A 56138-nucleotide genomic window follows, 5' to 3' on the forward strand; every position below is an offset into this window, starting at 1 on the left:
CCGGAGGCCGCGCTCGCGCTGCGGGTCGAGACCCTCGCCCCCTACTTCGACGCCGCCCATTACCGGCGGCGCCTGCCCGGACCGCAGGCCGAGCCGCTGGCCGATGCCTCGGACACGGAGTTGCTGCGCCACTACGTGGCGGAGGGCTGGCGGGCGCGGATCGGCCCGCGGCCGGACTTCGACCCGGCCGGCTACGTGCAGGCGCGGGCCGGCAGCCGGGCGGTCGCGGACGACCCGTTCTTCCGCTACGTCGCCGAGACCCGGCTGACGGGGGCCGAGCCGTTCGCGGGGCCGCACCGGCTGAACCTGCCGGCGGTGGACGCGGACTGGTACCGGGCGACCTATCCGGACGTGGGCGGGCGCGAGCCGTTCCTGCACTTCGCCGAGGCGGGCTGGCGGGAGCTGCGCGATCCCGGCCCGGGGCGCTCGACGCTGGCGGCGCTGCTGCGGGTCTGCGGGCTGCGGCCGGCGCGGGCGCCGGTCGAGGACACGGGCTGGCTCGGGGCGATCGGGCAGGAGACCCTCGACCGGGACGCGCTCCTGGACCTGCAGGCGCGGCTGGTGGCGGGGCATTTCGACCACGGCTTCTACCGGGCGCGCTACGGCCTGTCCGAGGCGGAGGACGCGGTGCGCGACTACTGCGACACCGGCTGGAAGAAGGGCCGCAACCCCAGGCCCGACTTCGACGGGCAGGCCTACGCCGACGCGCATCCCGGGATGCGCGAGACGGGCCTCGCGCCCCTCGTCCACCGCCTCGCCACGGCGCTGATGCACGGCACCGACATCGCGGCCGGTGCCTTCCACCCCCGCTACGGCACGCCGGATTCGCGGGAGGCGGCGCTGGCCGACGAGGCCCGGACGGTCGCGCCGTTCTTCGACGCCGCCTTCTACGCCAAGCGCAACCCCGACGCCGCCGGGGCCCCCGGCGGGCCGCTCGCCCACTTCGTCGCCTACGGGCAGCACGAGGGCCGGGACCCGAGCAAGGCCTTCTCGATCGCGTTCTACCGGGAGACCTACGGGCACCTGCTGGGTCCCGGGGAGTCGCCGTTCCTGCACTACGTGCGCACCGGCCGGGCCGCCGGGTTGATGGGCTGCCCCGAGGATCTCGGCACCTACCCGCCCATGGAGGCCCCGGCCGCCGACGCGTGGGACCGCCTGCCCCGGGCCCTGCCCATCGCGCAGGCCCGAGTCGTCGTCATCGTCCCGGTCTACAAGGGCCGCGGCGAGACCCTGCGCGCCCTCCACGCCTGCCTGTCGGCGCCCCAGGCCACCCCCTTCACCCTGCTCGCCGTCAACGACCGCTCCCCCGACCCGCAGCTCACCGCGGACCTCGCCGCGCTCGCCGGCCGCGGCCTGTTCCACCTCGTCGAGAACGAGCGCAACCTCGGCTTCGTCCGCTCGGTCAACCGCGCCCTCGGCCTGCGCCAGGGCCGCGCCGTCGTCCTGCTCAACTCCGACGCTGAAGTCTTCGGCGACTGGCTCGACCGCCTCGTCGCCCACGCCGAACACAACGCCGAGCCTCGGGCCGGGTCCGGCACGGAAGGAGGGGCAGAGGCTGGGGCAGGGGCCGGGGCAGGGGCCGGGGCAGGGATGGGCGCGGGGCTGCCCGTGGGCAGCGTCACGCCCCTGTCCAACAACGCCACGATCTGCTCCTACCCGCGCTTCAACGCCAACAACACCATGCCGCTCGAGATCGCCCGGCCCGACCTCGACCGCGTGGCCGCGCAGGTCAACCGCGGCCGCGCCGTGCCGGTGCCCACCGGCGTCGGCTTCTGCATGTACATGACCGCCGCCGCCCTCGACGCCGTCGGCGACCTCGACGCCGAGGCCTTCGGCAAGGGCTACGGCGAGGAGAACGACTGGTGCCTGCGCGCCATCAAGGCCGGCTTCGTCAACCTGCTCGCCGAGGACGTGTTCGTCCACCACGCCGGCCAGATCTCGTTCGGGCTCGACGCGGGCGGCGAGTACGACCAGGGCCAGGCGGCGCTGCTCGCCAAGCATCCCGACTACCCGGCCCGGGTCGGGCAGTTCGTCCAGGCCGATCCCGGCCGGCGCGGGCGGGCGCGGCTCGACCGGGCGCGGCTCGCCCGGCACTTCGCCGGCCGGGCGCTGCTGTACGTGACGCACAGCTGGGGCGGGGGCATCCAGCGGCACATCGACGACATGGTCGCGCAGGCCCGGGCCGAGGGCCTGAGCGTGGTGCTGCTGCAGATCGACCGGACCCGCAACCTCGAGGTCCACGTCTCGTATCGCGGCCCCGAGTTCCTGTACCTGCCCAACCTCGACAGCCTGTACCTGCCGCGGGACGCGGCCGAGCTCGCGGAGTTCGTCGGGCAGCTGGCGCCGGTTCTGATCCACGTGCACTCGCTGGCGGGCTTGCGCTGGGGCGCGGCGCGGGCGCTGATGGCGGTGGTGGCGGGGTCGGGGCGTCCCTACGCGTGGACGCTGCACGACTACTCGCCGGTGTGCCACCGCAACCACCTGGTGCAGCCGGACGGGCGCTACTGCGGCCTGGCGCCGGTGGCGGAGTGCCGGTCGTGCCTGGCGGTGGACGCGGACGGGTTCGAGGAGCCGGATCCGGGCGAGCGGCGGGCGGCGTTCGGGGCGTTCCTGGCGGGCGCCGCGCGGGTGTTCGCGCCGTCCTCCGACACGGCGGCCCGGATCCGGACGGTGTACCCGGACCTCGCAGTCACGGTGCGGCCGCATGTCGAGCCGGAGCGGTCGGTGCGCTCGACCGCCCTCCAGCGGCCCGGCCGAATCCGCCGCGTCGCCGTGCTCGGCGCGATCAGCGCCACGAAGGGCGGCCTGTTCCTGCAGGCGCTCGCCACCGACGCGCAGGACCGCGACCTGCCGCTGCACTTCGCGATCGTGGGCTACTCGGACCCGGCCCTGGCGATCGGCCTGGAGCGCGTCGGGGTCGCCCAGACCGGGCGCTATTCCGGGGACCACGAGGCCCTGGACCTGGTCTGGCGGCTCTCGGCCGACCTCGTGCTGCTGCCGGCGATCTGGCCCGAGACCTACTCGTACGCGCTGACCCTGGCGCTGCGCACCGGCCTGCCGGTGGCGGCCTTCGACCTCGGCGCGCCGGCCGAGCGGCTGCGCGCCTACCCGAACGGGCACCTGCTCCCCGGCGCGCTGGCCACCGATCCGGCCGCCTTCAACGACCGCCTGCTCGCCATCGACGTCTCGGCCGCGGGCCGGCTCACCGTGCCGATCCGGGCCGCCACCTACGGCGACCTGATGGGCGACTATTACGGCCTGGACCCGGCGCCGGCCGGGACCGGGCACCCCAGCGACGAGGACGCCGCATGATCTCCGTCAACGAGGACATGAAGCAGGAGATGCTGCGCCGCGGCATCTCGGTGCTGCACCCGGCCCCGTTCGGCCTGCCGGAGGATTGCGTCTTCGAGCCGCCGTGCAGCATCAAGTGGATGGGCGTCGATTACTGCCTCACCATGGGGGCGTTCTCGTACGCGGTCAGCGGCTACTATTTCGGGGCCGACATCGCCCGCTACTGCTCGATCGGCGAGAGCGTCCAGGTCGGGCGCGGCAGCCACCCGGTCCAGTGCGGCTCGACCTCGCCGCTGTTCTACACGCACCACTCGGCCGTGTTCGACCGCATCGACCCGCGGGCGGAGGATTACGAGATCTCCGGCCCGTATCTCTGGCCCAAGCGCGTGCGTATCGGCAACGACGTCTATATCGGCCACGGCGCCTTCCTGATGCCCGACATCACGATCGGCGACGGGGCGGTGATCGGCGCCATGGCGGTGGTGACCAAGGACGTGCCGCCCTACGCGATCGTGGCCGGCAGCCCCGCCCGGATCGTGAAGATGCGCTTCCCGGACGCGCTGATCGAGCGCTACCTGAAGGTGCAATGGTGGCGCTACGCCTTCTGGGACCTGCGCCAGTGCTCGATCACCGACCCGGAGCGGTTCATCGACGCCGTCGAGGAGCGGATCGCCGGCGGCATGCAGGAATACCGGCCGGAGTTGATCCCGATCCAGTCGCTGGTGCCGGGCGCCTGAGGCCCGGCGCCCGCCGGAACGCGCCGGGCGCCCGGGGCGGCGCGCTCAGCCCGCCAGCACCCGCGCCGCCGCGTCACCCAGCGCCCGCACGCCGAGGGCGAGGTCGGCGTCGCTGGTATCCTCCGCCCAGTGGTGGCTGATGCCGCCGATCGAGGGCACGAACAGCATCGCGGCCGGCAGGATCCGGGCGACGTTCTGGGCGTCGTGCCCGGCCCCCGACGGCATCACCTGCCACCCGCCGGGGCAGACGCTCTCGGCCGCCTCCGAGAGGGCGCGCATCAGGGCTGGGTCGCAGGGGGCGGGGATCGCCTTGGCCAGGGCCGTCAGCGTGGCCGGGCAGCGCTCGCGCCGGTTCGAGTCCCGCACCAGCGCCTCCAGGCAGGCCTCCATCCGCTCCAGCACGGGCATCGCCACGTCGCGGAACTGGAAATACACCTCGGCCCGCCCCGGGATGATGCTGAAGCCGCCGGGATCCAGGGTGATCCGTCCCGTGGTCCAGGTGCTGCGCGGCCCGCAGACCTTCGGGAATTCCCGGTCGATCGCCGCGAGCAGCCGCACCGCCGAGAGACCCGCGTCCCGGCGCTCCGCCATGGTGGTGCCGCCCGCGTGGTCCTGGTTGCCGGCGAAGTCGATCCGGAACTGCCAGATCGCCACGATGCCGCTCACCACGCCGAGATGCAGGCCGGCGGATTCGAGCTGCGTGCCCTGCTCGATGTGCATCTCGAGGAAGCCGCGGTAGCGGTCCGGGTCGAGCCGCGTCCGGGGCAGGCCGGCGAGGCCGGCGCTCGCGAGCGCGGCGCGGAGCGGCGTGCCGTCGGTGCGGTTGCGGGCCTCGTCGATCTCGGCCTCGGTCAGGTCGCCGATCGCCGAGCGGCTGCCCAGGAAGCCCCCCGAGAAGTGCCCCTCCTCGTCCGCGAAGGCGACGACGTCGACGGGCAGCCCGGCGCGGGCCAGCGCGACCCCGGCCACGACGCCCAGCGCCCCGTCGAGCCAGCCGGCCTCGTTCTGCGTCTCGATGTGGCTGCCGACCAGCAGGTGCGGGCCCGGCCCGCGGTGGCGCCCGAGCACGTTGCCGATCCCGTCGATGGAGGCCTCCAGGCCGCAGGCCTCGAGCCGGGCCATCAGCCAGCGCCGGGATTCCATGTCGTCGGCCGAGAAGGTCGGCCGGTGGACGCCGGTGCGGAACCGGCCGATCTCGCGCAGTTCGTACAGGTCGGCCAGGAAGGCCCGGGTGTCGATCGCGGTCATGGTGAGCCCAGGCGATGAGGCCAAGTTTGAGGCCAAGTGTTGAGGCCGAGTGAGGCGGCCACGTGAGGAGGCCTCCGGCGGTGCAAGCCCCGTGCGGCCCGCTATTCCGCCGCCGCAGGTCTCGAGGCCGCGCCCTGCGCGCCACCCCGCGCATCGCCCGCCGCGCCCTCCGCCGCGCCCTCCAGCCAGGCGGCGAGATCGGCCCGGGCCCGGTCGGTGAGCGCGCGCTTCTTCAGCGCCGCCTTCTCGGGTCCGCGCAGGCGCCGGCCGGTCTCGTTGCGGGGGGCCCGCTCGAGCGGCGGGAACAGGCCGAAATTCACGTTCATCGGCTGGAACGAGCGCGGGGCGTTGGCCTCCCCGTCCGCCATCAGGTGGCCGCCGGTGATGTGGGCGATGAGCGCGCCGAGGGCCGTGCTCTGGGGCAGGGGGGCGAGGGGGTCGCCGGCCGCCTCCGCGACGGCGAAGCGGCCGGCCATCAGCCCGACCGCGGCGCTCTCGACGTAGCCCTCGCAGCCGGTGATCTGCCCGGCGAAGCGCAAGGTCGGACGGGCCCGCAGCCGGAGGGTGGCGTCGAGGAGGCGCGGGCTGTCGAGGTAGGTGTTGCGGTGCAGGCCGCCGAGGCGGGCGAACTCGGCCCGCTCCAGGCCGGGGATCATGCGGAAGACCCGCACCTGCTCGGCGTAGGTCAGCTTCGTCTGGAAGCCGACCATGTTGTACAGGGTGCCCAGCGCGTTGTCCTGGCGCAGCTGCACGATCGCGCAGGGCTTGACCAGCGGGTCGCGGGGATTGGTGAGCCCCACGGGCTTCATCGGCCCGTGGCGCAGCGTCTCGGGACCGCGCTCGGCCATGACCTCGACGGGCAGGCAGCCGTCGAAATAGGGCGTGCCCTCCCACTGCTTGAACCCGATCTTCTCGCCCGCCACGAGGGCGGCCACGAAGGCGTCGTACTGCTCCCGGGTCATCGGGCAGTTGAGGTAGTCCGCGCCCGTGCCGCCGGGTCCCGGCTTGTCGTAGCGGGACTGGAACCACGCCACGTCCATGTCGATCGAGTCGCGGTGGACGATCGGCGCGATCGCGTCGAAGAAGGCCAGCGACTCGGCGCCGGTGAGCCCGCGGATGCCCTCGGCCAGCGCCGGCGCGGTGAGCGGGCCGGTGGCGACGATGCAGGGGCCCCACTCCTCCGGCGGCAGGCCCTCGACCTCCCCGCGGACGAGGGTGACGTTCGGGTGCTGCTCCAGGGCCCGGGTCACCGCGGCGGAGAAGCCCTCGCGGTCGACCGCCAGCGCCCCGCCCGCCGGCACCTGGTTGGCGTCGGCCGCCCGCATGATCAGCGAGCTCAAGGAGCGCATCTCCTGGTGCAGCAGCCCGACGGCGTTGCCCTCGGGGTCGTCCGACCGGAACGAGTTGGAGCAGACGAGCTCGGCCAGCCCGTCGGTGCGGTGCGCCTCGGTGCCGCGCACCGGGCGCATCTCGTGGATCACGGCGCGGTGCCCGGCTTCGGCCACCTGCCAGGCGGCCTCGGATCCGGCGAGGCCGCCGCCGACGATGTGGATGGTCTGTGTCATGTCCGAGAATAGCGAAGGACCGCCGTCCGGATCAACGGGCGGCGGTCCTTCGAGGCATTCGTCTCGGGCGCTGTGACGCGGAGGCGGGGATCAGACGCGGGCGACGCCGCGGATCTCGCTGCGGTTGATGCCGAGATCGGCAAGATCGCGGTCCGACAGGCGGGACAGCTGGGTGACGGTGTCGCGGTACCGGAGATAGGCGCGGACGCGGCTCAGGACGCTACGGGCGGCGGACATGGTGTGCTGTGACCTCTGCTCGGGCAGACAATGGCGCCCCATTGCGCATCGCTGCCTCTTGTTGGTGCAACGCACATATAATCGCGCCGCAGCGCAGCAGGAGTCGCAAGGTCAAGCACCAGACCTGCGAAAATCGCATAACCGGCTTAAGAAACCGGCAAGGTTTCCGGATGGTCATTCTTTGTGCGCATGCAGGGCGCCGAGGAGCCTTCCGCACGCGCGAAGGGCGCCCCGCCGGTCGGCGGGACGCCCTGCATGCCGTCTGACGGGCTCGGACGGGGGCTCAGTAGAACGGGCGCGGCCCGTAGAAGCCGTAGGGCCGGTAGAAGGGCCGCGGCCGGTAGTAACCGCCGTACCCGCCGTAATAGACCGGGCGCCGCCAGTAGCCGTAGGGCCGGGGGCCCCAGTTCGGCCGGCAGATGCCCCACGGATTGGGATGGAAGCCGGGGCCGCAGCCCCCGGCCGCCTCGGCAGACCCCGCGAGCCCGAGGCCGCCGGCGATCGCGGCGGCCATCACGAGTGCCTTCGCGCGCGGTGCGCTCAGAATCGTCATGACTGGATCTCCTCAACGTTTCCGGCGGATCGGGAGCCGGTCGTTCGAGATTCGGTCCCGCCACCTGAACCGTCGCTGAGCCGTAGGTTGTGTCCGGTACAGGCCCGCGACGGCGCCGCGGCAACGCCGCGCGGAGCGCGAAGGTTGCACGCTCCGGGTCGCGACTTCAGTGCAGCGAGGGCGTGCGCAGAAACCGCTCCCGATCCCCGGAGACGAGGGCGAGCTTCACGCCGCGCCCCTCCCGGCGGATCGTGAGGGGGACCCGCACCCCGGCCTCGCCCAGGGCCCAGACGCTCCGGAACAGGGCGGCGAGGTCGGCCACCGGCTCGCCGGCCACCGCCTCGATCACGTCGCCGGCCTGGAGGCCGCCGGTCTCGGCCGGGCCGTTATCGGCGAGGCCCATCACGACGATGCCCTCCTCGCTCTCGGTGGCGTAGAGGCCGAGCCAGGGGCGGGGCGGCCGGTCGGCCCGCCCGCGCGTGGCGAGGTCCTCGAGGATCGGCGTCAGAAGATCGATGGGCACGACCATGTTGATCGGCCGCGCCGCGCCGCCGCCGCCCTGCTGCAGCTGCAGCGAGCCGATGCCCAGCAGGTCGCCCTGGGGGCCGATCAGCGCGGTCCCGCCCCAGTGCGGGTGCGCGGGGGCGGTGAACAGGGCCTCGTCGAGGACGTACTCCCAGTAGCCGGCGAATTCCTGCCGGGCCACGACCTCGACGGCGACGCAGCGCTGGCGCCCGCCCGCCCCGGCCAGCACGGCCCGGTCGCCGGTCTTGAGCCCGGCCGAGTGGCCGAGCGGGAGGGCCGGCACGCCGAGATCGCCGAGCGCCTGGACCAGGCCGAAGCCCGTGGCGGCGTCGAAGCCGAGGACGTGGCCGGGCACCGAGCGGCCGTCCCGGGTGGTGAGCCAGACGCTCTCGGCCTCGGTGACGAGGTAGCCGATGGTGAGCACCAGCCCGTCCTCGCGGATCACCACGCCGTTGCCGGCGCGCTCGGTGCCGAGCGTCTCGGCCGTGAACGCGCTGTCCGGGATCCGCGCCGACAGGGCCAGGACCGCGGAGAGCGCCCGGTCGAGGTCGTAGCCGTAATCCGCGGGCCTGGGCTGGGCCTGCGCGGGGATCTTCCACTCGCCCTGCGTCGCCATGACAATCCTTCGGCTCGTCCGCCTGCGCTCCGGTCGGCCCCGGAGCCGCGCCATCGGCACACCATAGGATGTCCGCGCCGCCCGCGTCACCCGCGGCCGGCTGCGACCCGTGGCACGGGCCCGCCCGGGGCGGCCGGGTGCGGCCCGCGGCGGCACCGGCACAAAGAAAAACCGCCCGGCGGAGCCGGGCGGCGCGCCGTCCCGGAGGACGGCCTGTCGGAGATCCGGGAGCCCCCGCCGCGCGGCGGCGGGGAGCCCGGTGTCTCGGAAGGATCTCAGTACTTGCGGACCAGCGGCGCCGGGACCGGCGCGGCGGCCGGGGTCGGCGAGTAGAGCGGCACGATGAACCGGATCCAGCCGTCGGTGGAGTAGTTGTCGCGGGTGCGGCCGAACGCGTTGGTGTACTGCGCGCCGGTCACGACGTCGCGGGCAACGTAGGCCTGGACGGTGAAGATCTTGAAGTCGTAGCCGATGAGGCCGCCGAGGGCGAACCGGCCACGGTTCCCGGCCGCGGCGCTGGCCTGGCTGATGTCGAAGTTGTAGGTGCCGTAGGCGATCGGGCCGATCTCGAAGTTGCCGAACTTCTTGGTCGCCGTGAGGTCGAAGTTCAGGGCGTCCGACAGGCGGATCGGGCCGATGGCGGCGCCGACCTGGCCGGGGAAGCGGCCGGGCGAGTCGTAGATGTTGGCGGTCAGGTTGGCGGTGATGTTCCAGCCGTCACCCGTGTAGCTGCCGGCGATGCCGAAGCGGTAGGTGTTGGAGGAGAGCTGCGGCAGGACCGGGGTGGCCGTCGTGCCGTTCGCGGTGATGATCGAGCCGCGGTCGCCGTTCAGGTCGTTCAGGTAGGCGCCGCCGAGCAAGCTGACGCCGAAGTTGTTGCCGAGGTCGAAGGCCCAGATGCCGCCGACGAAGGTGCCGACGTTGATCGAGATGTCCTTGTTGCGCACGCCCGCCGGGTTGCGGGTGAAGGCGAACACGGTCGGGGGCGCCACGAGCAGCTCGACGCGGCCGCCGAACGGCACGAACGGGGTCGACCAGACCAGGACCGGGATGTTGACGGCCGTGTCGGGCGAGTTCGGCGCGTCGGTGCGGCGATAGGTGAACGTGTTGATCGCGTAGAGGCCTTCCGGCAGCGGCGCGCCGACCGCGAGGCCGACCTGCTCGCCCGGAACCGTCGTGGTCTGCGCCTGCGCGATCGTCGAGGTCATGCCGACCGTGAGCGCGACCGTGCCGGCCGCGAGCCAGTTCTTCATCATTTTCTCATTCCTTCCCAAGGTCATACGGCGTCCGTCCCGCATTCGGCACTTCCCTGCCGGTCTGCTCGCCTATCGCGGCTGCCGGCTTCGGACCTGCCGAGCGCCCCCACGGAGCCTGCCCGTCTCAACGTCTGCGACTATTCTACAGAGACCTGCGGAAAGACAGTGGAATGCTCGCCGAAACGCCACAACCGGCCGAACCGTTGCGCAAAAGCCGCATTTTTGCGGCGATGCAACACTGTCCACAGACCCTGCTCGGATCGCGGTTTCGGCAAAATATCGTTGAACGGTCAAGCTGTTGCCGGCCCGGGCCGCGGGAGAATCCGGCAAAGGCGGGAAGGTGATCGGGCAGGCCGCCGGTCCGGACGCGCGGGCCGGGATCCGGCTCCGAGCCGGTCGGCGGCGGGTCCGGAGCCGGATCCGGCCGCTCGAATCACCGTCCACGGGCGCGGGGTCCGGCCGAGACCCGGCAGAAACTGCCGCGCCGGCCCGGGAGCGGGTGATCGTCGCGTCGGACCCGCGCCCGCACTGCAGGGGCGGTGGCGCGTCCGGCACGGACGCCGGTGCGTGCGATGCCCGCCCCCGGAAGGTCCGCCCCCTCCGCCGCCGCGCTACTCCGCGGCGCGACCGCGGCTCGCGGGTGAGGCGGGCCGCCGCTCCAGCACCTCGCGCAGGAACCGGCCGGTATGGCTGGCCTTGGCGCGGGCGATCTCTTCCGGCGTGCCCTGCGCCACCACCCGGCCGCCGCCGTCGCCGCCCTCGGGACCCATGTCGATCACCCAGTCGGCGGTCTTGATCACTTCGAGGTTGTGCTCGATCACCACCACGGTGTTGCCCTGGTCGACCAGCTCGTGGAGCACCTCCATGAGCTTGGCGACGTCGTGGAAGTGCAGGCCGGTGGTCGGCTCGTCGAGGATGTAGAGGGTGCGGCCGGTGGCGCGCTTCGACAGCTCCTTGGAGAGCTTCACGCGCTGTGCCTCGCCCCCCGACAGGGTGGTGGCCTGCTGGCCGACATGGACGTAGTGCAGGCCGACCCGCTTCAGGGTCTCGAGCTTGTCGCGGATCGCCGGCACCGCCTTGAACAGCTCGGCCGCCTCCTCGACGGTGGAGTCGAGCACGTCGGCGATGGACTTGCCCCGGTACTTCACCTCCAGGGTCTCGCGGTCGTAGCGCTTGCCCTTGCAGACGTCGCAGGTGACGTAGACGTCCGGCAGGAAGTGCATCTCGATCTTGATGACGCCGTCGCCCGAGCAGGCCTCGCAGCGCCCGCCCTTGACGTTGAACGAGAAGCGCCCGGGCTGGTAGCCCCGCGCCTTGGCCTCGGGGAGGCCCGCGAACCAGTCGCGGATCGGCGTGAAGGCGCCGATATAGGTGGCGGGGTTCGAGCGCGGCGTGCGGCCGATCGGCGACTGGTCGATGTCGATGACCTTGTCGAGGTGCTCCAGCCCCTCCAGCCGCCCGTAGGGGGCCGGGTGCTCCAGGGCGCCGTTCAGCTTCTTGGCGACGGCCTTGTAGAGGGTGTCGATCACCAGGGTGGACTTGCCGCCCCCCGAGACGCCGGTGATGCACGTGAAGGTGCCGAGCGGGATCTCGACGTCCACGTCCTTGAGATTGTTGCCCCGCGCGCCGAACAGGCCGAGCTTGCCCTTCCGGCCCTTGCGGCGGGCGGTCGGGGTGCGCACCGCCATCGCGCCCGTGAGATACTTGGCGGTGAGCGAGGCGGGGTTCGCCAGCACCTCCGCGGGGGTGCCCTGCGCGATGATCTCGCCGCCGTGGATGCCGGCGCCCGGGCCGACATCGACCACGTAATCGGCCTGCAGGATCGCGTCCTCGTCGTGCTCGACCACGATCACCGAGTTGCCGAGGTCGCGCAGGCGCTTGAGCGTGCCGAGGAGCCGCTCGTTGTCGCGCTGGTGCAGGCCGATCGAGGGCTCGTCCAGCACGTAGAGCACGCCGGTCAGGCCGGAGCCGATCTGCGAGGCGAGGCGGATGCGCTGGCTCTCGCCGCCCGAGAGCGAGCCGGAGCCGCGGGCGAGCGTCAGGTATTCCAGGCCGACATCCACCAGGAAGCTCAGCCGGTCGCGGATCTCTTTCAGGATCCGGACCGCGATCTCGTTCTGCTTCGCGGTCAGCTTCCCGGGCAGGTCCGAGAACCACCGGTGCGCCTCGGAGACCGAGAGGGCGGTCACGTCGGCGATGTCCGCCATGGCGACCTTCACGGCCAGAGCCTCGGGTTTCAGCCGCTTGCCGCCGCAGGCGGCGCAGGGCGTCTCGCTCATGAAGCGCCCGATCTCCTCGCGCACGGCGTCCGAGTCGCTCTCCTTGTAGCGGCGCTCCAGGTTCGGGATCACGCCCTCGAAGGGCTTGTTGACCGTGTACTTGCGCAAGCCGTCGTCGTAGGCGAAGCGCACCGCCTGCTTGCCCGAGCCGTAGAGCACGATGGCGCGGGCCGTCTCCGACAGGCTCTGCCAGGGGACGCCCGTCTTGAAGCCGAAATGCTCGGCGAGCGCCTCGAGCGTCTGGCCGTAATAGGGCGAGGTCGACTTCGCCCAGGGGCCGACCGCGCCGCGCTTCAGGCTTAAGCCAGGGTCGGAGATCACCAGCTCGGGATCGATCCGCATCTCGTGGCCGATGCCGCTGCAGGTCGGGCAGGCGCCGAACGGGTTGTTGAACGAGAACAGCCGCGGCTCGATCTCCGCGATGGTGAAGCCCGAGACCGGGCAGGCGAAGCGCGACGAGAAGGTGACGGTCCGCGGCGCCTCGCCCTCGGGGGCGTCGGCGAACACGATCTCGGCGACGCCGTCGGCGAGTTCCAGCGCGGTCTCGAAGGAATCGGCGAGCCGCGAGCCGATATCGGCCCGGACCACGATCCGGTCCACCACCACGTCGATGTCGTGCTTGAACTTCTTGTCGAGCTTGGGCACATCGTCGATGGCGTAGTATTCGCCGTTCACGCGCAGCCGCTGGAAGCCTTTTTTCTGGTATTCGGCGATCTCCTTGCGGTACTCGCCTTTCCGCCCGCGGACCACGGGCGCCAGCAGGTAGAGCCGGGTCTTCTCCGGCAGTTCCAGCACCCGGTCGACCATCTGCTGGACGGTCTGGCTCTCGATCGGCAGGCCGGTGGCCGGCGAGTAGGGGATGCCGACCCGCGCCCAGAGCAGGCGCATGTAGTCGTAGATCTCGGTCACCGTCCCCACGGTCGAGCGGGGGTTCTTCGAGGTGGTCTTCTGCTCGATCGAGATCGCCGGCGACAGCCCGTCGATCTGGTCGACGTCGGGCTTGGACATCATCTCCAGGAACTGGCGGGCGTAGGCCGAGAGCGACTCGACGTAGCGGCGCTGCCCCTCGGCGTAGATCGTGTCGAAGGCGAGCGACGACTTGCCCGAGCCCGAGAGCCCGGTGAAGACCACGAGCTTGTCCCGCGGGATGGTCAGGTCGACGTTCTTGAGATTGTGCTCCCGGGCGCCGCGGATCGCGATGACCCGCCGGTCCTCGACGGGGGCCGGCGCGGCGTCGAACAGGGCCTCCAGCTTGGCGTCGATGGCGGCTTCGTTCCGCGCGCCGGGGGAGCTGGATTTCGCGCGAACCGGCTTGGACTCGGGCACCTTGGACTGGGGCGCCTTGGACTGGGGCGCCTTGGCCGTCGCCGGGGCTTTCGGAGCCGTCTTGGAAGGCGCTTTGGCGGCAGCTTTCGGTGCGGCTTGGGCAGCACCGACGCGGCTTGCGGCACGACTTCCAGCTTGGGCTTTGGCCATGAGGGCGGCGGTCTTTCGAGGCGTCGACCGAGGCATCGACGAAGTCGGACGGATTCGCGCGCGGGCCAGCCGCCGCTCCGGCTCATGTCGAGCCCGAGGGGGCCCGCGGCAAGATGCGGCCGGCGGGACGCAGGCCCGTCATGCGCCGCCCTTGCTAGAACGAAACGCGTACGTCGGCAACCGCTCGGTGAACGCGCGACCGTCTTCGCGAGCGCAGCGAAGCGATGACGCGGTGGAGCCAGCGGCCGCGATCGGAGTCCGGTGGCCCCAGCTTCGCCGTAGCTCGATTCGCCAAACCTTGGCCCACCTTCGGTGTTGCACCGCGGGCGCCGAGATCCACGTCGCCGTATCCCGCCCTCAGATCCACATCCCGACAGGTATCGATGCCAGCATGCGACGCGACCGATCCGGCCGCCCTCCGCGGTTCCGACGACCGCACGGCCACCCAGCAGCGCCTGTCCACGCGGCTGCTGTTCCTGATCGTGGGCATCGCCAACGCCACCTGGGCGCCCCTGGTGCCGCTGGTGAAGGACCGCGCCGGCCTCGACGCGGCGGGGCTCGGCCTGCTGCTCCTCACCTTCGGCGTCGGCTCGATCCTGGCGATGCCGAGCGCCGGGGCCGCGGCCGCGCGGCTCGGCTTCCGGCCGGTCCTGCTCGCCGGCACGCTCGCGATCGGCGTCGCCCTGCCGGTGCTGGCCGTCGGCTCCGGGCTCGTGCCGCTCACCGGGGCGCTGCTGCTGTTCGGGGCCGGGATGGGGGCGGTGGACTGCGTCATGAACCTGCAGGCTGTCGTGGTGGAGCGCGCCGCCGGGCGCCCGATGATGTCGGGCTTCCACGGTCTCTACAGCCTCGGCTGCATCCTGGGGGCGCTGCTGGCCAGCGTCCTGATGGGCACCGGCCTGGGCGCCGGCTGGAGCGTGCTGATCCTGGTCGCCGGCATCGTGGCCCTGTTCGCGGCCGCCTGGCCGGGCATCCTTCCGGCCGGCGGGGCAGGGGGAAGCGGCGGGCCCGCCTTCGCGCTGCCCCGCGGCCCGGTGCTGGTGCTGGGCCTGCTCTGCTTCGTGGTGTTCCTGACCGAGGGCTCGGCCCTCGACTGGAGCGCGGTGTTCCTGATCCAGCAGCGCGGGCTCGATCCGGCCTGGGCGGCGCTCGGCTACGCTTCCTTCTCGGTCACCATGACGGCCGGCCGGCTCGGCGGGGATGCGATCGTGGCCCGCCTCGGCCGGCGGCCCGTGGTGATCCTCGGCGGCCTGCTGGCGGCGGCCGGCCTCGCGCTCTCGGTCGTCATCCCGGCCTGGGAGGCGGCGCTCGCCGGCTACGCCCTGGTCGGGGCGGGCTGCGCCAACATCGTCCCGGTCCTGTTCACGGCGGCGGGGCGCCAGACCGCGATGCCCGCGCGCGTGGCGGTGCCCGCGGTGACGACGCTGGGCTATGCCGGGGTGCTGGCGGGGCCCGCGCTGATCGGCTTCGCCGCGCAGGCGCTCGGCCTGCCCGCGTCCCTGCTGATCGTGGCGGCGCTGCTCCTCGGCGTGGCGGCGGCCGGCCGGTCCCTGCGGGTGTGACCCCTCACGCCTCGGCGTTGCGCGCCATGAAGGTGGCGGGCGTCCCGTCCTCCGGGTTCACGAAGACGATGTCGGTCGGCGCCCGCCGGGGCGTGTCGATCGACAGGAACACCACCGGGTCCCCGGGCTCGAGCGCCGGCATCGCGTGGACCGTGCCCTTCTCGAAGAACAGGAGCTGGCCCGGGCCGAACGCCGTCTCGGCGGCCGGATCGCCCAGCCAGACCCGGCCCCGGCCCGAGAGGCAGTAGAGGTACTCGTCGCAGGTGGCGTGATAGTGCGGCGGGGTCGGCCGGTAGATCCGGAACACCCGGGCGCTCGCCGCCTCCCGGTCGGTCAGGTAGGTGTCGACCAGGAGGGTCTCGGCGCTGTCGGGCAGACCCGCCGCCAGCGCCGTCACGTCGAAGAGGCCGGTCCCCGCCGCGTCCGCCATCACGTCCTCCTCAATCGGAAAACCCTTCGAGCACGATCTTCCCCCTGGCGCGCCCGCTCTCGACCAGCGCGTGGGCGCGCCGCAGGTTCGCGGCGTCGATCCGCCCGTAATGCTCCCCCAGGGTGGTGCGCAGGCGCCCGGAATCAACGAGGCGGGATATCTCGTCGAGGAGCGCCCCCTGGGCGGCGATGTCGGCGGTGGCGAACATCGAGCGGGTGAACATGAACTCCCAGTGCAGCGACAGGCTCTTGCGCTTGAGGAGCCCGACGTCGAGGCGCTCCGGATCGTCGATCAGGGCGAGGCGGCCCTGCGGGGCGATCAGCTCCACGATCGCGGCGAGGTGGGCGTCGGTGCTGGTCGTGGAGAAGACGAGGCCCGGCGCGCCGATCCCCAGGGCCGCCACCTCCGCCGCCAGGGATCTGGAATGGTCGACCACGTGGTGGGCGCCGAGGTCCCGGCACCAGGCCGCCGTCTCAGGCCGCGACGCGGTGGCGATCACGGTGAGGTCGGTGAGTTCCCGGGCGAGCTGGATCGCCACCGAGCCGACGCCCCCCGCGCCGCCGACGATCAGGATCGCCGGGGCCGCGCCCGGCACCGGCTTGTCCCCGTCGAGCCGGTCGAACAGGGTCTCCCAGGCGGTGATCGCGGTGAGCGGCAGGGCGGCGGCCTGCGCCCAGTCGAGGCTCTTCGGCTTGTGCCCGACGATGCGGGCATCGACGCAATGGTATTCGGCGTTCGTCCCCGGCCGGGTGAGGTCGCCCGCGTAGAACACCGCGTCGCCCGCGGCGAAACCCTGGACCTCCGCGCCGGCGGCGACGACGGTGCCGGCCGCGTCCCAGCCGAGCACCTTGGTGCCGCCTTCCTCCGGCTCGGCCCGCCGCCGGACCTTGGTGTCGACCGGGTTCACCGAGACCGCCTCGACCTTCACCAGCAGGTCGCGCGGGCCGGGCTCGGGCTGGGGCAGGTCGAAGTCGACCAGGGCCTCGGGATCGGTGATCGGCAGGGACTTGCGGTAGCCGACGGCGCGCATGGTGATCTCCTCGGAGTGTCGCCGCAGGAGATGCCGCCCGCCTTCACGGGCCGCAAGTACGCACATAAAACGCCACTAGTGCCGGAAATGATACCGTCGGAGACAGCCCATGCCCCGCACCCGCCGCCACACGGGCGCCTGCAGCCCCGGCTGCGCCGTCGAGGCGACGCTCCGGCTCATCGACGGCAAGTGGAAGGGCGTGATCCTCTACCACCTGCTGGAGGGGACCCTGCGCTTCAACGAGATCCGGCGGCGCCTCGCCAGCGTGACCCAGCGCATGCTCACCAACCAGCTGCGCGAAATGGAAGCCGACGGCCTGATCACCCGGACGGTCTACGCCGAGGTTCCTCCGAAGGTGGAATACAGCCTGACCGAGCGGGGGCGGTCCCTCGACCCGGTCATCCGCGCACTGAAGACCTGGGGTGATCTGCACGCGGAATTGGCAGATACCACTCAAAACGCCGCCTGATTGGGCAAACCGGTGCCGAATATGGGCGCGACCACATAACCGGATCTTTATGACTTGGCCGGAAGGTGGCGCATCTCCCGCCGGACGGTTCCAGAACTTCCGATGCCGATCCTCGCCTCGCTCCGCGCCCGCATCCTGGCGGTGGCGCTCGCCCCGTGCCTCGCCTTCGCGGGGGCGGCGGGCCTCGCCGTGTCGGACCAGTGGGCGCGCCGCGCCGAGATGGGCCGGGTGGAGGGCCTGGTCGGCCTCGCCTCCCGGATCAGCGCCTTCGTGCACGAGGCCCAGCGGGAGCGCGGCGCCTCGAGCCTGTTCCTGGGCGCGAAGGGCGCGCAGTTCGGCCCGGAACTGGCGGCCCAACGCGAACGCACCGACGCGGCCCTCGCCGGGCTTCCCGAGGCCATGAAGGCCGCGACGGGCTTCGGGCCGGTCTTCCAGGCGCGCGGTGAGGGCTTCGCGCGGGCGCTGACCGGGCTGGCCGCGCAGCGCCGGGCGGTCGACGCCCTGACGGCGGCCCCGCCGCAGGCCGTGGCCTACTACACGGGCCTGATCGGGGAGGGGCTCGGCCTGGTGCGGGCCATGGGCGGCGCGATCGACGAGGCCGGCCTCGCCGCCCGGGCGAACGCCTACGCGGCCTTCCTGGCGCTGAAGGAGGCCGCCGGCCAGGAGCGGGCCGCCGCCTCGGCGGTCTTCGCCTCCGGCACCCTCGACCTCGCGGCCGCCCGCCGCCTCGCGACCCTCGCGGCCGACCAGGCGACCTATGCCGGCCTGTTCCGGGCCGGCACCGAAGCGGGGCAGGCGAGCCTGCTCGACGCCGCGGAGGCGACCGAGCCGTCCCGCGCGGTCGCCCGCCTGCGCGCGGGCGTGCAGGAGACGATGCCGGGGACGCCCCCGGCCTTCCGCGACGCGCCGGGGTGGTTCCGCCTCGCCACGCAGCGGATCGACGCCCTCAAGGGCGTGGAGGATCGGCTCACCGCCGACCTGGTGGCGGCCGCGGGGGCGGCGCACGCCCGCGCCGAGCGGATGCTGGCCCTCTGGGCCGCCGGCGGGCTCGCCCTGTTCGCCCTCTCGGCCGGCCTCGCGGTCTGGCTCGGCACGGCCATCGCCCGGCCGCTCTCCCGGATGGCCGGGGTGCTGACCGCGATCGGCCGGGACGCGGGCACGGCCGACCTGACCATCCCGACCGGCGGGCCGCGCGAGGTCCGGGCGATCGCCGCGGCCGCCCTGGCGTTCCGCGACAGCGTCGCCGAGCGCCGGGCGGCCCGGGCCGCGCAGGAGCGGCTCGCCGCCGAGACCGCGGCGGTCCAGCGCGCGGCCGCCCTCGGCCTCGCCGACAGCTTCGAGCGCCAGGTCGGCGGGATCGTCGAGGCCGTCTCGGCGGCGGCGGCCCAGCTGGAGGCCTCCGCGCACGGGATGGCGCGGGCCGCCCAGGACACGACCGATCTGAGTCGGGCGGTGGCGGTGTCGGCCGATTCGGCCGCCCGCTCGGCCGACACGGTGGCGGCGGCCACCGAGGAGCTCACCGCCTCGGTCCGGGAGATCGGCGTGCAGGTCGGGTCCTCGGCGGACCTCGCGGCGAACGCCACGCGGAGCGCCGACGGCATGGCCGGGGAAGTCCACCGCCTCGCCCAGGCGGCCGGCAGCATCGGGGAGATCGTCGCGATCATCTCGCAGATCGCCGGCCAGACCAACCTGCTGGCGCTCAACGCCACCATCGAGGCGGCCCGCGCCGGGGAGGCCGGCCGCGGCTTCGCGGTGGTGGCCGCCGAGGTCAAGACGCTCGCGGAGCAGACCGCCAGGGCCACCGAGGAGATCGCCGGCAAGGTCGCGGAGATCACCGGATCGACCGAGGCCTCGGTCCGGTCGATCGGCGGCATCACGGCGGTGATCCGCGACCTCGCGCGGATCGGCGCCGAGATCGCCGCCATGGTCGAGCAGCAGGGCGCGGCCACCGCGGAGATCGCCCGGACCACCGCGCAGACCTCGCAGGACACACGCGGCGTCTCGGGCCACATGGCGGGTGTCGGCGCGGCGGCCGGCACGGCGAGCCAGGGCTCCGCCCAGGTGCTGCGGGCGGCCGCCGACCTGTCCCGGCAGGCGGGCGACCTGCGCGGCGCCGTCGAAGGCTTCCTGGCCCGGGTCCGCGCGGCCTGAAGAGAGGCTTCCGGCGGGTCGAGCCCCCTGGCGGCGTCGGGAACCGTCTCGGCGCGAGGCGGCCCGGGGAACCGATGACGGGCTTGCGGCCGCCACGACACGCCGCGCTCCCTGGGCGGCACGGCGATCCAGGGCTTCGAGGCCGAACGAGCCACCGCCACGAAGGCTCCGCGCCGGCCGCGAGAGGGCACGGGGACGGTGCACGCCCGGAACCCCGGGGCTTCAGCGCGGGATCCGGGCCGGATCGCCTCCGGGTTTCCGGCCCCGTCGGGAGTCAGTCGGGAATCGCGAAGCCGATCGACAGACACAGGGCCGCGACGGCCGTCAGGGCCATGGCGGCCTGACGGACCTGACGCCAGCGCGCGCTGCGCGCGCGCTCCTCCGGGCTGGCGCCGAGCTGGAGCTCGTCGTCGAAGCCCGTCACGAAGGATTCGAAACTCGGGAAGGCGCGCCGCGCGAGCCAGATCCACACGCCGACGGCGATCAGGCCGAGGACCCAACCGCCGTAGGTAAACGCATCGTCCAACATCCGGCGCAGCCCTCGAGACGACGCCCCCCTCGCGACTTATTCTACGGGAAGTTGCGAAGATTGCCTAGGCGGAAGAAGGGCTTCCGGTGGCGGTTCCGTGTTTCCGAACGTGTCTCGCCGGGACCGATCGGGTGCCGGTCCGGCCGCGTCCCCGTCGCGCGTCCGTCAGGGCCCCGTCGGGTTCCTGTCGCTCCCCTGTCAGTCTCTTGTCAGTCTCTCGCGCGGCCGAGGGCGTAGAGGGTGATGGCGGCGGCGTTCGAGACGTTGAGGCTGCGGATCGCGCCCGAGAAGGGGATCCGGGCCAGGACGTCGCAGCAGCCCCGGGTCCGCTCGCGCAGGCCCTTGCCCTCGGCGCCCAGCACGATCACCAGCGGCCGCGCGATCGTCAGCGCGTCGAGGCTCTCGGGCGCGTCCGAATCGAGGCCGACCCGGGTGAAGCCGCGCTCGCCCAGGGCGATCAGGGCCTCGGCGAGGTTCCGGACGGTCACGAAGGGCACGTGCTCCAGGCCGCCGGAGGCGGATTTCGCCAGGACTCCGGTGGCGCCCGGCGCGTGGCGCGCCGTGGTGACGATCCCGGCGACCCCGAAGGCCGCGGCGGTGCGCACGATCGCCCCGACATTGTGCGGGTCGGTGATCTGGTCGAGCGCCAGCAGCAGCGCGTCGGCGGGCAGGTCGTCGAGGCCGGGCGCGGGCAGGGGCTCGGCCTCCAGGTACAGACCCTGATGGACGGCGTCCGGGCCGAGCAGGCGGCCGATGTCGCTCGGCCGCACCAGCTCCGGGGTGATCCGCACGGCGCCGCCGAACTCGGCCTCCAGCCGCGCGGCCGCGTTCTCGGTGGCGAGCAGCCGGTGCAGGCCGCGCTGGGCGTTGCCCAGGGCCTGCACCACGGGATGCCACCCGTAGAGCACGGTCGGCCCGTCGCCGCCCTCCTCCCACGGGCGGGACGCCCCGCCCGGGCGACCTCCGGACCGGGGGGCGGGGCGCCGGGGCCCGTGCGGGCGGGGCCGGGCGGGGCGTCCGCCGGGCGGCCGGGCGTCGTCGCGGCGATCCGTCATCGGGCCGCGATCGGCGAAGGGGCCCTGGGTCGGGCGAGGCTGGGCCGGGCGAGGCTGGGCCAGACGAATTCGGGCAAGGGGGGCATCGGCGCGCTCTTCTCTGAGGGCCCTGTCGGAAGGAGCCGAGAAACCGGGCGGCATCGCGCGCGTCAAGCCGGCATCACACCGGGAACTGCCGGCAGCCCTCGGGGATCCAGGGCCAGGACGATCGACGGAGCGCGCCGGCACGGCACCGGATTCCGTCGCCGACCCGTCAAGTCGGGACGGTCCTCCCGCGTAGGAATGTGGAAAACGAATTCATATTCCCTTTGTGACCTGTGCATGTCTGGGCGCGACACGGTCGTTCGTCAGAACGAACGGGCTGGTCCGCAGTAGGAAGATTATCTGGACGAATCTCTCAGAGAGTCAGTTCAGCAAGTTATATGGGGTGGCGAATTCCGCATCTGTGCCAGGGCCTTGGCCTGCGTTCGCGCATTCGACTCTGCGCCGGCCCGCATCGGACTCTGCGTCGCGGCGTATCCGATTCTGCGCCCGGACGGCCGGTCGGCGTATCGGAATCTGCGCGGCGGCGTATCCGATTCGGCGCGAATCCGGGCCCGGAGCGGTGAATAACGGGGACGGACACCGAGCGGTCCCGCGTATCGGACTCTGCGTGGGATCGCCGGGGGAGCGGGGCCCGTATCGAACTCTGCGCGTGCCGGCCCGGGAGCCGGCCGTGAAGGGAGCAGTGTCGGCCCGCTTTCCGGCGCGTCCCCGCGACCGGGGAAGCGTGGATTGCCGGGACAAGGCCGATCGGACGGGGGCCGCGGCGGGCGAATCGTGGCATGGCAGGATCGGGCCGTCCGTCCGCCTGGCGGATTGACGGCCCGTGTACCGCGGGCCGAGGGGCGATGAGCATCGAGGAGAAGATCGCCGGGATCCACGACCCGGACCTGCGGGCCGAGATCGAGGCGGCGCGCGGCGGCTTCCTGTTCGCGCAGATCGTCGAGCACGTCCTGCACCGTCAGCGCGAGCGCGATGCCCAGGCCGCCCTCCTGGGGGAGGAGGAGAGCCGCCGGGCCGGGCTGTCCCGCGACCAGCGCCGCCGCGACGCGGTGCGCCTCGTGATCGAGAACGAGCCGGCCGTCCCGTCGAGCCTCCAGCACATCCACTCGGTCCTGGCGCTGTGCGGCCTGCCCTACCGGGACCCCGGGCCGGTGCGGGAATTCTCCCGCAGCTACGGCCGCAACTCGCTCAACCTGATCGCCGGCCGGATCAAGGACCCGGAGACCGGCGCCTTCGAGCCCCAGGGGCTGCCCTACGGCCCGAAGGCCCGGCTGGTGCTGCTGCACCTCTGCACCGAGGCCGTGCGCCAGCGCAGCCCCACCGTGAAGGTGGCCGAGACCCTGTCGGGCTTCATGCGGGAGATGGGCTTCGCGGTCACGGGGGGCGAGCGGGGCACCATCCGCCAGTTCAAGGAGCAGCTGAACCGGCTGGCCGCCTGCTCCATGCAGATCGGCCTCTGGGACGGGCGCGACAGCGCGACCACCCTCAACGTCCCGCCGTTCCGCAGCCTGGAACTGTGGCGCCCCCGCGCCGGGGAGGGGGACGACGAGGCCGGCCGCACGGTGCGCTTCGATCCCGAATTCTACGAGACCCTGATCCGGCACGCCCTGCCGGTGGACCTGCGGGCGGCCCGGGCCTTCTCGGGCTCGGCGCGCAAGCTCGACCTGCTGTTCTGGACCGGCTACCGCCTGCGGTCCCTGCAGCGGCCGCTCCGCCTGACCTGGGCCAACCTCCACGCGCAGTTCGGGGCCGAGAACGCCTCGATCCGCAGCTTCCGCCAGGCGTTCAAGGCCGATCTCGCGCATCTGCGCGAGGTGTTTCCGCGGCTGCCGCTGGTGCTCGACGACGGCGGGCTGACCCTGCACCCGGCCGATCCCAGCACGCTGCTCGTGCCGCCTCGCCCTGCGGCTAAGGGAATACGGAAACGCCTCAAGGAATAGAACAGGGATCGCTGCCTCTCATTCCCTCAGGGAATGGCTGCCTGACGGAATATGTGACGGTGGCTATTCCCTGAATGGCGCGGAATGAGATATGTGTTCCGTCCGCCTGGAAGGAACATCACGTGGCCCTGTCGGATTCCGAGATCGCGGCGCGGCTCGCCGCGCTGCGACGCCAGCGCGAGGCGCTCGATCGGGAGATCGCCGATCTCGTCCTCTACCAGGAACTCGGCCGCCGGCTCGCGGCCGGCGGAGCGGACGCGCGGCCGGACCCGGCCCCGAAGCCCGATCCGCCGGCAGGGCCACGCCGAGACCCGGCCGACGAGCCGCCGCGGGGGCGGGACGTACGGGACGTCCTAGAGGCCCGGTCCGGATCGCTTGCCGACGCGGCGGGCGCGGCCCCCGGGCACTGGGGCGCGCGGGCCGGTCCGGCGGCGCGGTCCGCGGGGGCGCCCGGTCCCGTCGGCGCCGCCGGACCGATCCCGCCGGCGATCGCCTTCACGGAGGACGCAGCCGGCGCCCGCCGCTACGGCCGGGCCGTGGTGCAGGCGGCCTGCGCGGCGATCGCGCGGGCGGGCCGGCCGCTGCACGCGGCCGAGATCCTGGAGGTGCTCGCCGGGCAGGGCTTCACCCTTCCCGGCCGGGATCCGGTGGCGGCCCTGAACACGCGCCTGTGGAAGCGGTCCGGGCCGGGCGGCCCCCTGAACCGGGTCGCCGAGGCCACCTACGCCCTGGCATCCATCCCGGGATCCGCCCCGGCATGGCCGGGACCGGAGCCCGCCTGAGGGGCGCCGGTCACGAAGACGTGAGGCCGGACCCCGCCGGCTCCCCCATATTGGGGGGGCGCCGCGACGGGCGATCTGCTTGGCTGCGCGCCGGCAGACGGCGTCCCGGCCGGGGAGGACGTGCATGAACAGGATCGGCCGTGATCGGATGATCGGGCGGGCGCGATGACCGCGGCGCTCGCCGCGCCGGCCACGCAGGTCTGCGCCTTCATGCTCGGCTGCGCGCTGATCCACGTCGCCCGCGGCCACGCCGATCTGATCACGCGGCTCCTCGCCGTCACGGCGGTCGGCGCGGCCGTGCTGGTGCTTCTCGTCGCGTCCCTCGACTACGCGCCGGAAGGCGGAACCTTCGACGAGGTCACCGTCTACGCGGCCTCCTGATCCGGGCCGCCCGATCCGGCCGCTTGGCCCATCAGGGGCCGCTCAGTTGACCAGGCAGAAGCCCTGACCGGTGCCGATCCGGCGCTCCTGCGCGCACCAGGGCTTGGACGCGCCGGGGCCGGTCGCCGGAACCTTCAGGCTGGCGGTCGTCTGCGCGGGGTCGGCGGCGGTGCCGCGGAGGGTGAGGCTGCCGACGGGCACCCGGCCGGGCGCGGGCCGGAGCGCGACCGGATCGGAGCCGGCCTCCGCTCGCGATCCCGGCGCGACCGCGCCGTCCGGTGCCGGGAGCGCGGGGCTCGCCGCCACCGGTTGCACCGGGTCGGGCGGGCTCAGGGTCGCGAGGCCGGGCATGTCCTGCGCCGCCGCGGCGCCGCACAGGACCAGGCAGGCGGCCGAGGCCGCGAGGAACCTGATCATCGACGAAGCTCCTGACGAGAACCATTCCGCCGGCCGGTCCCGCGGGCCGGACCTGCCGTGAGGCTGAGTCTGGCCTCCCGCTCGTTAAAGGGGCGCGAAGATTCAGGATTAACCGGTTTTGAAGATCGCCGTCTCCCCGGAGGCGGACAGCCTTGACGGCCCGCGCGGCGGGCCGCCGTCGTCCGGGAATGGAGGCCCGGCGACCGGGTGCGGACGCGGCGCGGAGCCGCTCCCGATCGCGCCGGGAACGGCTCCGCGCCGTCGTTTCGGGCCGTCGGTTCGGGCCGTGTCGCCGCGAACCGCCCCGGGTGGGCGGCGCGCCCTCCGCCCGACGGGTCTCGCCGCCGGCGGAGGGCGCCAGGGCCCTCAGTGCGCCGGGGCCGCCACCGCGGCGGCGAGCCGGTCGTGCGGGACACCCGACCCGCCCACCACGGCGATCCGGCTGCCGCCGGCGCTGCGCCGGCTCGCCCAGTCGCCGATCATCTCCAGGCAGGTGTGGTCGATGGCCGCGAGGTTGTCGGTGGCGAGGCGGACCTCGCCGCCCGCGGGGGTCCGCTCCAGGGCCGCCGTGAGGCTCGGCAGCTGCAGGAAGGTCGCCGCCCCCGACAGGCGCAGCTCCGGCACGCCGGGCACTTCGGGGGCCGCCGCGTGCTCGATCCGGAGCCGTCCCTTGCGCAGGCTCGGCAGGGCCTGGATCAGGCTCAGGGCGAGGCCGGTGAGCACCCCGGTGAGCAGGTCCACCGCCACCACGGTGGCCATCGTGGCGAGCCAGATCGCCGCGGTCAGCCAGCCGTAGCGGGCCTGCAGGTGCAGGGCGTGGGCCGGGCTCGCCAGCCGCCAGCCGGTGACCACCAGGATGCCGGCGAGGCTCGCGGTCGGCACCAGGGCCAGCAGCCAGGGCAGCACCAGCAGGAACGCCAGGATCCAGGTCCCGTGCATCACCGTGGCGGCGCGGCTCACGGCGCCCGCCTGGACGTTGGCCGAGGAGCGCACGATCACCCCGGTCATCGGCAGCGCGCCGACGAGCCCGCAGATCAGGTTGCCGATGCCCTGCGCGCCGAGTTCGCGGTTGAACTGGGTGCGGGGGCCGTCGTGCATCCGGTCGACGGCGGCCGCCGAGAGCAGGCTCTCGGCGCTGGCGATCACGGCGATCACCAGGGCCATGATCAGGATCTCGGCCTCGGCGAGGCGCGCCCAGGATTCGGCCGCCGGCAGGGCGAGGCCGGAGAACAGGGCCTCCGGCACCGCCACGCGCTTGACGGCGAGATCCCCGAATCCCGCCACGAGGCTGCCCGCCAGCACGCCGACGAGCGCCCCGGGCAGGAGCCGGAGCCGCGCCGGGCGCAGCCGCTCCCAGGCGATCATCGCCGCGATGGTGATCCCGCCGACGATCACGGCCCCGGTGCGGTCGCCCGTGCCGCTGACGAAGTTGAAGAACGCGGCCGGGATCGCCACGAGGTTGTCGAGGCCGCTCGCCCGGGGGAGGGCGTCGGTCAGGACGTGGATCTGGGCCAGCACGATCAGGATCCCGATGCCGGCCAGCATGCCGTGCACCACGGCCGGCGAGATCGCCCGGAACCAGCCGCCGACCCGCAGGGCGCCGGCGACGAGCTGGACGAGGCCCGCCACCACCAGGACGGGACCCAGGGCGTCGAGACCGTGCGACTGCACGAACCCGTAGACGATCACGGCGAGCCCGGCGGCGGGCCCGCTGACCTGGAGCGGCGAGCCGGCGAGGAGGCCGACCACGATGCCGCCGACGATGCCGGTGATGAGGCCGCGCTCCGGCGGCACGCCGGACGCGATGGCGATGCCCATGCACAGGGGCAGCGCCACCAGGAAGACCACCACGGAGGCGGGCAGGTCCCGGGCGAGGCTCGCCCGGACGGCGCCGTCCGGGGCGAGGGCGCTCTGCAGGCTCGTGGTCAGGCGGCCGGGGGCGCGCATGGTCAGGCCGCCTGCAGGCGGCTGCTGGCGGAGGAATCCTGCGCCACGGGCATGTCGGCCCCGGCGATCGGCCGGAATTGCCCGCTCGCGCCGTCGTAGGCCAGGAGGGCACCGGTCTCGATCTCGAAGAACCAGCCGTGCAGCCGCAGGGAGCCCTTGGCCAGGGCGGCGGCGACGCTCGGATGGGTGCGCAGATTGGCGAGCTGGACCACCACGTTCTCCAGGGCCAGGGCGTGGTGGCGGGCCTGGGCGTCCATCCCCTCGGGATAGGCCTCGCAGACGATCCGCTCGGCGGCCTCGGCGTGACGCAGCCAGGCCGCGACGCTGGGCATCCGCTTGAGCAGGTCCCGGTTCATCAGCCCCTTCATGGCGCCGCAATCCGAGTGGCCGCAGACCACGATGTCGCGCACGCCGAGGGCCACCACGGCGTACTCGATCGCCGAGGAGACGCCGCCGACCACGTCGGAGGCCGGGGGCACGATGTTGCCGGCGTTGCGGCAGACGAACAGGTCTCCGGGCCCCGCCTGGGTGATGTGCTCGGGCGAGACCCTGGAATCCGCGCAGGCGATGATCAGCGCGCTCGGGTGCTGACCGTCGCGCACCAGCTGCTGGTACATCTGCCGCTGGCCGGGGAAGACGCTGCCCTGGAAGCTGGCGATGCCCTGGATGAGGTTGTTCATGAAGGGTCCCTGAGGCCGGGAGAACCGGAAGGCGAGAGCGGGGAAGGGCGATGCGCCGGAGCGCGCAGCGGTGTTCGGTCGGCTCCGCCCGGCCGGAGGGGCCGGGCGGCGGGTCTCGGTGTCGGGTGACGTGTCGGGTGTCGCGTCGGAGGCCCGGCCTCCGACGTCTCAGCGACGGACCCGGCGGCGCTCAGCGGTTCCGGAGGCCCAGTGCGGGTCGACGACCTGGCCGCGCGCCACGGTGGCCCCGGCCCTGTCGTGAACCATCGGCGCCCCGAGGAGCTGCCCGGACCCGGAGCGCTGCGAGTGCAGCGAGCGCGGGTCGTGGTGCGGGTCGTTGATGTAGGAGCTCATGTGGCCGCCGCCGGCAGCCTGCCGGCTCCCGCCGCCGCCTTCGCCCGCCTGCGCTACCAGGGGCGCTCCGAGGATCCCGGCCAGGAGGGCGAGGCCGAAGGCGGGACCGGCCGCGCGGCCGCGAACCGGGAGATGTCGGGACTGGGTGCGGGACTGGATCATGACGTTTCCTCGCTGTTCGACTTGTGGCGAGGGACACCGCATCCCTGCCGATAAGTCGACCCTAGTCTACATTTTCGGAATAGCGTGTGCGCATCGGCACATTGTATCGACGAAAGCTTTAATCCGTGGCGTAAGTACTATCGTGTGCGTCCGCGCACGTCTTTGTCCATCTTGAGAGAGGGGCCGGGATTAAGGACAGATCTGGCGCCGACGGCGCGGAGCGTGTCCTTCCGGCGCGAGTCCGCGGCGCGCAGGGCCGCGCGGCCGCCCTCGCACCGCGGACGCGCGCGCTGTCGGGTGCGGTCGGGACGACGGCCGCCCGGGCCGGAGCGGGGTCAGGCCCGTCCGGTGTGGAGACGCGCCGCGGGCAGGGGATTGGCTGCCACGTAGACGAGGCCGCCGGCCTCGTAGGTGAGGCTGGCGGTCCTGCCTCCGGCGAGGCCCCGCTCGAGCAGGCGGGTACCGAACCCCTTCCGCGACGGGGAGACGACCGGCGGGCCGCCGCACTCGCGCCAGGTCAGCCGCAGGGTCTCGGTGTCGGGACCCGCCTCCACCGTCCAGGCCAGCGCGGCCCGCCCGCCCGGAACCGACAGGGCGCCGTGCTTGACCGCGTTGGTGCACAATTCGTGCAGGATCATCGTGAGCGCGAGGGCGCCCTCGGGCGGCAGCCGCAGGTCGGGGCCGTCCAGGGTGATGCGCGGGGTGTTCGCACCCGGAGCGTCCCGGTCCGCAGGGTCACGATCCGAAGTCTCCCGACCGGAGGAATCCCGGTTCGACGGATCGCCGCCCGCGGGGTCCGGACCCAGGAAGGGCCGCACCGCCTGGGCGGCGATGCCGCGCAGATCCGCGCTCGCCCAGCTCTCGCGGGTCAGGATGTCGTGGGCGCGCGACAGGGCGAGGAGCCGCGCCTCGAAGGCGTCGCGCCCGGCCGCCGCGCCGGCTCCCAGATTCTTCAGGCTCTGCGCCGCCATCGCCTGCACGGTGGCGAGGGTATTCTTCACCCGGTGATTGAGTTCGTCGATCAGCAGCCGGTGGGTCTCGGCGCGCCGGGCCCGCTCGTCCGCCGCCGCCGCGAGGGCGTCGGCGATCGTCGCGCCCTCGCGCACGAGAGAGCGGGGCAGCGTCGGCAGGGGCTGGTCGCGGCCCAGGGTCTCGGCGGCGGCCGCCAGATCCAGCAGGGGGCGGGCGATCAGGCCCGCGAGCAGCCACGCGAGCAGCGCCGCCGCGAGGGCCACCGCGCTGCCCGCCGCCAGGATGCCCCCGCGCAGGGCCGCCACCGAGGTCAGGGCCCGGTCGGCCGTCTGCCGCACCACCACCTGCCAGCCGAGGCCCGGATAGTCGCGGTGGCCGGCCGTGGACGCGCGGGCGCTGAGATACGCGGCGTCGTCCGGCCAGGGGCCGACCCGGCTCGTGCCCTCCGGATCGAGGGGCCGGCCGCCCGCCAGGACCGAGCGGGGCAGGGGGGCGCCCTGCAGGGCGGGCGGCCCGAGGAGCACGGTGCCGTCGCGGGACAGGATCAGGATCTCGGCGCCCTGGCGGTGGCCCCGGAGGCCAGCCTCGAGGATGCGGGCCATGTCGCGCGCCCAGGTCCAGTCGAGATGGGCGGCCAGCACCCCGAGGACGCGGCCGTCCGGCGCCCGCACCGGCGCCGCGACGTCGAGGAGCCGCAGGGGCTCGCGCGACGCCGCGCGCGCGGCGGCCTCGTCCGGGGGCATCAGCGCCTCGAGGAGCTTGGCCGGGTGCACGTCGCCCACGTAGGGGCCCGCGCGGCCGCCGCGGAAATAGTCGCGGCCGGAGACGTCGGCGCCCTCCAGGGCGCCGGTGCTGGTGACGGAGAAGCGCCCGTCGGCGTCGATCAGCCCGATGATCGAGTAGGCCGGGTAGGTCGCCTGGAGCCGCTCCAGCACGGCGCGCTTGGCGGCCGTTCCGGTCCCGGGATCGCGCAGACTGTCCGAGGCGGCGGCGATCTGGATGTCGCGCCAGCGCTCGAACATCCCGATATCGAGGCCCCGGGCCATCTGACCGGCGATCTCGGCGAGCTGGCCGCCGACCTCCGCCTCGAGCCGTCGGGTCGCCTCGCGGCTCACCAGGGCGGCGAGCGTCAGGGTCGTCAGGAAGCCGAGCGTGCCGAAACCCAGGGCCAGCACGACGCGCAGCCGCGGCGCGCGCCACCGGTCACGCCATCCGCCGCGGCGGCCGGTCCTGTCCGCGGGGCCGGCGCAGGGCGCCGCAAGGGATTCCGATCGCGCGACCGCTTGCATCCGATCTCCCTGGGATCGGCCGGCTCCCGGTGGAGGGAGATCGTGCCCGCGATCCCGTCTCAGCACGCGGGGCAGGCCTCAGCAAGGCGGAAACGGGCCTCGGCGATGCAGAATTTCTATCGGGAGTTGCAAATCTGCACCCCGTCGTCCCCCCGGCGTCTGGGTGCGGTCCGGGCTGCCGGCCGGGGCCTCAGTCCTCGAGAAGGGCGTGGGCCGCCCGGACCAGGAGCCCGCCCGGCCGGCGCAGGGCGTCGAGCACCGAGAAGTGCTCGGCCCCGGGGACCGGCAGCAGGGAGCCGGGGGCGTGGGCCGCCGCCCGCAGGGCGTGCAGGTTGCGGGCGTCGTGGATCAGCGCCGGCAGTTCGCGGGAGCCGTAGGCGATGCAGAGCGGCTTCGCGATCACCGGGAGCCGCAGGGGCGACAGGGTCTCGATCTCGCCGTCGGTGAGGCTCAGCTTGGCGTCCAGGGAGGTCTGGCGGATCGGCGCGAGGTCGTAGACGCCGGAGATCGCCAGACCCGCCGCCACCGCCGGATGGCCGAGCTGCATCGCGGTGAGCAGCCCGCCCGCCGACCAGCCCGACAGGATCAGGGGACCGCGGATCCCGCGCGCGGCCCCGTGGGCGGCCAGCCAGTCGAGGGCCGCGCCGATCTCCGCCACGATCCGGGAAAGGCCCGCCTCCGGCGCCAGGGTGTAGCCGACCATCGCCACCGACCAGCCGGCGGCGTTCGGGCCCTCCGCGAAGCAGGCGAACAGCTCCCGGGCGCCCCGCTGCCAGTAGCCCCCGTGGATGAAGACCAGGCAGGGCGCCGCCGCGTCCCGCGCCGGGTAGAGGTCGAGGGCGTTGCGGGCGCCGGGGCCGTAGGGCACGTCGAGGCCGGCCGGATGCGCCGCCCGATAGGCGGCCGAGGCCGCGTCCCGGGCGGCCACCTGGGCGGCGCTGTCGGCCACCGCGCGGGTGTTGTCGTAGCAGGCGTCCCGCGCCTCCTGCGCGAGGGTGTCCCAGCGGCGGCGCGGATCCGCGGGGGTCGGATCGTCCAGGCGGAACTCCAGCACCATCGTGTCCGTCTCGGGCCGCTGCGGTCGCCCGCACCATGGCAGGCGGCCGGGCCCGGGTCGAGGCGGTTCAGAAGCCGGGCGCGGCACCCGGGACGGTGCCGCCGTAGCCCCAGCCCGTGAGCGGCGGCGCCGCGACCCGCTCGCGCGTCGCCGGGGCGACCGTGCGGGCGAGGGGCCGGGGCCGCTGCCAGACCCGCCAGAGCGGACGGTCGCGCGCCGCCATGCGGGCGAGGGTCAGGTCCATGTCGGAGGCCGCGCGGTGATGCGGTCGCCCGGCGGGGGGCGCGGCCTGCCGGCGGGCCTCGGCCGGGGCGGCCAGCAGCAGGGCCGTCGGCAGGAGGAGCGTCGGCAAGAGGAGCGTCGACAGGAGGACGGCGAGGATCGGGGCGGGACCGGGACGCATGGTCGGGGCTCCGGGACGAGCGGGCCGAAGGGGCCCTACCCGGCGGCTACGCCCGAACGTCGTCCCGGTTCCGGGTCTGCGCCGCCGGGCGCCGGGCATTGCCCTGGATCCCCGGAAGGCCGAGAACTCCGACGGACGCCGCGCCCCTCCGAACCCGATTCGGGAGGGGCGGTGTGCCGGCCGCGGCCCGGCCAAGACCCAGCCACGGCCTCCCCACGGCCTCCCCACGGCCTCCCCACGACATGGGATCCATGACAGAGTCCGCACAGACCGCCACGCCGCGCCCCGGCACGCCCGATCCGGCGGCGCTGCTCGCCGCGCTCGTCGCCTTCGACACGGTGAGCGCCCGCTCGAACCTGCCTCTGATCGACTGGGCGGAGGCCTATTGCCGCGACCTCGGCGCCGCGGTGGAGCGGGTGCCGGATCCGACGGGCCGGAAGGCGGCGCTGCTGGTCAGCGTCGGGCCTTTCGAGACGCGCCCCGGCTACGTGCTCTCCGGCCACAGCGACGTGGTGCCGACCGACGGCCAGCCCTGGTCGTCGGACCCGTTCGTCCTGCGGGAGGAGGGCGGGCGGCTCTACGGGCGCGGCACCTCCGACATGAAGGGGTTCCTCGCGGTCTGCCTCGCGCTCCTGCCCGAGATGGTCGCGGCGGAACTCGCCACCCCGATCCACATCGCGATCTCGTACGACGAGGAGATCGGGTGCCTCGGCGTGCGCCCGCTGATCGCCCGGATGCTCGAGCGCGTGCCGCGGCCGCTCGGCTGCTTCGTGGGCGAGCCGACCGGAATGGACGTGGTGGTCGGCCACAAGGGCAAATCGGCCGCCCGCCTCACCTTCCGCGGCAAGGCCAGCCACTCGGCCCTGGCGCCCCAGGGGGTCAACGCGGTCGAGTACGCCGCCCGCTTCATCGAGCATGTCCGCCTGTCGGCGGAGGCCATCGCCCGGGACGGCGCCCGCGACGCGCTCTACGACGTGCCCCACACCACCGGCCTGTCGAGCGTGGTCCGGGGCGGATCGGCGCTCAACATCGTGCCCGACAGCTGCAGCGTCGAGTTCGAGTACCGGGCGATCGGCGCGGACGATGCCGCCGCGCTGGCGGCGTCCGCGATCGCCTACGCCACCGGGACGCTGGCGCCGCTGATGCGGGCCGGCGATCCGGCCTGCGGCGTCGCGGTCGAGCCGCTGATCGATTATCCGGGCCTCGACACCGATCCGGAGGCGGCGATCGTGACCCTGGCCAAGCGCCTCGCGGGCCGCAACGGCCACGCCAAGGTCTCGTACGGCACGGAGGGCGGGCTGTTCGAGCGGCTCGGCGGCGTGCCGGCCGTGGTGATCGGGCCGGGCTCGATCGCGCGCGCCCACCGGGCGGACGAGTACGTCACCCGGGACGAACTCGCGGCCTGCGCGGGCTTCGTGCGGCGGCTGATCGGCGCCTGCGTGACCGGCTCCGCGGCGGCGTCCCAGGGTGCGCTCCCGGGCTGAACCGGCCTCCGCGCCGGTCAGGCGCGCCGCCGGTCCGCGGAGCCTCCGCCGCGCGGCGCGATCTCACCAGGGCGATCTCACCAGGGGATGCGGCCGAAGCGGTCGACCAGCCGCCGGTACTCGGCCTCGCTCTCGGCCCTCGACGTCCCGCCCTGGCCGACATCCGAGCTTCCGGAGCCCGGATGCACGAGGCGGCACACCAGCGGCAGGACGAAGCCGTGGCGCGCGAGCTGCACGTTGGGGCCGCCGAGCTGGAGGACGTTGGCGAGCCACGGGCGGACCAGGGCCGCGTGCTGCAGCGTGACGGGCGCCGTCGCCTCGACGAGGTGGGCGCGGCGCAGGCCGGTCTCGGCGAGGCGGCCGAGCCACTCGTTGTCGTAGTGCCACTTCGCGGCCGGGCTGATCGCGCCGACCTGCGCGAAGGTCGTCCGCCGCATCAGCCAGCCCGACGGCGTCGCGAAGTCGTTGATCCGCACCACCTCGCCGGCCTCGTCGGTCTCGAGCTGCGTCGAGGAGACGAAATCGAAGCGGTCCAGGGCGCGGACGGCGACGCCCAGATAGGGCGGCAGCCAGCGATCGTCGTCCTCGAGGAAGCCGACGAGGTCCCAGCTGTCGTCGACGGCGGCGATGGCGGCGTTCAGTGCGGGGATCTGGCCCTTGCGCGCGCCGCGCGCGAAGGTGACCTGCGGGTGCGCGGCGAGCCGTGCCGGGATCTCGGTCCCGGGATCGGTCCCGACGAAGAAGTGGATCGTCGCCGGCCGGTCGAGCTCCTGGGCGTTGGCGCTCGCGATCGCGTGCTCCAGGAAGTACGGGCCGGCCTCTCCGGCCAGGGTCGAGGGTTTGAGCCGCGACGGCGTGATGATCGCGATTCGCATGGTCAAGGCTCGACGGTTCTGCGGATACGGTTTGCGGTCCGGTTCCCCCGATCTGCGCGCCGTCACGCGTGATCACCGCGCGTCGACCGAGAGAGACTTGCAGAACTGGAGCCGAGACGGGACCGTGCCTGTCAAGTCTCGGACGATCGGTTCGGGTTGAGTTCAATAATGGTCGAAAAGATTCCGAGCTACTGTATACATCGCGATCGACCGATCGACTGAGAATCGATCCGAAATTCTGAAAATTTCCGGTGTTCCATTATTTTCGCGAAACGGCTTGAATCATTGTTGCCGCGATGCCACCCTCGCTCGAAGAAGCGCGGCATGCCGGGCGGCGGAGCTCCTCCCGGCCGGCACCGGCCCGTCGCCGAGGAAACCTTCGCGCCGCTCGCGGCTTGGATCAGCGCCTTGGATCACCGCCTTGGATCAGCGGTCCGCACCGGGCCGGGTTGAGGGAGACCCTTCAGAGCATGGCCAGCCTCAGCGTCGCGATCGCGTTCGGCGTCCGCCTGCTCCTCGTGCTGCTGTTCCTGCCGTTCAGCGCCCTCGACAAGATCCTGAACTTCAGGGGCGCGGTCGGGCAGGCGCGGCAGGCCGTGCACGCCACCGCGCCCGCGGTGGCGCTGATCCTGATCGGGCTCTGCGTCGAGATCGGGATGTCGCTGTGCATCCTGACCGGGACCGCCGACCGGGCCGCCGCCTTCGTGCTCGCCGGCTATTGCGGGGTGACGGCGCTGCTGTGGAAGCAGTTCTGGGTGCCGGGGGATTTCTGGGCCGGGGGCAGGGGCCGCGAGCTGTTCTGGGACTTCCTGAAGAACTTCGCGCTGGCGGGCGGCTTCCTGCTCATCACCTTCGGCACCGGCGCCGGGACGGTCCAGGACTTCCTCGCCGATCCGCTCGGATCGACCCATCCCTACGCGATCGCCGACCGGGCCCGGCCGTAGCGGGGCGCGGTCTGCGGGGCGCGATCTGCGGGGCTCGGCGCGGCGGGGCCCTCAGCCCTTCGGCACGGTGGCTTCCATGGACGGGCGGCGCTCGAACTCCGCGTACCAGGCGGCGACCGCCGGGCGGCCCTCCCGCCACGCGAGATCGGGGAAGCGCAGGTCCAGGTAGCCGAGCGCGCAGCCCAGCGCGACCGTGCCGATATCCAGCGCCGGCATCCCGCCGACCAGGCTCTCGAACCGGTCCAGCGCCGCGCGGATCTTGCCGACCTGACCGGCCTCCCAGGCGTCCCAGCGGTGGGGCTCGGGACGCAGCACCCGCTCGTAGCGGGTGAGCAGCGCCGCATCGAGCAGGCCGTCGGCGAGCGCCTGCCGGGTCAGCGCGTCCCAGCGGGCGGCGCCCTCGGGGAACAGGCGCGGGCCGGCGGAGAGGTTGTCGAGATACTCGCAGATCACCCGGCTGTCGTAGAGGGCTGTGCCGTCCTCCAGCACCAGGGCGGGGATCTTGCCCAGCGGATTGTGGGCGGCGACCTCCGCGGAGGGGCCGGTCGGCGAGGCCCCCGCGACGGTGACGGCGATCCGGTCGATCAGTCCCGTCTCGTGGGCGAGGACCAGCACCTTGCGGGCGTAGGGAGAGGCGGGGGAGTAGAGGAGCTTCATCGGACCGTCCCGGTTTGGTCTCAGGCGCCGTGATCGCGGCGCCGGGACCTTGCACCGATACCGCGGGGAATCCAGTCCCCGGCGCCCCGCCGGAGGCTCAGACCTTCCGGGTCACCCTGGAGCCGGCATGGACCACCCGGCTGCGGCTCCGGCCCGAACTCGGGCGTCGCACCCGCACCCGCTGGCGCCAGACGAGGATGGCGCTCGCCACCCGATCGAGGACGAGCATGCACAGGCTGCCGACGATGGCGAGCACGCAGGCGGCCCCGATCAGGACGCCCCAGATCCCGGGGGCCGGGATGATCATCAGGCACAGGAGACCGAAGACGGCCGCGCCAGGTATCCACTTCGCCATCGCGCCGTCCGCCTGAACCAAGGGTGTCGCTCGGGCACAAGCTGCACCGAGACCCTTAAGAGGGTTGGTTCGACTGGTGTGTAGGCGAATAGTTTCGTCTCTAGAAGATATGAATCTGTCAGTCTCGGTTTATGTACGGTAAATACGGCGGTGAATATGGTCGGTCATCGGCGTCCCGAGACCTGATCTCAATCCACCAGCGACAAGGTCCGTCCGGCGCTGACCAGATGGTAGAAGCGGCCGTCGAACATCTGCATCACCGCCTCGGTGGCGGCGTGCGATTCCGGGCGGATCGACGAGGCGAGGCAGGCGTCCAGGGCCGCCTGGTCGGGGAAGTCCATCTCCAGGATCATGGCGATCGGCCGCGCGTCGTCGTCCTTGGAGACGAGGCGCTGGACCCGCACGGCGGTGACGCCCGGGAACCGCCGCCAGAACGGCTCCAGCTCGTCCCGGACCCGGCGGAAGAACTCCTCCTCCCGCCCGTCGCGCACCGTGCCCTCGTAGATCGCGGTCCTGGTCAGCATCGGCCGTCCCCCGGAAGTCCCCGTCAAACCCCCGGGTCAACCGCCGGCGGCGGGGATCGCTCCCCGCGATGATCCGGCAGCGCTCCGGCAGCGCTCCGGCGGTGACAACGCGCACCGGCTGTCGGCGGAATCGGCCGCCGGCGGGACGGACGGGCTTCTCCCCCGCGGCCGGTCGGCGTATCCAGGGACAGCCCATCGTGACGATGCGGGAGAGACCGGGATCTTCCCAGCAGAGGGGACCCGGCGCCGACGGAGCAACCGCCCCGGAAACTCTCAGGCACCGGAACCGTGTCGTCAGGGCGATCTGGAGAGTGGTGCAGCGGGCTGAAACCGTGGGCACCCGCCGAAGGGGACGTCCGTGCCTCGCCTCGCCAGGGCGGGTCGGATCAAGCTCTCAGGCACCGGGACAGATGGGGCGCGCAACCGGCCGACCGCTCGAGGGCGGCCTCCACGCGTCCAGTCCCGGAGTCCAAGCTCATGACCCACATCGCCGTGATCGGCGCCGGCATCACCGGCGTGACGACCGCCTACGCGCTCGCCCAGCGCGGCTACCGCGTCACCGTCCTCGACCGGCAGCGCTACGCCGCCATGGAGACCTCCTTCGCCAATGGCGGCCAGCTCTCGGCCTGCAACGCCGAGGTCTGGAACAAGCTCTCCACGGTGATGCAGGGCCTGCGCTGGATGCTGCGCCGGGACGCGCCGCTGCTGATGAATCCCAAGCCCTCCTGGCACAAGCTGTCGTGGATGGCCGAGTTCGTCCGCGAGATCGCCCATTACCGGGAGAACACCGTGGAGACGGTGCGGCTGGCCCTGAAGGCCCGGGAGGCCCTGTTCGCCATGGCCGAGGCCGAGGGGATCGACTTCGACCTGAAGACCCGCGGCATCCTGCATTTCTACCGGGACCGGGCGAGCTTCGAGAAGGCCACCGCCGTCAACGCCCTGCTGCGGGAGGGCGGCCTGGAGCGCTACGCCGTGACCCCCGAGGAGATACGGGCGATCGAGCCGACGCTGGCCGGGCGCTACCACGGCGGCTTCTTCACGCCCTCGGACGCCACCGGCGACATCCACAAATTCACCCGCGGCCTCGCGGCCGCCTGCGCGCGCAAGGGCGTCCGCTTCGTCCAGGACGCCAGCGTCGAGACGATCGCGCCCGGGGAGAGGGGCTACGCCGTCGGCTGGCGCGAAGCGGGCCGGCCGGCCGGCGACGCGCGGGTCCTGCGGGCCGACGCGGTGGTGATCTGCGCGGGCTGCGCCAGCCGGCACTTCGCGGCGATGCTCGGCGACCGGGTCAACGTCTACCCGGTGAAGGGCTACTCGATCACCGTGAACCTGCTGACCCCGGAGGCGCAGGCGGCGGCCCCGGAGGTGAGCATCCTCGACGAGGCGGCCAAGATCGTCACCAGCCGCCTCGGCGACGAGCGCCTGCGGGTCGCCGGCACCGCCGAGTTCAACGGCTTCAACCGCGACATCCGCCACGACCGGATCGAGCCGCTGGTCGACTGGACCCGCGAGCAGTTCCCGCGCGTCGACACCGACCGGGTGGTGGCCTGGAGCGGGCTGCGACCGATGCTGCCGACCATGCTGCCCAGGGTCGGCCGCGGCCGACTGCCCGGACTCTTCTACAACACCGGGCACGGCCATCTCGGATGGACTCTCTCGGGCGCCACCGCCGAGCTCGTCGCCGGGGCGGTCGCCGCCGAGCACGCCCCGGAGCCGACGATCCTGCCGCTCGCGGCCTGACCCGGGTCTCCGAAGGGCCCGAGGCCCTTCGGCAGGTTGTCAGGGCGGAGCCCTGACGCGCAGCGCGGCGCGCCGTCCCATCCTCGAACAGGGGGCGCGCCGTCGAAGATTATTTTGTATTCTCTTTCCGAACCACCCCGGAACCCGAGCCGCGATGCCCTCGTCTCCCGCCTATCTCGACCCCGCGACCGGGGCGACCTACCCGATCGAGACGCCGCGCTGGCGCTCCGAGACGGGCGGTCCGCTGATGATCACCGACCTGCCGGGAATCGGGCGGGCGGAGATCGACACGGGCCGGCGCTCCCTCTGGCGCTACGCCGCCGCCCTGCCGGTGGCGGTGGCCGACCCGGTCACGCTGGGCGAGGGCTGCACCCCGCTGGTGCGCCGGCCCTGGCGGGGCGGCCACGCCCATTTCAAGCTCGAGTGGTTCGCGCCCTCCGGCAGCTTCAAGGACCGGGGCGCCGCCGTGATGCTGTCGATCCTGCGCCAGCAGGGGATCGACGCGGTGCTGGAGGATTCCTCCGGGAACGGCGGCGCCGCGGTGGCGACCTACGCGGCGGCCGCCGGGATGCGGGCCAAGATCCTGGTCCCGGCCTCGACCTCGCCGGCCAAGACCGTCCAGATGCGGGCCGCCGGCGCCGAGGTCGAGCTGGTGCCCGGCACCCGCCAGGACACCGCCGACGCGGCCGTCGCCCAAGCGGAGTCGATCTTCTACGCCAGCCACAACTGGCAGGCCCATTTCCTCCAGGGCACCAAGACGCTGGCCTACGAGCTGTGGGAGGATCTGGGCTTCACCGCGCCCGACGCCGTGATCATCCCGTGCGGGGCCGGCAGCAACATCCTCGGCTGCGATATCGGCTTCTCGGAGCTGCTGCGCCGGGGGGCGATCGCCCGCCTGCCGCGGCTCTACGCGGTCCAGCCGGCCCATTGCGCCCCCCTGCACGCGGGTTTCGAGGCCGGCGCCGCGGATTTCGTGCCGGTCACCCCGCGCCCGACGCTGGCCGAGGGCGCCTCGATCGCCCAGCCGGTCCGCGGCCGGGAGGTGCTGGCGGCGCTCCGCCGCTCCGGTGGCGGCACCGTGGCGGTCTCCGAGGACGCCATCGAGGCGGCCCTGATGGAGCTCGCCCGGTCGGGCCTCTACGTCGAGCCGACCTGCGCCATGGCGGCGGCGGCGCTCACCGACCTCACCGCGCGCGGCGCGATCCGGCCCGAGGAGACCACCGTGGTGGTGCTCACCGGCACCGGCATCAAGGCGACGCCGCGCATCGCCGAGGTTCTGGGCCTCGCCCCGTAACCCGGCTCCCCCCGCCACGAGATCCGCACGCGTTCAGGAGGACACACCATGCGTAACAACATCCCCGCCACCGTCGGGATGCCGGTCGAGGAGGTGGACACCCCCTGCCTGCTGGTCGACCTCGACGCCCTCGAGCGCAACGTCGACACGCTCGGACGCTTCATGAAGGCGCACGGCTTGCGCCACCGGGCGCACGCCAAGACCCACAAGTCGTCCGACATCACGGTCCTGCAGATGGAGCGGGGCGGCGCCTGCGGCGTCTGCTGCCAGAAGGTCAGTGAGGCCGAGGCGCTGGTGAGCGCCGGCATCCGCGACGTGCTGGTCTCCAACCAGGTGGTGGCGCCGAAGAAGATCGAGCGCCTCGCGGCGCTCGCCACCCGCGCGCGGGTGCTGGTCTGCGTCGACGACCTCGGCAATGTCGACGACCTCTCGGCGGCGGCAGTCCGGTACGGCGTCACCCTCGAGTGCCTCGTGGAGATCGACGTCGGCGCCGGCCGCTGCGGCGTCGCGCCGGGCGAGCCCGCCGTGGCGATCGCGAAGAAGATCGCGGCGGCGCCGGGCCTGCGCTTCGCGGGCCTGCAGGCCTACCAGGGCAAGGCCCAGCACGTGCGCGATTTCGGCGAGCGGAAGGCCCTGATCCAGACGGCGATCGACGAGACGAAGCGCACCGTCGACCTGCTCAAGGCCGAAGGGCTCGACTGCGCCATCGTGGCGGGGGCCGGCACCGGCAGCTTCGCCATGGAGGGCGGCAGCGGCGTCTACAACGAGCTGCAATGCGGTTCCTACGTCTTCATGGACGCGGACTACCAGCGGGTGAAGGACGCGGACGGGCGACCGATCGCGGAGTTCGAGAACAGCCTGTTCATCTACACGGCGATCATGAGCAAGGCGAAGGCGGACGTCGCGATCTGCGATGCCGGCCTGAAGGCGCAGAGCATCGACAGCGGGCTGCCGGTGGTCTTCGGCCGGGACGACGTCGAGTACGTCAAGTGCTCGGACGAGCACGGGGTGATCAGCGATCCCGGCAACGTGCTGAAGCTCAACGAGCGCCTGAAGCTGATCCCCGGCCATTGCGACCCGACGGTCAACGTCTACGACTGGTACGTGGGCGTGCGGAATGGCCGCGTCGAGGCGATCTGGCCGGTCACCGCCCGCGGCATGACGTTGTAACGGGATTCCGAAGGGCCGAGGCCCTTCGGCGGGGCGTCGGGGCGGCGCCCCGACATCGGGCTCCGCCCGATACCCGCGAAAGGTCTCGACCTTTCGAAACCATGACTCGGGAGGTCCCTGAATCCATGCGCTTCATCTCCGAGGAGGACTCCGCCGCCCTGGTCGATCACGCCATGGCGTTCGACGCGGCCCGCGAGGCGCTGATCGCCGCGGTGGCGCCGGGGACCACCCTGTTCCCGGCGGTGCTCGGCCACGGCTCGGAGCCGGCCAACCGGTTCTCGATCAAGTCGGGCTCCACGGCGGACTATGCCGGCCTGAAGGTCGGCTCGTTCTGGCCCGGCAATCCCGATCGGGGCCTGCCGCGGCACAATTCGGTGATCCTGCTGTTCGACCAGGCCGTCGGCCGGGTCGACACGGTGATCGAGGCCGGGCGGGTGAACGCCTACCGGACCGCCGCCGCCGACGCGGTGGCGGCGAGCGTCCTGGCGCGGCCGGACTCGGCGGTGCTGGCGGTGTTCGGGGCCGGCAACCAGGCCGAGTTCGAGTGCGCGGCGCTCGCCCGGGTCCTGCCGATCCGGACGGTGCTGGTCGTCGCCCGGGACGCCGCCAAGGTCGCGGGCTTTGCCGAGCGCCTGGCGGGGCAGGGGGCGTCCGGGCTCGACGTGCGGGCGGCCGCGCCCCGGGAGGCCTGCGCGGCGGCCGACGTGATCGTCACGGCGACGCCGGCCCGCGCGCCGCTGTTCGAGGCCGACTGGGTCCGCCCCGGCACGCACGTCGCCGCCATGGGGGCGGACGCCAAGGGCAAGCAGGAGCTGCCCCCCGCCCTGCTGGAGCGCGCGGCCCTGTTCTGCGACCTGCCGGAGCAGTCGCGCACCATCGGCGAGTTCCAGCACGCCTCCGCGGACGCCCAGGCCGGAATGCGGGCGCTCGGCGACGTGCTCCGGAGCGGGGAGGGGGGCCGGACGGATCCGGAGGCGATCACCGTGTTCGATTCCTCCGGCATCGCCCTGCAGGACCTGACCATCGCCCGGGCGATCCTCGCCAAAGCCGACGCGCGCCTGTAGGGGGAGGCCGGCGCCGGCCCTCCCCGCCCCGGCGGAGGACGGCATGCAGGACAGGCAGATCCGGGTCATCGGCATCGGCACGGGCGATCCCGAGCACCTGACCCTCCAGGCGGTGCGGGCGCTCGCCGACGTCGACGCGGTGTTCGTCCTCGACAAGCGCGCCGAGACCGCCGACCTCGTCGCGATCCGCCGCCGGATCTGCGCGGCCCATATCGCCAAGCCACACCGGTTCGTCACCGTCGAGGACCCGCCCCGGGAGCGCCGCCCGGCCGATTACGGGCGCACCGTCGAGGCCTGGCACGCGGCCCGGGCCGAGCGGCTGGAGGCGGCCTTCGCGGCCCATCTCGGGGCCGGGGAGGTGGGGGCGATCCTGGCCTGGGGGGACCCGGCCCTCTACGACAGCGTCCTGCGCATCCTCGACCACATCCTGGCCCGCGGGCGCGTGCCGTTCCGGCGCCTCGTCGTGCCCGGGCTGTCCAGCGTGCAGGTCCTCGCCGCCCGCCACGGCGTCCCGCTGAACGGCATCGGCGGGTCGGTGCTGATCACCACCGGCCGGCGCCTCGCCGCGGGGTGGCCGGCGGAGGCGGAGAGCGTCGTGGTGATGCTCGACGGCGACCCGGCCTTCGCGCATCTCGACCCGGACCTGACGATCCACTGGGGCGCCTATCTCGGCAGCCCGGACGAGATCCTGGTCTCGGGCCGGCTGGGCGACGCGGGCGAGGAGATCCGCCGGGTCCGCGCCGAGGCCCGGGCCCGGCACGGCTGGATCATGGACATCTACCTGCTGCGCCGTGACCGCGCCGCCACGGACAGGGCCGGCGCGGCCGGCTAGACCGCCGCCATGCTGCGCCTGCGGGACTACCAGCGCGCCAGCCTCGACGCGCTCTCGGCCGCCTGGGCGCGGGGAGGGGCGGACGACGCGGCGCCCGGCCACCTGATCGTGCTGCCCACCGGGGCGGGCAAGGCGCTCGTGATCGCGGCGCTGGCCCGGGAGACCCTGGAGGAGAACCCCCTCGCCCGGGTGGCGATCGTCACTCACAGCCGCGAGCTGGTCGCCCAGAATTTCTCCGAGCTGACCCGGTCCTGGCCGGGGGCGCCGGCCGGGATCTTCTCGGCCGGGCTCCGGCGGCGGGAGGCCGGGGCGCAGGTGCTGGTCTGCGGCATCCAGTCGGTGGCCGACCGGCTCGACACGGTGGGCCCGCGCGACCTCGTGATCGTCGACGAGGCCCACCTGATCCCCCGCGCCGCCGATACCCGATACGGCCGCTTCCTGGCGGGCCTGCGCGCGCGGACCCCCGGGCTGCGGGTGGCGGGCTTCACGGCCACGCCCTACCGGCTCGATTCGGGCCGGCTCGACGAAGGCGAGCACCGGCTGTTCTCCGGCATCGCCTACGAGGCCGACACGTTCACGCTGATCCGGCGCGGCTTCCTGGCGCCCCTCGTCTCCAAGGCGACCCTCACCCAGCTCGACGTCTCGGGCGTCGGCCGGCGCGGGGGCGACTACATCCCGGGCGAGCTGGAGGCGGCGGTCAACCGCGACTGGATCACCCGGGCGGCGGTCGCGGAGCTCGCGGAGTACGGGCGTGCCCGCCGGGCCTGGCTCGCCTTCTGCGCCGGCCTCGCCCACGCGGAGGCCGTGCGCGACGCGGTGCGGGCGGAAGGGTATTCCTGCGAGAGCGTCTCGGGCGAGACACCCCGCCGGGAGCGCGACCGGATCGTGGCGGCGTTCCGGGCGGGAAAAATCCGCTGCCTGACCTCGGTGGGCGTGCTCGGGACCGGTTTCAACGTGCCCGAGGTCGATCTCGTGGCGCTGCTGCGCCCGACCCGCAGCACCGGCCTCTACGTGCAGCAGGTCGGCCGGGCGCTGCGCTGCGCGCCCGGCAAGGCCGACGCGCTGATCCTCGATTACGCCGGTCTGGTGCGGATGCACGGGCCCGTGGACGCCGTGACGGTCCGGAGCGCCACCCAGGGACTGGGCGGGGCAGGGGCCCCGCGCGCCAAGCCCTGCCCCGGCTGCGGCGCCCTGATCGCGCTGAACGCCTCCACCTGCGAGGCGTGCTGGACCGAGCCGGAGGCGGACCCGGACGCCGAGGCCCCGCACGAGGCCGCCGCCGACGACGAGCTGGCGATCCTCTCGGCGGATCCCGGGCTGCCCGGTCCCGAGCCGGCGGGCCCTGCCCCGGCGGCGGAGGCCGGCGGGCAGGAGGCTGCTCGGCAGGAGGCCGCCTGGCATCCGGTCACGGCCCTGAAGCTCGAGGCCGCACCCGACGGGCTCGACCTCGTCCTCGGCTGGCGGGACGGCCCCGCCGAGGCGGCGTGGCGCGTCCGCCTGCGGCCCGAACGCAGCGGCTACGAGCGGGAGAAGGCGGTGTCCTGGTGGCGCGGCCTCGGCGGCGGCCGGGACGCGCCGATGAGCGCCGCGGAATTCCTGGAGCGCGCCGCGCTCCTGGCCCGGCCGGCCTCGATCCGGATCCGGCCGGGCCGGCTGTCGGAGCATATCGACTGTCGGACCCGGGATGGCCGGATCCTCGGCGACGTGCGCCGCCTGGGCGAGCGCGCCGCGTGAGGCGGCGCGAGTCGCGGCGGGGAGGGGGCTCGGACCGCCCTCGCCCGATCCGGATGCCGCCGAGCCGAGCGGGCCTCGACGCCGGGCCGCACCGCCCGGATCCGGAGGCGGCCGGAGACGAGATCCCATCCGGGCTCGCAGCCGGCCACTCACAGCGGCTCAGCCGGCGGACCACCCCTCACCCAGCCCGATTTTCTCGCTGCATTCCATAATATATCTTATGCGAACAAGGCAGCAGCTGTGGGGGCTGGGTTGTCGGGTGCTGGGCGCCTCGACCTGGAGGCCGCGCGGTTGGATCAGGGCTGCTGATCGGACGTCAGGTCGAGGCCGCAGGGTTGAAAGGCCGTGCGCCGCCGCCGGGCATGTTCGGCTCCGACCCGGGCCGCGACGTGCCCGTCGTCGCGCGCGACGCGGCGTGATCGCCACGGCGGGCGCGGGGACGAAGGGGCCGACGGGCGCCGAAGTCCGACGCTCCCGGGCAGGGCGGTCGGGTCAGGGGCCGGAGGCCCCTCCCCGCGGCGGACGGACTGGAACGACGCACGGCCGAGCGCTGCCGCGGCGCTCCGGCTAGCTCAGCGTCGCGCGCGGTGGCTGCCCGGCTCTTCGGGCCTGGCCGCCCGCGAACCCGGCGGCGATCTCCGACGCGCCCGGCGCGGTCCTGTCCGCGCGGGCGAGGGCACCTGCGCGTCCGGCCGGGCTCACCGGTCCCCTGCCCTACCGGTCTGACGGCTCCCGAGCCGGATGGCCAACCCGGCGGGGCCATCCAGGCCGGCGGTGCGCGCACCGCGTCAGCGCATCACCGACACGCTGGTCAGCCAGAGCCGGCAGAGCCGCGGCCAGAGGGCGACCGGCGCCTCCGACCGGCCGATCCCGAAACCGTGGCCGCCGACCGCGAAGCGGTGGTACTCGACCGGTACGCCCGCTTCGCGGCAGGCCGCGTCCAGGATGCGGCTGTGCTCCGGGCTGATGACCGCGTCGTCGTCCGCCTGCACGAGGAACAGTGTCGGGCAACCGGACCGGATATGGGTCTGGAGCGACCAGTCCCGGCTCGCCGCCGGGCTCGGGGTCTCGCCGACGAGGGACCGCCGGGTGGTCGTGCGGTCGTAGGGCGGCTCCAGGCTCACCACGGGGTAGATCAGCGTCGCGAAGTCGGGCCGCGCCGACAGGTCGTCGGCCGCGTCGACGGGGTCGTAGGCCCGGAACGCGGAGCGCGCGGCGATGAGGCCGCCGAGGTGCCCGCCGGCGGAGAAGCCGAGCACGCCGACGCGGGCCGGGTCGATCCGGAAGCGCGCGGCCGCGGCGCGGATCAGGCGCAGGGCCCGCTGCCCGTCCTGGAGCGGCGCCAGGGGGCCCGCCGCCCAGCCCTCGCCCGGTAGGCGGTAGGTGAGCACGAAGGCCGTGATACCCTGCGCGGCGAGCCAGAGCGCGGCGGGGAGCGCCTCCTTGACCATCCCGATCCGGGCGTAGCCGCCACCGCCGGCGACGAGGACCGCCACGCCGGTCGGCGTCTCCGGGGCGTACACCTCCAGGACCGGCACGGCGACGTTCTTCACGGCGCCGCTGTCGTCGCGGACCGGCGGACCCTGAGGACCGCCGCCGCCCGGCGGCTCCCCCGGCCAGAGCGGGATCCGCTCCGGTGCCCCGACGGCGTCGGCCCCCCGCGCGGACAGGACGGCCGAACCCGCGGCCAGGGTGAGGAGCAGAGAGCGGCGGTCGGGCACGAAACCGGGCATGGGCCCCCTCGCGACGGGCGCGGTCCCGTGCGGCCCGGTAGGCAAGACCGCCGTGCCGGATCGGTTCCCGGTGGGGCGCCGGTCCGGGTCTACAGGACCCGCGGCAGCAGCCGGCCGAGGAGATCCCGCCCCGGGAACCGGACCGGCGGCATCCGCAGGTCCGGCGCCGGCTCATCGCCGGGGATCGGCCCCTCGGCGAAGCGGGCCCCGGCGGACCAGAACCCGTCCCGCCGCGTGCCGATCATGCCGAGCCCGACGGGTTCCCGCGCCGCGTCGGGGCGCAGCCGTCCCGCCGCCCAGACGCGCTGCCAGCACCGGCGCCGCGACAGGTCGGCGTCCCGCCAGCCCAGCCGCGCGTAGCCGGCCGCCGCGAAGACCCGGTCCCCGGCGAAGTCCTCCGGAATCCAAACCCAGCTCGAGAACACGTGGACCGTGTCGGCGCGGAAGCCGGCCGGGTTCACCGCCCGCGTGTAGGCGCTCAGAGCCTTCGCCCGGTGCCGGCCGACATGCCGGCGCAGGCGCCCCGGGAGCGCCAGCGCCTCCGGGAAGGCGGCGGCGTCGAGGCGGGTCGGTGCCGCGCCGCGCTCCAGCGCGTAGACGCTGTCCACGAGGTGCATCCAGGGTTCGAGATCGACCTCCCAGGCCTGCTCCACCGGCGCGAACCGGCGGACCCGTCCCGCGATCAGCCGGTCGGCGACGCGCCGGGCGGGCTCGGGAACCCAGTCCGGCCCGGCCTCGGTCACGCGGAGCAGCGTCGCGGGCCCGTGCGCACGGACCGCCTCGGCCAGGCGGGCGAAATCGGCCTCGGGCTCGTCGCGGCCGACCTTGCGCACCAGGATCTTCGACCCGTCGGCGAGCTCGTCCAGCAGCTTGCGCTTGAGATGGGCCAGCCGGCCGTACTCCCGCTCCAGCAGCACCTCCGGCTCGATCGAGCCGGCCGGGTGCCCAGTATTCGCCCAGATGTTGTAGGCGACGCTGTGGCAGTAATAGGTGCCGCCGGAACTCACGGAGAGCCGCAGGTCGCCCGGCACGCCGAAATCCGCGAAGCCGCAGCGCAGGCCGCGGATCAGGTCCTCCATCGGCGTGTAGGAGAAGCGCAGCAGGCCGGAAGGCTCGACCCCGCCGTAGCGCTGCACGAACCCGAACTCGCAATTGTCGCCGAGGCTCCGAAAGGCGTGGAGCCGTTCGGCGAGGAGCGCCGCCGTCGTCCTGTTCTCGGTCACTGCATCCGCTCTGTCTCGCCGCGCCCGTCGCACCTCGATCGCGGCGGGGTAGGGCCATTGTCCAGTCCCCGCCCCGTCGTCGGGGCGCGCCCCACGCTCAGCCGGCCGGGGGCGCCTCCGGGGTTACCTCCAGGGGCACTTCCAGGCGGAAGCAGGCGCCCTTCTCTCGGGCCGGGATCGTCAGGCTGCCGCCGAGCTGGCGTGTGAGGCTGCCGACCACCCGCATGCCCAGGCTCTTCGAGCTGCGCCCGATCTCGAACCCCGCCGGAAGGCCGATCCCGTCGTCGGCAACCTCGACCACGAGCCCCTCCGGCCGCCGCTCGGCGCGGACCCGGATCTCGCCGCCCGCCGGGTGCGTCTCGGTCGGGTAGGCGTATTTCAGCGCGTTGGTGACGAGTTCGTTGACCAGGAGGCCGATGGGAATCGCCCGGTCGGCCGAGATCCGCTGCGGGCAGGCCGTGCAGGTAAGCCGCTGACCCGGCACGCCGCTGGCGAGGTTGGCCACCAGCTTCTCCAGGAAGGGCGCGAGGTCGAGCTCGCCCGGCACCCCCTCCCCTTCACCCTCTACCTTGTCACCTTGCCGCCAGAGCTGGTCGTGCACGCCCGCGATCGCCTCGACGCGGCTGCGCGCGTCCGACAGAGCCGCCTGAACGGCGGGTTCCTCGGCGGCCCGGGCCTGCAGGGCCAGGAGGCTCGCCACGATGGCGAGGCTGTTCTTGACCCGGTGGCTCATCTCGCGGGCGAGCAGGTCCTGCCGGGCGAGGGCGGCCCGCAGCAGGCTCTCGGTGCGCTGGCGCTCGATGGCGCCGCCGAGCAGGTTGGCGAAGCCCTGCATGAAGGCGATGTCGGCTTCCGCGAACATGCCCTCGCGGGTGTCGTCCACCTCCAGCACCCCGAAGGCGCCGTCCCGGTTCTCGATCAGCACGTTGATCGCCCGGCGGATGCCGTGCTCGGCCATGAGCTGCGGCGTGCGGAACCGGGTCTCGTCCGCGAGGTGGTTGGAGATCACAGGCCGGCCGGTCTTGAGGGCGAATCCGGCCGGGGAGGCGAGATCGGCCCCGATCCGGGCCTTGCCGATCACGTCGGGCCCCCAGCCGACACCGGCCCGGACCAGCAGGGTGTCGGCGCCGCGCCGATATTCCAGGGCCTTGCAGAACTCGGCACCCATGCCCTGCGCGCACAGCTCCGCGGCCCGCTGCAGCAGGTGATCGACATCGGTGCCGCGCAGGGCCTCGACACCGAACTCCGACAGGATCGCCTGCTGGCGCAGGCGATAGTCGAGATCGGGCGGCGCGGGCGCGCGGCGCGGCTCGGGGCTCGGTTCCACTTCGGTCTGGTCGGTCTGCGGAGTCATGGAGGGCGGCAGGGTAGCAGGAAGGTGGCCCCGACGCGAAGCGTCGTCGCCCGGAGGAGCGCACCCGTCCTCGCACCCGTCGCCGCGAGTGTCGTCGCACGTGTCGTCGCACCCCGGCGGCCGCCCGGACCCCCCGGCCCCGTACGGCGTTCGTCCGTCGAGCACGCTTCGACGAATGCGTGGAGAAACGCGCGGAGGAACGCACGCATGGCCGACGACCTGAACGGACTCTCCGACAAGGCCCTCTCGATCCTCGCCTTCGCGGCCTATCACCGGCTCGTCAGCGGCGAGACGGTCACCTCGGTGATCCGCCGTGACGGCGCCGGCCACGAGGCCGACCCGGAGGGCGTGAAGGAGCTGGAGGGGCGCGGCCTCGTCACCGCCGGCGAGAGCGCCATCGACCTCGGCGAGACCGCGCAGGCGGCGGTCGAGACGATGGTCACCGCCCTGCGCCGGGAGGTCGGCCGCTGAGTGCGGCATCCCGGCCGTGGAAACCCGGGAACGCGCCCGCCGCCGGGCGCCTTTCCCCGCATCCACGCCCATATCCACGATGGAGACGCGCATGACCGCCAAGGCGAAGGTGAAGACCGGGGACGACGTCACCTACAAATGGGGCAAGGGCACCGTCTCGGGTGAGGTGACCAAGGTCCACACGCGGGACGTGGAAAAGACCATCAAGGGCAACACGGTGAAGCGCGAAGCCTCAAAGGCCGAGCCCGCCCTCGAGATCAAGACCGCCAAGGGCAAGACCGTGCTGAAATCGGCCTCTGAGGTCCGGGTCAAGTCGGCGTAAGCGCGCAACCTTCGCGTGCCGTGATCTTGCGCACATCGCTTTCTGCTTAAGGTCTCGCCGGAAGCGGGGCGGCGGCTATCTGTAACGGTTCCAGCCTTGGAAGCCGGGACCCCCGCATGACCATTCCCCTCAGGCTCACCCTGAACGGGCAGCCGCGCGAGATCGCCCTCGACGATCCGCGCGTCACCCTCCTCGATCTCCTGCGCGAGCGCCTCGGTCTGACGGGCGCCAAGAAGGGCTGCGACCGCGGCCAGTGCGGCGCCTGCACGGTCCTGGTGGACGGGCGCCGGATCAACAGCTGCCTGACCCTCGCCGCGAGCCTCGACGGCGCCGAGGTGCTGACCATCGAGGGGCTCGCCGAGGGCGACCGGCTGCACCCGGTCCAGGCGGCCTTCATCGCCCATGACGGCTTCCAGTGCGGCTTCTGCACGCCGGGCCAGATCATGAGCGCGGTCGGCCTGATCCGCGAGGGCCAGGCCGGGACCGATCCGGAGCGCATCCGCGAGGGCATGAGCGGCAATCTCTGCCGCTGCGGCGCCTACGCGGGGATCCTGGACGCCGTGCAGGACGCGGCCGCCCGGACCTCGGAGCAGCGGGAGGACGCGGCGTGAGGACCTTCGACTACATCCGCCCCGCGAGCGTGCCCGAGGCCGTGGCGGCCGGCCAGCAGCCGGGCACCGCCTTCCTCGCCGCCGGCACCAACCTCGTCGACCTGATGAAGGGCGGTGTCGCCACCCCGGAGCGGGTCGTCGACATCACCCGCCTCCCCGGCCTCTCGGCCATCGAGCGGCTGCCGGACGGCACCGCCCGGGTCGGGGCCCTGGTCCGCAACAGCGACCTCGCCCACGACCCGGCCTTCGCCAAGGCCTACCCGATGGTGGCCGAGGCCCTGCTGGCCGGCGCCTCGGCGCAGCTGCGCAACGCCGCCACGGTCGGCGGCAACCTGATGCAGCGCACCCGCTGCCAGTACTTCACCGACGCGGTCTCGCCCTGCAACAAGCGCGCGCCCGGCTCCGGCTGCGCGGCCCTGGGGCACGCCACCCGCATCCACGCGGTCCAGGGCTGGAGCGAGCACTGCATCGCCACCCACCCGTCCGACTTCTGCGTGCCGCTCGCCGCCCTCGACGCGGTGGTCGAGATCGCCGGGCCGGACGGTGCCCGGGAGGTGCCGCTCACCGCGTTCCACCACCTTCCCGGCGACCACCCGGAGCGGGAGACCGAGCTGCGGGCCGGCGAGCTGATCACCGCCCTGCGCCTGCCCCCCGAGGCGGCCGCGTTCCGGGGCAATGCCCGCTACCTCAAGGTCCGCGATCGCACCTCCTACGCCTTCGCGGTGGTCTCGGCGGCGGCCGCCCTCACCCTGGAGGCCGGAGGCCGGATCGGCCAGGCCCGGCTCGCCCTGGGAGGGCTGGCGCTCAAGCCCTGGCGGGTGGCGGAGGCTGAAGCCGCGCTCGCCGGGCAGGCACCCTCCCCCGAGGCTTTCGCGAAGGCCGCCGAGGCCGCGCTCGCCGGCGCCAAGCCCACCGGTGAGGCCAACGCCTTCAAGGTCGAGCTCGCCCGCCGGGTGGCGATCCGCGCGCTGACCCAGGCCGCCGCGGGCACGCCCGCACGGATCCCGGCCCTCCCCGCCTCCCCGTTCGGCATCGTCTGACCCTGCCCCCGGTCGGCGGCTCCAGGGCCGTCTTTGCGAGCGGAGCGAAGCAACCCAGGCGGCGCCACGATGCCCGGTGTCGCGCTGCCCTGGGTCACTTCGCTGCGCTCGTGATGACGGAGCGGGTCACCGCAACCGAAGGCTTCAACCGGAACCCTTTGAGGAGACCCGCATGACCGCGACCTCCACGCCCGCCTCGAATCTCCCCGCCGGCGCGATCCGGCACGGCTCCAGCATCGGCCAGCCGCTGACCCGGCGCGACGGCCCGCTCAAGGTGACGGGCCAGGCCCGCTTCTCCGCCGACAACCTGCCGCCCGGAACCCTCCACGCGGCGCTCTGCGTCGCCCGGATCGCCCGCGGACGCGTCACCGGCCTCGACGTGGCCGCCGCGGAGGCGCATCCCGGCGTCGTCGCGGTGATGCGGCCGGGGCACGCCCCGACGCTCGCCAAGGACCCGGACGCCAAGGACGGGCCGTTCACGTTCCGCCTCGACCTCCTGCAGAACGACCGCGTCCGCTACGCCAACCAGCCCATCGCCGTGGTGATCGCCGAGACCCTGGAGGCGGCCACCGAGGGCGCCCGGCTGCTCGCCCCGACCTACGCGGCCGAGACGCCGCGGATCGGGCTCGATTCCGGCGAGGCCTTCACACCGGATTCGGTCGGCGTCGGCGCGCCGCCCGTCGAGACGGACGGCGACGTCGAGGCCGGACTCGCGGCCGCGTCCAAGACGATCGCCGCCACCTACGAGACGCCGGCCCAGTATCACAACGCCATGGAGCCCCACGCGGCGGTGGCGAGCTGGGACGGGGACCGGCTGACGCTGTTCATGCCGACCCAGGCGCTCGCCATGTCGCAGGCAAGGCTCGCCGGGCTGTTCGGCATCGGCCCCGACGACATCCACATCGAGAGCCCCTATCTCGGCGGCGGCTTCGGCTCGAAGGGCGTCCCCGCCGGGCCGCAGGTGCTCGCCTGCATGGCGGCGAAGCTCGTCGGCCGGCCGGTGAAACTCGTCCCGACCCGGACCCAGATGTACGGCCCGATGGGCCATCGCGGACCGACCCGGCAGACCCTCCGGCTCGGCGCCGACGCCTCCGGCAAGCTGACGGCCCTCGACCACCACATCCGCACCGCCTCGTCGAGCTTCGACGACTTCTTCGAGCCGGCGGGCCGGGCGACCAGCACCCTGTACGCGAGCCCGGCCATCGCCATCCGGCACGAGGCCGTGCGCCTCGACACCGGCACGCCGCTGTTCATGCGCGCGCCCGGCGAGGCGTCCGGCAGCGTCGCCCTGGAGAGCGCGCTGGACGAGATGGCCCACGAACTCGGCATGGACCCGCTGGAGTTCCGGCTCGCCAACTACGCCGAGGTCGAGCCGATCACCGGCAAGCCGTTCTCCTCGAAGGCCCTGCGGGACTGCTACCGGCGCGGCGCCGAGGCCTTCGGCTGGGTCGGTCGCCCGCTGCAGCCCCGCCAGACCCGCGACCGGGACGGGTTCCTGGTCGGCACCGGCATGGGCACCGCTACCTTCCCGGCGCTGATCTTCGAGGGGATGGCCCGGGCCGAGATCCGCGCCGACGGCACCGGCACGGTGGAGCTCGGGGCGATCGACATGGGCCAGGGCTCGTGGACGGCGCTCGCCCAGATCGCCGCCGACGGCCTCGGGATCGGGATGGACGCCCTCACCTTCCGGATGGGCTCGTCAGACCTGCCGAATGCCGGCATCGCGGGCGGCTCGGGCCACACCGCCACGGCGGGCGGCGCGGTCCACGCGGCGGCCGGCGACGTGATCCGGCAGCTCGCGGAGCTCGCCACCAACGACCCCGCCTCCCCGCTCTACGGCGCCGGCAATGCCGGCGTGACCGCCGCGGGCGGGCGTCTGACCCGGCGCGACGACCCGGGCCGGAGCGAGTCCTTCACCGACATCCTCCGGCGGGCCGGCCGGTCGCGCATCGAGGGCCAGGGCAAGGCCGGCGCCGACCCGGCCGCGCAGGCCTCCTACGCCATGCACGCCCACGGCGCGGTCTTCGCCGAGGTGAAGGTCGATCCCGATCTCGGCCAGATCCGCGTGAGCCGCCTCGTCGGCGCCTTCGCGGCGGGCCGGGTGATCAACCCGCGCCTCGTCCAGAGCCAGTATTACGGCGGGATGATCTGGGGCCTGTCCTTCGCCCTGCACGAGCGGGCCGAGATGGACCCGCGCACCGGCCGCTTCCTCAACGACAACCTCGCCGAGTACCACGTGCCGGTGAACGCCGACGTGCCCGCCATGGAGGCGATCCTGGTCCACGAGGACGACGCGGTGGTGAACAACCTGGGCGTGAAGGGGGTCGGCGAGATCGGCATCACCGGCACGGTGGGCGCCATCGCCAACGCGGTCTGGCACGCCACCGGCGTGCGGGTCCGCGAGATGCCGATCACCCTCGACAAGCTGCTGGGCTGATCCAGCGCTCCGGTCGCGTGGAACCGGTCCCGGGCGCGTCGCGCCGCCCGGGTTTTTTTAGTATGGGGCATGCCACCCGGCGGCCGGCGGCCGCCGCAGCAGCGCGGAGACCGGCATGCCCCTCACCAGCGACATCGGCGGCGTCGTCCCGATCGCGCCGACCCCGTTCCATCCGGACGGCCGGATCGACGAGGTCTCCCTCGACCGGATGACCGACTTCTTCGGGGCGGCCGGCGTCGACGGCCTGACGATCCTCGGCCAGCTCGGCGAGGCCGGCAAGCTCGACCACGCGGAGGGAATCGCCGTGGCGCGGCGCGTCCTCGGGCGCACACGGCTGCCGGTGATCGTCGGGGTCACGGCGCCGGGCTTCGCGGCCATGCGGTCGCTCGCCCGGGAGGTGATGGAGCTGGGCGCGGCCGGGGTGATGATCGCGCCGCCCAACACGCTCCGCACCGACGACCAAGTGGTCGGCTATTTTCGGAATGCCGCCGAGGCCGTGGGCCCGGACGTGCCCTTCGTGCTTCAGGACTATCCCCTCACCTTCTCGGTCCAGATGACCCCCGGCGTGATCCGCCGGATCGTGTCGGAGAACCCCTCCTGCGTGATGCTCAAGCACGAGGACTGGCCGGGACTAGAGAAGATCTCGACGCTGCGCGGCTTCGAGGCGGACGGCTCGATGCGCCACATCTCCATCCTGGTCGGCAACGGCGGCCTGTTCCTCGATTTCGAGACCGAGCGCGGCGCCGACGGGGCCAATACCGGCTACGCCTTCCCGGAGATGCTGGTCGACGTGGTCCGCCTCGGCCGGGCCGGCGAGCGTGATGCCGCCCACGACCTGTTCGACGCCCACCTCCCCTATCTCCGCTACGAGCAGCAGCAGGGCCCGCTGGGGCTCGCGGTCCGCAAATACGTGTTCATGCGCCGGGGGATCTTCTCGTCCGACGCGCAGCGCAAGCCGTCGCAGGCGCTGACCGCGCAGGCGAAGGCCGAGGTCGAGTACCTGCTGGCCCGCCTCGCCCGCACCGACGCGCGGGCCCGGCTCGCGGCCTAGACCGCCCCCGCCGCGCCCTGCCCCGGCCGGAAGGCCGGGGCCCTCGCTCAACCCGCCGCGGCTGCCGGGTTGCGTCCGGCGCGCGACGGCTCACTCGAGCCTGTAGGCGATGACCGAATCGCCCGGCGTGGTTCCGAGCGAGCCGTGCCCGCCCGCTGCGATCACCACGTACTGCCGGCCGTCCCGGCCGCGATAGGTCATCGGGGTGGCCTGGCCGCCGGCCGGCAATGTCGTGGTCCACAGGACCTCGCCGGTCTGCATGTCGTAGCCGCGGATGCGGTCGTCGAGCGTGGCGGCCGTGAACGCGACGCCGCCCGCCGTGGTCAGGGTGCCGCCGTGGGCCAGCATGCCCATCTCCAGGGGAAGCGGGACGGCCAGACCGCCGACCTTCTGCCCCGCGACCGTGCCGTTGCGGCGCTTCCAGGCGACGGTGCCGTCGGCGAGATTCACGCCGACGCGCACGCCCCAGGGCGGCGCGCTGCAGGGGATGCCGAGGGCGGAGCGCATGTGCGCGATCGAGATCGCGTAGCGGCCGCCGAGATTCTCGTTGACCGGGCTCGCCTCGGGATCGGCACCGAGGAGGCGCCTCTCCGGCTCGCCCGGGGGGCGCGGGAGCAGGCGGTAGATGTAGGGCAGGTATTGCGGCGTCGCGATCATCCAGTGATGGACCGGATCGACCGCCACCGACCCCCAGTTGAACACCCCGATATTGCCGGGCCAGACGATCGCGCCCTCCGACGCCTGGGGCGGCGTGAACGGGTTGCCGTCGTAGCGATTCGACCGGAAGGCGAGGCGGCACTGGATCTGGTCGAAGGGCGTGACGCCCCACATGCCGGCCTCCGTCAGCGGCGCCGGCGTGAAGCGGAGGGACGACATCGGCTGGACCGGGGACGGCGTCTCCCCCGGGATGTCGGTCCGGGTCGAGACCGGAACCTCGGAGACCGGTCGGACCGGGGCGCCGGTGCGGCGGTCGAGGACCCAGACGTTGCCGACCTTGGTGGGGATCAGGATCGCCGGCACCGTCCCCTCGCCCTGCGGCAGGGTGAGGAGGACCGGCTGGGACGGGTTATCGCGGTCCCACAGGTCGTGATACGCGGTCCGGAACGCCCAGCGCAGCGCGCCCGTCTCCAGATCCAGCGCCGCCAGGGCGTCGATGAGGGCCTCGTCCGCCTTCGACCGGGCCACGCCCACCTGATCGGGCGCCCGGTTGCCGAACGGCACGTAGACGAGCCCCAGCGCCTCGTCGGCCGAGAACTGCGTCCAGGCCACCGCCGAGTTGGGCTCGTACGACTCGCCGGGCCGCAGCGGCGCGGTCGCGTCGGGCTTGCCGGCGTCGAACTTCCAGACGATCGCGCCGGTGCGTACGTCGAAGGCGCGGATCACGCCCGAGGGGTTGTCCGCGTAGTAGTTGTCGGCGATCGCGCTGCCGAGGACGATGAGGTTCCGGGTCACCAGCGGCGCCGAGGTCTGCTGATAGGCGGCGCGCCGGAGGTTCGGCATCTGCGCCTTCAGGTCGACGAACCCGTCCGCCCCGAAGGTCCTGCACGGGGCGCCGGTCTCGGCGTTCAGCGCGTAGAGGCGGGCGTCGACCGAGGCCGCGATGATCCGGCGCGGGCACTCGGCGATCGCGGCCGCGACGGCGGCGGCCCGGTCGGCGTCGGTCTCGGCGGGTGGCGCGTAGCCGGCCGAGTCGTTGTAGGACACGCCGCGGCAGGTCTGGTGCTGGTACTGGCCGTCCCGCGCCATCTTCGGGTCGAAGGCCCAGACCAGCCGGCCGGTCTCGGG

48 protein-coding genes and 2 riboswitches (2 of these 50 cut by a window edge) are annotated in these 56138 nt (G+C 73.5%); of the genes, 22 read left to right on the forward strand and 26 right to left on the reverse strand.

The window, feature by feature from the left end:
- Window positions 1-3312, forward strand: partial view of a glycosyltransferase gene (locus ACX9MN_RS17125; protein WP_489724999.1) — the 3' portion only. It extends 657 nt beyond the left edge of the window; the window shows 3312 of its 3969 coding nt (coding positions 658-3969); its start codon lies off the left edge, out of view; the stop codon is at window positions 3310-3312.
- Window positions 3309-4028 carry a CatB-related O-acetyltransferase gene (locus tag ACX9MN_RS17130; RefSeq protein WP_020095494.1) on the forward strand — a complete coding sequence of 240 codons (720 nt, stop codon included), beginning with the start codon at window positions 3309-3311 and terminating at the stop codon, window positions 4026-4028. The genes ACX9MN_RS17125 and ACX9MN_RS17130 overlap by 4 nt, the downstream gene beginning before the upstream one ends.
- Before the next feature lie 45 nt (window positions 4029-4073).
- Here ACX9MN_RS17130 and ACX9MN_RS17135 read toward each other — a convergent pair whose 3' ends face one another.
- The 7 genes from ACX9MN_RS17135 to uvrA all read right to left on the reverse strand — a co-directional run bounded on the left by ACX9MN_RS17135 (window position 4074) and on the right by uvrA (window position 13783).
- A complete protein-coding gene (locus ACX9MN_RS17135) occupies window positions 4074-5276 on the reverse strand; it encodes a Zn-dependent hydrolase (RefSeq protein WP_091677322.1) in 1203 nt (400 codons plus the stop codon).
- A gap of 101 nt (window positions 5277-5377) precedes the next feature.
- Window positions 5378-6841 (reverse strand): methylenetetrahydrofolate--tRNA-(uracil(54)-C(5))-methyltransferase (FADH(2)-oxidizing) TrmFO, encoded by a 1464-nt coding sequence (gene trmFO / locus ACX9MN_RS17140; RefSeq protein WP_489725000.1) that lies wholly within the window; start codon window positions 6839-6841, stop codon window positions 5378-5380.
- A 90-nt stretch (window positions 6842-6931) separates the two neighbouring features.
- Window positions 6932-7078 (reverse strand): DUF1127 domain-containing protein, encoded by a 147-nt coding sequence (locus ACX9MN_RS17145; RefSeq protein ID WP_020095497.1) that lies wholly within the window; start codon window positions 7076-7078, stop codon window positions 6932-6934.
- Window positions 7079-7361: 283 nt separating this feature from the next.
- Window positions 7362-7631 (reverse strand): GCG_CRPN prefix-to-repeats domain-containing protein, encoded by a 270-nt coding sequence (locus ACX9MN_RS17150; RefSeq protein WP_020095498.1) that lies wholly within the window; start codon window positions 7629-7631, stop codon window positions 7362-7364.
- Window positions 7632-7797: 166 nt separating this feature from the next.
- Entirely contained in the window at window positions 7798-8772 is a 975-nt protein-coding gene (locus ACX9MN_RS17155) for a S1C family serine protease (protein WP_020095499.1), read from the reverse strand.
- Window positions 8773-9047: 275 nt separating this feature from the next.
- Entirely contained in the window at window positions 9048-10028 is a 981-nt protein-coding gene (locus ACX9MN_RS17160) for a transporter (RefSeq protein WP_020095500.1), read from the reverse strand.
- Between the two features lie 611 nt (window positions 10029-10639).
- Window positions 10640-13783: an excinuclease ABC subunit UvrA gene (gene uvrA, locus ACX9MN_RS17165; protein ID WP_489725001.1), complete on the reverse strand. Its 3144-nt coding sequence runs from the start codon at window positions 13781-13783 to the stop codon at window positions 10640-10642.
- 383 nt (window positions 13784-14166) lie between these two features.
- Here uvrA and ACX9MN_RS17170 point away from each other — a divergent pair, with 383 nt between their 5' ends.
- Window positions 14167-15345 carry an MFS transporter gene (locus ACX9MN_RS17170; protein ID WP_489725002.1) on the forward strand — a complete coding sequence of 393 codons (1179 nt, stop codon included), beginning with the start codon at window positions 14167-14169 and terminating at the stop codon, window positions 15343-15345.
- A gap of 4 nt (window positions 15346-15349) precedes the next feature.
- On the opposite strand, the gene ACX9MN_RS17175 is transcribed toward ACX9MN_RS17170, so the two are convergent.
- Both ACX9MN_RS17175 and ACX9MN_RS17180 read right to left on the reverse strand, forming a co-directional pair.
- Complete coding sequence (locus ACX9MN_RS17175) at window positions 15350-15775, reverse strand: cupin domain-containing protein (RefSeq protein WP_042671331.1); 426 nt, start codon at window positions 15773-15775, stop codon at window positions 15350-15352.
- A gap of 10 nt (window positions 15776-15785) precedes the next feature.
- Entirely contained in the window at window positions 15786-16805 is a 1020-nt protein-coding gene (locus ACX9MN_RS17180; protein ID WP_100253310.1) for a zinc-binding alcohol dehydrogenase family protein, read from the reverse strand.
- A gap of 109 nt (window positions 16806-16914) precedes the next feature.
- Here ACX9MN_RS17180 and ACX9MN_RS17185 point away from each other — a divergent pair, with 109 nt between their 5' ends.
- Both ACX9MN_RS17185 and ACX9MN_RS17190 read left to right on the forward strand, forming a co-directional pair.
- On the forward strand, window positions 16915-17274 hold the full coding sequence (locus ACX9MN_RS17185) for a winged helix-turn-helix transcriptional regulator (RefSeq protein ID WP_020095505.1): 360 nt from the start codon (window positions 16915-16917) through the stop codon (window positions 17272-17274).
- Window positions 17275-17376: 102 nt separating this feature from the next.
- Window positions 17377-19425 (forward strand): methyl-accepting chemotaxis protein, encoded by a 2049-nt coding sequence (locus ACX9MN_RS17190; RefSeq protein WP_489725003.1) that lies wholly within the window; start codon window positions 17377-17379, stop codon window positions 19423-19425.
- A 274-nt stretch (window positions 19426-19699) separates the two neighbouring features.
- On the opposite strand, the gene ACX9MN_RS17195 is transcribed toward ACX9MN_RS17190, so the two are convergent.
- Together ACX9MN_RS17195 and ACX9MN_RS17200 are read right to left on the reverse strand one after the other, a co-directional pair.
- Window positions 19700-19954 carry a hypothetical protein gene (locus tag ACX9MN_RS17195; protein WP_026605300.1) on the reverse strand — a complete coding sequence of 85 codons (255 nt, stop codon included), beginning with the start codon at window positions 19952-19954 and terminating at the stop codon, window positions 19700-19702.
- Window positions 19955-20163: 209 nt separating this feature from the next.
- Window positions 20164-21009, reverse strand: a complete 846-nt coding sequence (locus tag ACX9MN_RS17200; protein ID WP_083916122.1) for a TrmH family RNA methyltransferase — start codon at window positions 21007-21009, stop codon at window positions 20164-20166.
- An 890-nt stretch (window positions 21010-21899) separates the two neighbouring features.
- Between ACX9MN_RS17200 and ACX9MN_RS17205 the strand changes: the two genes are divergently transcribed.
- From ACX9MN_RS17205 to ACX9MN_RS17215, 3 genes are all read left to right on the forward strand, one after another.
- Window positions 21900-22994 carry a replication protein RepA gene (locus tag ACX9MN_RS17205; protein WP_091677303.1) on the forward strand — a complete coding sequence of 365 codons (1095 nt, stop codon included), beginning with the start codon at window positions 21900-21902 and terminating at the stop codon, window positions 22992-22994.
- A gap of 122 nt (window positions 22995-23116) precedes the next feature.
- On the forward strand, window positions 23117-23776 hold the full coding sequence (locus tag ACX9MN_RS17210; RefSeq protein WP_100253312.1) for a hypothetical protein: 660 nt from the start codon (window positions 23117-23119) through the stop codon (window positions 23774-23776).
- Window positions 23777-23941: 165 nt separating this feature from the next.
- A complete protein-coding gene (locus ACX9MN_RS17215; RefSeq protein WP_103985046.1) occupies window positions 23942-24157 on the forward strand; it encodes a hypothetical protein in 216 nt (71 codons plus the stop codon).
- A gap of 42 nt (window positions 24158-24199) precedes the next feature.
- On the opposite strand, the gene ACX9MN_RS17220 is transcribed toward ACX9MN_RS17215, so the two are convergent.
- The 7 genes from ACX9MN_RS17220 to ACX9MN_RS17250 all read right to left on the reverse strand — a co-directional run bounded on the left by ACX9MN_RS17220 (window position 24200) and on the right by ACX9MN_RS17250 (window position 31438).
- Entirely contained in the window at window positions 24200-24574 is a 375-nt protein-coding gene (locus tag ACX9MN_RS17220; protein WP_091677294.1) for a hypothetical protein, read from the reverse strand.
- 366 nt (window positions 24575-24940) lie between these two features.
- Window positions 24941-26521, reverse strand: coding sequence for a SulP family inorganic anion transporter (locus ACX9MN_RS17225; RefSeq protein WP_489725004.1), 1581 nt, complete (start codon window positions 26519-26521; stop codon window positions 24941-24943).
- A gap of 2 nt (window positions 26522-26523) precedes the next feature.
- Window positions 26524-27201: a carbonic anhydrase gene (locus ACX9MN_RS17230; protein WP_020095513.1), complete on the reverse strand. Its 678-nt coding sequence runs from the start codon at window positions 27199-27201 to the stop codon at window positions 26524-26526.
- Between the two features lie 168 nt (window positions 27202-27369).
- The gene (locus tag ACX9MN_RS17235) at window positions 27370-27717 is read right to left on the reverse strand and encodes a hypothetical protein (protein ID WP_489725005.1); all 348 of its coding nucleotides are present in this window, start codon (window positions 27715-27717) and stop codon (window positions 27370-27372) included.
- Window positions 27718-28052: 335 nt separating this feature from the next.
- The gene (locus tag ACX9MN_RS17240; RefSeq protein WP_489725006.1) at window positions 28053-29978 is read right to left on the reverse strand and encodes a sensor histidine kinase; all 1926 of its coding nucleotides are present in this window, start codon (window positions 29976-29978) and stop codon (window positions 28053-28055) included.
- Between the two features lie 190 nt (window positions 29979-30168).
- Window positions 30169-31035, reverse strand: a complete 867-nt coding sequence (locus ACX9MN_RS17245; protein WP_082558081.1) for an alpha/beta hydrolase — start codon at window positions 31033-31035, stop codon at window positions 30169-30171.
- Between the two features lie 67 nt (window positions 31036-31102).
- Window positions 31103-31438 (reverse strand): hypothetical protein, encoded by a 336-nt coding sequence (locus ACX9MN_RS17250; RefSeq protein WP_056532879.1) that lies wholly within the window; start codon window positions 31436-31438, stop codon window positions 31103-31105.
- A 251-nt stretch (window positions 31439-31689) separates the two neighbouring features.
- On the opposite strand from ACX9MN_RS17250, the gene argE reads away from it, so the two are divergent.
- The gene (gene argE / locus ACX9MN_RS17255; protein ID WP_103985050.1) at window positions 31690-32922 is read left to right on the forward strand and encodes an acetylornithine deacetylase; all 1233 of its coding nucleotides are present in this window, start codon (window positions 31690-31692) and stop codon (window positions 32920-32922) included.
- 77 nt (window positions 32923-32999) lie between these two features.
- Here argE and ACX9MN_RS17260 read toward each other — a convergent pair whose 3' ends face one another.
- Window positions 33000-33797, reverse strand: coding sequence for a glycosyltransferase family 2 protein (locus tag ACX9MN_RS17260; protein ID WP_132367795.1), 798 nt, complete (start codon window positions 33795-33797; stop codon window positions 33000-33002).
- A 470-nt stretch (window positions 33798-34267) separates the two neighbouring features.
- Between ACX9MN_RS17260 and ACX9MN_RS17265 the strand changes: the two genes are divergently transcribed.
- Window positions 34268-34741, forward strand: a complete 474-nt coding sequence (locus ACX9MN_RS17265; protein WP_447683475.1) for a DoxX family membrane protein — start codon at window positions 34268-34270, stop codon at window positions 34739-34741.
- Between the two features lie 51 nt (window positions 34742-34792).
- Here the strand turns inward: ACX9MN_RS17265 and ACX9MN_RS17270 are convergent, their stop codons facing one another.
- The 3 genes from ACX9MN_RS17270 to ACX9MN_RS17280 form a co-directional block, all read right to left on the reverse strand.
- Complete coding sequence (locus ACX9MN_RS17270) at window positions 34793-35398, reverse strand: glutathione S-transferase (protein ID WP_091981296.1); 606 nt, start codon at window positions 35396-35398, stop codon at window positions 34793-34795.
- A gap of 97 nt (window positions 35399-35495) precedes the next feature.
- On the reverse strand, window positions 35496-35753 hold the full coding sequence (locus ACX9MN_RS17275; protein ID WP_026605306.1) for a hypothetical protein: 258 nt from the start codon (window positions 35751-35753) through the stop codon (window positions 35496-35498).
- A gap of 188 nt (window positions 35754-35941) precedes the next feature.
- Entirely contained in the window at window positions 35942-36277 is a 336-nt protein-coding gene (locus ACX9MN_RS17280) for a hypothetical protein (protein ID WP_056529955.1), read from the reverse strand.
- Between the two features lie 196 nt (window positions 36278-36473).
- A riboswitch (glycine riboswitch) is annotated at window positions 36474-36576 on the forward strand.
- Between the two features lie 3 nt (window positions 36577-36579).
- Window positions 36580-36689, forward strand: a riboswitch (glycine riboswitch).
- A gap of 65 nt (window positions 36690-36754) precedes the next feature.
- Here ACX9MN_RS17280 and ACX9MN_RS17285 point away from each other — a divergent pair.
- From ACX9MN_RS17285 to ACX9MN_RS17310, 6 genes are all read left to right on the forward strand, one after another.
- Entirely contained in the window at window positions 36755-38017 is a 1263-nt protein-coding gene (locus tag ACX9MN_RS17285) for a D-amino acid dehydrogenase (RefSeq protein WP_489725007.1), read from the forward strand.
- Between the two features lie 154 nt (window positions 38018-38171).
- The gene (locus ACX9MN_RS17290; RefSeq protein WP_489725008.1) at window positions 38172-39311 is read left to right on the forward strand and encodes a pyridoxal-phosphate dependent enzyme; all 1140 of its coding nucleotides are present in this window, start codon (window positions 38172-38174) and stop codon (window positions 39309-39311) included.
- A 48-nt stretch (window positions 39312-39359) separates the two neighbouring features.
- Window positions 39360-40481 (forward strand): DSD1 family PLP-dependent enzyme, encoded by a 1122-nt coding sequence (locus ACX9MN_RS17295; protein WP_056529946.1) that lies wholly within the window; start codon window positions 39360-39362, stop codon window positions 40479-40481.
- 125 nt (window positions 40482-40606) lie between these two features.
- Window positions 40607-41545: an ornithine cyclodeaminase family protein gene (locus ACX9MN_RS17300; protein WP_100253321.1), complete on the forward strand. Its 939-nt coding sequence runs from the start codon at window positions 40607-40609 to the stop codon at window positions 41543-41545.
- A 43-nt stretch (window positions 41546-41588) separates the two neighbouring features.
- Window positions 41589-42377 carry a precorrin-6A synthase (deacetylating) gene (gene cobF / locus ACX9MN_RS17305; RefSeq protein WP_489725009.1) on the forward strand — a complete coding sequence of 263 codons (789 nt, stop codon included), beginning with the start codon at window positions 41589-41591 and terminating at the stop codon, window positions 42375-42377.
- 9 nt (window positions 42378-42386) lie between these two features.
- Complete coding sequence (locus tag ACX9MN_RS17310) at window positions 42387-44111, forward strand: DEAD/DEAH box helicase (protein ID WP_489725010.1); 1725 nt, start codon at window positions 42387-42389, stop codon at window positions 44109-44111.
- A 788-nt stretch (window positions 44112-44899) separates the two neighbouring features.
- Here ACX9MN_RS17310 and ACX9MN_RS17315 read toward each other — a convergent pair.
- The 3 genes from ACX9MN_RS17315 to ACX9MN_RS17325 all read right to left on the reverse strand — a co-directional run bounded on the left by ACX9MN_RS17315 (window position 44900) and on the right by ACX9MN_RS17325 (window position 48421).
- Window positions 44900-45844: an alpha/beta hydrolase gene (locus ACX9MN_RS17315; RefSeq protein ID WP_020095530.1), complete on the reverse strand. Its 945-nt coding sequence runs from the start codon at window positions 45842-45844 to the stop codon at window positions 44900-44902.
- 89 nt (window positions 45845-45933) lie between these two features.
- Entirely contained in the window at window positions 45934-47067 is a 1134-nt protein-coding gene (locus ACX9MN_RS17320) for a hypothetical protein (protein WP_020095531.1), read from the reverse strand.
- A gap of 97 nt (window positions 47068-47164) precedes the next feature.
- A complete protein-coding gene (locus ACX9MN_RS17325) occupies window positions 47165-48421 on the reverse strand; it encodes a sensor histidine kinase (protein WP_026605307.1) in 1257 nt (418 codons plus the stop codon).
- A 207-nt stretch (window positions 48422-48628) separates the two neighbouring features.
- Between ACX9MN_RS17325 and ACX9MN_RS17330 the strand changes: the two genes are divergently transcribed.
- The 6 genes from ACX9MN_RS17330 to ACX9MN_RS17355 all read left to right on the forward strand — a co-directional run bounded on the left by ACX9MN_RS17330 (window position 48629) and on the right by ACX9MN_RS17355 (window position 54353).
- Complete coding sequence (locus ACX9MN_RS17330) at window positions 48629-48892, forward strand: hypothetical protein (RefSeq protein WP_020095533.1); 264 nt, start codon at window positions 48629-48631, stop codon at window positions 48890-48892.
- A 91-nt stretch (window positions 48893-48983) separates the two neighbouring features.
- Complete coding sequence (locus ACX9MN_RS17335) at window positions 48984-49214, forward strand: hypervirulence associated TUDOR domain-containing protein (protein ID WP_042673358.1); 231 nt, start codon at window positions 48984-48986, stop codon at window positions 49212-49214.
- Window positions 49215-49330: 116 nt separating this feature from the next.
- Window positions 49331-49825, forward strand: coding sequence for a (2Fe-2S)-binding protein (locus tag ACX9MN_RS17340; RefSeq protein ID WP_020095535.1), 495 nt, complete (start codon window positions 49331-49333; stop codon window positions 49823-49825).
- Complete coding sequence (locus tag ACX9MN_RS17345) at window positions 49822-50865, forward strand: FAD binding domain-containing protein (RefSeq protein ID WP_020095536.1); 1044 nt, start codon at window positions 49822-49824, stop codon at window positions 50863-50865. Before ACX9MN_RS17340 ends, ACX9MN_RS17345 begins: the two co-directional genes overlap by 4 nt.
- Before the next feature lie 172 nt (window positions 50866-51037).
- On the forward strand, window positions 51038-53302 hold the full coding sequence (locus ACX9MN_RS17350) for a xanthine dehydrogenase family protein molybdopterin-binding subunit (protein WP_020095537.1): 2265 nt from the start codon (window positions 51038-51040) through the stop codon (window positions 53300-53302).
- Between the two features lie 115 nt (window positions 53303-53417).
- The gene (locus ACX9MN_RS17355; RefSeq protein WP_020095538.1) at window positions 53418-54353 is read left to right on the forward strand and encodes a dihydrodipicolinate synthase family protein; all 936 of its coding nucleotides are present in this window, start codon (window positions 53418-53420) and stop codon (window positions 54351-54353) included.
- A 90-nt stretch (window positions 54354-54443) separates the two neighbouring features.
- On the opposite strand, the gene ACX9MN_RS17360 is transcribed toward ACX9MN_RS17355, so the two are convergent.
- Window positions 54444-56138: the 3' portion of a membrane-bound PQQ-dependent dehydrogenase, glucose/quinate/shikimate family gene (locus ACX9MN_RS17360; protein WP_020095539.1), read on the reverse strand. 735 nt of this gene lie beyond the right edge of the window; the window shows 1695 of its 2430 coding nt (coding positions 736-2430); the start codon falls outside the window, past its right edge; its stop codon occupies window positions 54444-54446.

The sequence above is a fragment of the Methylobacterium sp. 1A genome (assembly GCF_058072805.1).

Bases quoted from the DNA above. Each gene is read 5' to 3' on its own strand.
- ACX9MN_RS17130 (WP_020095494.1), top strand. From the start codon at position 3,309: ATGATCTCCGTCAACGAGGACATGAAGCAGGAGATGCTGCGCCGCGGC.
- ACX9MN_RS17135 (WP_091677322.1), bottom strand. From the start codon at position 5,276: ATGACCGCGATCGACACCCGGGCCTTCCTGGCCGACCTGTACGAACTG.
- trmFO (WP_489725000.1), bottom strand. From the start codon at position 6,841: ATGACACAGACCATCCACATCGTCGGCGGCGGCCTCGCCGGATCCGAG.
- ACX9MN_RS17145 (WP_020095497.1), bottom strand. From the start codon at position 7,078: ATGTCCGCCGCCCGTAGCGTCCTGAGCCGCGTCCGCGCCTATCTCCGG.
- ACX9MN_RS17150 (WP_020095498.1), bottom strand. From the start codon at position 7,631: ATGACGATTCTGAGCGCACCGCGCGCGAAGGCACTCGTGATGGCCGCC.
- ACX9MN_RS17155 (WP_020095499.1), bottom strand. From the start codon at position 8,772: ATGGCGACGCAGGGCGAGTGGAAGATCCCCGCGCAGGCCCAGCCCAGG.
- ACX9MN_RS17160 (WP_020095500.1), bottom strand. From the start codon at position 10,028: ATGATGAAGAACTGGCTCGCGGCCGGCACGGTCGCGCTCACGGTCGGC.
- uvrA (WP_489725001.1), bottom strand. From the start codon at position 13,783: ATGGCCAAAGCCCAAGCTGGAAGTCGTGCCGCAAGCCGCGTCGGTGCT.
- ACX9MN_RS17170 (WP_489725002.1), top strand. From the start codon at position 14,167: ATGCCAGCATGCGACGCGACCGATCCGGCCGCCCTCCGCGGTTCCGAC.
- ACX9MN_RS17175 (WP_042671331.1), bottom strand. From the start codon at position 15,775: ATGGCGGACGCGGCGGGGACCGGCCTCTTCGACGTGACGGCGCTGGCG.
- ACX9MN_RS17180 (WP_100253310.1), bottom strand. From the start codon at position 16,805: ATGCGCGCCGTCGGCTACCGCAAGTCCCTGCCGATCACCGATCCCGAG.
- ACX9MN_RS17185 (WP_020095505.1), top strand. From the start codon at position 16,915: ATGCCCCGCACCCGCCGCCACACGGGCGCCTGCAGCCCCGGCTGCGCC.
- ACX9MN_RS17190 (WP_489725003.1), top strand. From the start codon at position 17,377: ATGCCGATCCTCGCCTCGCTCCGCGCCCGCATCCTGGCGGTGGCGCTC.
- ACX9MN_RS17195 (WP_026605300.1), bottom strand. From the start codon at position 19,954: ATGTTGGACGATGCGTTTACCTACGGCGGTTGGGTCCTCGGCCTGATC.
- ACX9MN_RS17200 (WP_083916122.1), bottom strand. From the start codon at position 21,009: ATGACGGATCGCCGCGACGACGCCCGGCCGCCCGGCGGACGCCCCGCC.
- ACX9MN_RS17205 (WP_091677303.1), top strand. From the start codon at position 21,900: ATGAGCATCGAGGAGAAGATCGCCGGGATCCACGACCCGGACCTGCGG.
- ACX9MN_RS17215 (WP_103985046.1), top strand. From the start codon at position 23,942: ATGACCGCGGCGCTCGCCGCGCCGGCCACGCAGGTCTGCGCCTTCATG.
- ACX9MN_RS17220 (WP_091677294.1), bottom strand. From the start codon at position 24,574: ATGATCAGGTTCCTCGCGGCCTCGGCCGCCTGCCTGGTCCTGTGCGGC.
- ACX9MN_RS17225 (WP_489725004.1), bottom strand. From the start codon at position 26,521: ATGCGCGCCCCCGGCCGCCTGACCACGAGCCTGCAGAGCGCCCTCGCC.
- ACX9MN_RS17230 (WP_020095513.1), bottom strand. From the start codon at position 27,201: ATGAACAACCTCATCCAGGGCATCGCCAGCTTCCAGGGCAGCGTCTTC.
- ACX9MN_RS17235 (WP_489725005.1), bottom strand. From the start codon at position 27,717: ATGATCCAGTCCCGCACCCAGTCCCGACATCTCCCGGTTCGCGGCCGC.
- ACX9MN_RS17240 (WP_489725006.1), bottom strand. From the start codon at position 29,978: ATGCAAGCGGTCGCGCGATCGGAATCCCTTGCGGCGCCCTGCGCCGGC.
- ACX9MN_RS17245 (WP_082558081.1), bottom strand. From the start codon at position 31,035: ATGGTGCTGGAGTTCCGCCTGGACGATCCGACCCCCGCGGATCCGCGC.
- ACX9MN_RS17250 (WP_056532879.1), bottom strand. From the start codon at position 31,438: ATGCGTCCCGGTCCCGCCCCGATCCTCGCCGTCCTCCTGTCGACGCTC.
- argE (WP_103985050.1), top strand. From the start codon at position 31,690: ATGACAGAGTCCGCACAGACCGCCACGCCGCGCCCCGGCACGCCCGAT.
- ACX9MN_RS17260 (WP_132367795.1), bottom strand. From the start codon at position 33,797: ATGCGAATCGCGATCATCACGCCGTCGCGGCTCAAACCCTCGACCCTG.
- ACX9MN_RS17265 (WP_447683475.1), top strand. From the start codon at position 34,268: ATGGCCAGCCTCAGCGTCGCGATCGCGTTCGGCGTCCGCCTGCTCCTC.
- ACX9MN_RS17270 (WP_091981296.1), bottom strand. From the start codon at position 35,398: ATGAAGCTCCTCTACTCCCCCGCCTCTCCCTACGCCCGCAAGGTGCTG.
- ACX9MN_RS17275 (WP_026605306.1), bottom strand. From the start codon at position 35,753: ATGGCGAAGTGGATACCTGGCGCGGCCGTCTTCGGTCTCCTGTGCCTG.
- ACX9MN_RS17280 (WP_056529955.1), bottom strand. From the start codon at position 36,277: ATGCTGACCAGGACCGCGATCTACGAGGGCACGGTGCGCGACGGGCGG.
- ACX9MN_RS17285 (WP_489725007.1), top strand. From the start codon at position 36,755: ATGACCCACATCGCCGTGATCGGCGCCGGCATCACCGGCGTGACGACC.
- ACX9MN_RS17290 (WP_489725008.1), top strand. From the start codon at position 38,172: ATGCCCTCGTCTCCCGCCTATCTCGACCCCGCGACCGGGGCGACCTAC.
- ACX9MN_RS17295 (WP_056529946.1), top strand. From the start codon at position 39,360: ATGCGTAACAACATCCCCGCCACCGTCGGGATGCCGGTCGAGGAGGTG.
- ACX9MN_RS17300 (WP_100253321.1), top strand. From the start codon at position 40,607: ATGCGCTTCATCTCCGAGGAGGACTCCGCCGCCCTGGTCGATCACGCC.
- cobF (WP_489725009.1), top strand. From the start codon at position 41,589: ATGCAGGACAGGCAGATCCGGGTCATCGGCATCGGCACGGGCGATCCC.
- ACX9MN_RS17310 (WP_489725010.1), top strand. From the start codon at position 42,387: ATGCTGCGCCTGCGGGACTACCAGCGCGCCAGCCTCGACGCGCTCTCG.
- ACX9MN_RS17315 (WP_020095530.1), bottom strand. From the start codon at position 45,844: ATGCCCGGTTTCGTGCCCGACCGCCGCTCTCTGCTCCTCACCCTGGCC.
- ACX9MN_RS17325 (WP_026605307.1), bottom strand. From the start codon at position 48,421: ATGACTCCGCAGACCGACCAGACCGAAGTGGAACCGAGCCCCGAGCCG.
- ACX9MN_RS17330 (WP_020095533.1), top strand. From the start codon at position 48,629: ATGGCCGACGACCTGAACGGACTCTCCGACAAGGCCCTCTCGATCCTC.
- ACX9MN_RS17335 (WP_042673358.1), top strand. From the start codon at position 48,984: ATGACCGCCAAGGCGAAGGTGAAGACCGGGGACGACGTCACCTACAAA.
- ACX9MN_RS17340 (WP_020095535.1), top strand. From the start codon at position 49,331: ATGACCATTCCCCTCAGGCTCACCCTGAACGGGCAGCCGCGCGAGATC.
- ACX9MN_RS17350 (WP_020095537.1), top strand. From the start codon at position 51,038: ATGACCGCGACCTCCACGCCCGCCTCGAATCTCCCCGCCGGCGCGATC.
- ACX9MN_RS17355 (WP_020095538.1), top strand. From the start codon at position 53,418: ATGCCCCTCACCAGCGACATCGGCGGCGTCGTCCCGATCGCGCCGACC.